Raw genomic sequence first — 54,757 nt, 5'->3', positions numbered from 1 at the left:
GTCGCCTTGCCGCCACGCAGCCTGCAGGTGTTTGCCTGATGAACAGCAACCTCGCACTGCCGCTACCGCAAAAGCAGGCGCGGCAGATGTCCGGGGCCGAGGTCGGCGACCGGATCTTCGTCCTCGGCGGCAAACTTCTGCTGCTGGTGCTGCTCGGTGTGGCGGTGCTGTTGCCATTGCTGGCGATCTTCTGGCGCGGCTTCAGCAGCGAAGCCGGGCAGGGCGGTGGCTGGCTCGCCGCCAAGGAGTTGGTGACCAGCGACAATTTCCACTGGTTGCTCGGTAACAGCCTGAAAGTTTCCCTCAGCGTCGCGGCGATCGTCGTACCGCTGGCCTACCTGTTTGCCTACGCCTTGCAGCGCACGTTGATTTCCGGCAAAGGCATCTGGCGTGGGATTTCCCTGCTGCCGCTGATGGCGCCGTCGATGCTGCCGGGGATTGCGCTGGTCTATCTGTTCGGCAATCAGGGCCTGTTGCGCGGGCTGCTGTCGGACAACATCTACGGTTTCTGGGGGATTGTTCTGGGTGAGGTGATCTACACCTTCCCACACGCCTTGATGATTTTGCTGTCAGCCCTGTCGCTGGCGGATGCGCGATTGTTCGACGCCGCGTCGAGCATGGGTGCCAGTCCGGCAAAGGCCTTTCGTAGCATTACCTGGCCGGCGACCCGCCAGGCCGTGTTCGCCGCGTTCTGTCTGGTGTTCACCCTGACCATCACCGATTTCGGTGTGCCGGTGGTGGTCGGTGGCGACTATCAGGTGCTGGCGCTGGAAGCCTACAAAGCGGTGGTCGGCCAGCAGCAATTCGGTCGCGGCGCGTTGATCGGCATGGTTCTGCTGCTGCCAGCGCTGTTCAGTTTTGGCGTCGATGCCTGGCTGCGTCGGCGTCACGGCGACTCCATGAGCGGTCGCGCCCAGGTGTTCAAACCGGCACCGTCGAAGAAGCGCGACGCCTTTTATTTCAGCGTTGTGCTGCTGATCAGCGCCGCGTTGCTGCTGGTGTTCGGTATGGCGGTATTCTCGTCGCTGGTGAAATTCTGGCCGTACAACCTGTCGCTGTCACTCAACCACTATCAGTTCAACGAAACTGCCGGCGGTGGCTGGCTGGCCTACGGCAACAGTTTGAAGATGGCGCTGGGCACGGCGCTGATTGGCAGCGTGCTGATCTTCACCGGCGCCTACCTGATGGAAAAGACCCGCAGCCAGCGCGGGCTGAATCTGACACTGCGAATGCTCAGTTTCGTACCGATGGCGGTGCCGGGGCTGGTGCTGGGTCTGGGTTACGTCTTCTTCTTCAACCTGACCGGCAACCCGCTGCACGTGCTGTACGGGACCATGACCCTGCTGATCGTCTGCACCATTGCTCACTATCTGACCACCGCGCAGATGACCGCCACCACCGCGCTGCGCCAGCTCGACGCCGAGTTCGAAGCTGCCGCGCTGTCGCTCAAGGCGCCGCTGTACCGGCATTACCTGCGGGTCACCGTGCCGATCTGCCTGCCGGCGCTGCTGGACATCGTGCGCTACCTGTTCGTCTCGGCCATGACCACCGTGTCCGCCGCGATCTTCCTCTACAGCCCCGACACCATCCTCGCGGCGGTGGCGGTGCTGAACATGGATGACGCCGGCAACGTCGGCGGGGCTGCGGCGATGTCGACCCTGATTCTGTTCACCTCGGCGGGCGTGTCCTTGCTGCTGGCGTGGGCTTCGCGCGGCTTGCTGCGCCGTTCCCAGGCCTGGCGGCAAACGGCGCCCGGCCACTGATCCACGACTTATCCCTTCAGCCTCAACTCACCGACAGGAAAACGATCATGTTCAAGCCTATGGCCCTGGCCGCTGCTGTGCTCGCTACTTTCAGCCTGAATGCCTTCGCGGCAAAAACCGAGTTGATGGTGTACACCGCCCTCGAAGCCGAGCAGTTGAAGTCCTACAAAGAGGCCTTCGAAAAGGCCAACCCGGACGTCGAGATCAAGTGGGTGCGCGACTCCACCGGGATCATCACCGCCAAACTGCTGGCCGAAAAGGATCGCCCGCAGGCTGACGCGGTCTGGGGCCTGGCGGCGTCGAGCCTGGCGATCCTCGATCAGCAAGGCATGCTGCAAAGCTATGCGCCGAAGGATCTGGGCAAGATCGGCGCGAACTACCGCGACGCCGCCAACCCGCCAGCCTGGGTCGGCATGGACGTCTGGGCCGCGACGATTTGCTTCAACACCGTCGAAGCCGAAAAGCAGGGCCTGAGCAAACCGGTGAGCTGGCAGGACCTGACCAAGCCTGAGTACAAGGGCAAGATCGTGATGCCGAACCCGGCCTCGTCCGGCACCGGTTTCCTCGACGTCAGCGCCTGGCTGCAAACCTTCGGCGAGAAACAGGGCTGGGCCTACATGGACGGTCTGCACCAGAACATCGGCCAGTACGTTCACTCCGGTTCCAAGCCTTGCAAACTGGCGGCAGCGGGCGAATTCCCGATCGGGATTTCCTTCGAATACCCGGCCGTTCAGCTGAAGCGTCAGGGCGCGCCGCTGGACATCATCCTGCCGAAGGAAGGCCTCGGCTGGGAGATCGAAGCCACCGCCGTGATCAAAGGCACGCCGCACGAAGAAGCTGCGAAGAAACTGGCCGACTTCTCCGCCAGCGCCCCGGCGATGGATCTGTACAAGGAAAACTTCGCTGTCCTCGCCCAACCGGGCATCGCCAAGCCGCAGACCGAACTGCCGGCCGACTACGAGCAGCGCCTGATCAAGAACGACTTCGCCTGGGCCTCGAAGAACCGCGACGAGATCCTGACCGAATGGCGCAAGCGTTATGACGGCAAGTCCGAGAAAGTCGCTGCCAAGTAAATCTTCTTACCCGATCGTTCCCTGACGGAGCATTGATCGTTCCCACGCTCCGCGTGGGAATGCAGCCAAGGACGCTCCGCGTCCTCTGTGACGCAGAGCGTCACGGTATTCATTCCCACGCAGAGCGTGGGAACGATCAGCGTGGGAACGATCATTGAGGTAGCTGCATGACACAACACAAAGACTTGCTGATCGTCGGCGCCGGCATCCTGGGTCTGTCCCACGCCTGGGCCGCCGCCCGGCGCGGTCTCAAGGTCACGGTTTTCGAGCGCACCGCCACGCCCATTGGCGCCTCGGTACGCAACTTCGGCCAGGCCCTGGTCACCGGCCAGCCACCAGGCCCGATGCTCGAACTGGCCAAAGCCAGCCGCGACATCTGGGGCCAGTGGGCGCAGCTCGCCGGCCTGCAACTCAAGCGCAACGGCTCGTACCTGTTCGCCCGCACCGAAGCCGAAGAGCACTTGCTCGAAGCCTTCTGCGCCGGACGCGCCGTCGAGCACGACTACCGCGTCGAACTGCTGCGCGGTGCCGCGCTGCGCGATCTGTACGGCGGCCAGTTCAGCCATCACCGCGCCGCGCTGCACGGTATGGACGACCAACAGCTGTATTCCCGGGAAGCGATTCCGGCGCTGATCGAATACCTGCGCCGCGAGCTCGACGTCGAGTTTCACTTCTCGACGCTGGTTCGCGACGTCGAGCCTGGGCGCCTGCAAAGTACTGCCGGCACATTCTCCGCCAAGCAGATCATCGTCTGCTCCGGCCACGATTATCAGACCTTGCTGGCCGAGCCGATTGCCGCCCTCGACCCGCAAATCTGCCGACTGCAAATGCTCCGCGCCCGGCCGCAGATCGACCTGAACCTGCAACAAGCCTTGCTCACCGGCCTCAGCTGCGTGCATTACGGCGCCTTCGCCGATCTGCCGGAAGCGGCCGCAGTGCAGGCGCAAATCCTGCGCGAGCAACCGCACTTGCAGGAAAACGGCATTCACCTGCTGATCAGCCCGACGCCGTATGGCGAACTGATCATCGGCGACTCGCACCATTACGGCAGCGATCCATCACCGTTCAACGCCGAGCAGGTCGACAACTGGATGCTCGAACTGGCCGAACAGACTCTCGGTTGCAAGGTGCAGGTGGTCGAGCGCTGGCAGGGCGTCTATGGTTCCCGGGGTCCGGGGCCGTTTTCGTTCCTGCGTCCGGCGCCGGGGCTGAGTGTGGCGCTGATGCACAGCGGCGTCGGCATGAGCGTCGGCCCGGCCATGGCCGAGCGCAATGTTGCACAGCTTTTTGGAGAGCACTGATGTTGAGTCACGAGCAAGTCATCGACCGGGTGTTCGGCCTCTATGAGCGCTTCGGCGCCAGCGACTACATCGGCGAACCGGTGTCGCAGATCGAGCACATGTCCCAGGCGGCGCAACTGGCCATCGCCGAAGGCTTCGACGACGAAGTGGTGCTTGCCGCGTTCTTCCACGACATCGGCCACTTGTGTGCCGAAGGCGCAGAGAACATGGGCGGTTACGGCGTGGTCAGCCACGAACGCCTCGGCGCGGATTACTTGCGTGAGGCCGGCTTCAGCGAACGCCTGGCGCGACTGGTGGAATATCACGTCCAGGCCAAGCGCTATCTGACGCTCAGGGAATCGGGCTATTACGACCGCTTGAGCGAAGCCAGCCGCCGCACCCTGGAATATCAGGGCGGGGTGATGACCGAGGCTGAAGCGGATGCGTTCGAGCAGGATCCGTTGTGCGCCGTCAGCCTGCGAATGCGCCAGTGGGATGAACTGGCGAAGGAAATGGCGGTGCCGGTGATGGATCTTGCCGTTCTCAAGCGCAAGGCTGAAGTTTTGTTGTCGACCGGGTGAGGGCGCGGATCTAAAGCTCAAGCACCTTCCCGACCAACGACTCAATCTGCTCCTGCCGCTCCGCCTGATTCAGCTTCGGATGCGGATTCAGCGAAGACCATTGCGGATGCGCCCGCGCCTTGTTCAGTGCTTCCGGCAACTTGCCCTCGCGCCAGGTCTTGTCCTGCGGCGTCGCCACCTGAACGGCATCCATCGCCGCATGGCCGCGGGCATTCAGCGCTTGCAACAGTTGCCGCTGACGCAGGGCCAACAGGCGCAACACGTTGTCGTCGACCGTCAGCTCCCGCTGCCCCTTGATCTTGCCGATCAAGCGGTTGCCATAGCTGCGGGCGGTTTGCAGGGCGCCGCCGGCAATGGCGCCGGCCAGCGCGGCGGCGCCTAGGGTGATGCCGCCGACCAGCAAATCCACACCCGCACCGGCCGCTGCACCGGCCGCAATCCCGCCGCCGACCCGCACGCCGAGTTGCTTGAGGGTTTCCGGGTTGAACAGGTCATCGCCCCAACGTCCGTCGAGCAGCGGTAGATCGCTGGCGGCGGCGTCCTGCGGGCGGAAGGCGTAGAGCTTCAGCAGCGCCTCGACGCACTTCTGTTCGCGTTGACGCACGGCTTTGCGCAGTTCGCTGATGGCCTGTTGTTCCTGTTCAGCGTTGCTTGCCACACTGCGTCGGCACGCGGCGCAGTCGATCAGCAATTCGGCGATCAGGCGCGCGGCACTCTGCTCGCGGGCGAGGCGTTGGGTCTGTTGATCGGCGATCAGCCGTTCGAGCTGAGGGCGGGCGTTTTCCAGCAATAGTGCGAGGCTTTCATACAGTCGGCGCTCGCCATCTTCGGGCGGGGCGACGCTGTCGAAACGCACCAGCGCATGCAGGCCGAGACGCGCCAGTGCTTCACGCCAGTCCGGCTCGCGGTGGTTGGCACTGCTGACGAAATTCAGCACCGGCAGCAACGGTTTGCCGCAACTGGCCAGCACTTCCAGTTCGTCGCGGTACTTGGCCAAGACCGGTTCGCGGGCGTCGATCACGTACAGGCCGGCATCGGAATCGAGCAGTTGCCGCAGCACCTTGGCTTCCTGTTCGAAACGCTGGCGTGCTTCGCTGCCGTCGAGAAACCGCGCCAGCCGTGCCGGGCCGTCGAGGCGTTCGCCGGGGCGTTCCAGACGCTCGAGAAAATCCAGCAGGGCGATGGCGTCTTCCAGGCCGGGCGTGTCGTAGAGGTCGAGCAACGGCTCGCCATCCACCGACAACCGCGCGCCTTCGACATGCCGGGTGGTGCTCGGTCGATGGGAGACTTCGCCGAAGCCGACGTCGCGGGTCAGGGTGCGCAACAGCGAAGTCTTGCCGACGTTGGTGTGGCCGACCACCGCCAGTTTCAGTGGCGCTTTCCAGGCGTCAGTCATGTCCGTGCTCCAGCCAGTTCAACGGGGCGCAATCGGCGAACGGCAGCTCCAGCTGTTGCAGCGCCACGTGCCAGTCACCGAGGCGCTCGGCGTCCAGCGCTTGTCCTTGCGGCGCCTGCAACAGCCAGACGCGGGTCGCGGCGGCATTGCGCGCAAGCTCGGCGATCAACGCCAGGCTGCCGCGATCCGGTGAACGCCGTGGGTCGCAGGCAATCGCGAGGCGCGCCGGCGGAAAACGGCTGAGCTGTTCGAGCAGTTTGTTGCGCGATTCACGGCTGTCGAGGATGCCGGCGTTGCTGACGTTTTTCGGCAGCGTCGGCGGCCATGAGTGTTGATCGTCGAGTTCGATTGCCACCAGCAATGCGCCATCGCTGGCGTGTTCGCCGACGGTGCTTTCGACGCGGTGCATTTGCGCAGGTTCTGGGTCGGTGATGCCGAGGCGTTCGCTGGTCGGCATCAGGCGCTCGCGCAGTTGGGCGTAACCGGGCAGGTTCAGGTCCAGACGCAATGCGGCTTTGCCGCTGTTCCAGCGCCAGAAGCAAAACAGCGCCAACAGCAGACGCGGCAGCACGCCGTACACCACCAGCACGCCGACCAGCCAGGTTGCCCAGGCCTGACGGGCGCTTTCGATGTTCAGCGCGGTGTCGCCGCTGGCGCGGATCATGTCCACGGTCGGCACGTTGAAGCCCAGCAGCGCCGGCAATGCGCCGAGGGCCTGGGTCATGTTGATGAATGTGTCGGCGCTGAGAATCGTGGTTTCCCAGACGAAGCCGTAGCGCCGGGTCGCCATCAGCGTCAGCAGCAAAACCAGCGCGCTGAACATCGCCAGCAACCACAGGCCGTTGACCAGCGTGCCGAGCGCCCAGCGATTGAGCCTCTTGCGTTGCAGCATCAACAGCAGGGCCGGCGCCAGTTGCGCCGCCTTGGCATCGCGGGCGAGTTTTTCACTGAGCCACAGCCACAAGCGGCCAAGGGTGGTGCCGTGTTCGCCGGCGAAGATCAGTCCCAGCGCCCAGCTCAACAGCAGAATCAGATTCAGCCCGAGCAGACTGCCCAGCGCCCAGAATACATTGACCGGCGTCTGGCCCAGTGCGGCGAAGGCCAGCCCTGCGCCGCTCAATACGGCGAAGATCGCCAGCAGCACCAGCGCCAGGCGCGCGCCTTGCAGCCAGTGCTTGAGCGCCGAGGTCAGGCCGTCGCGCTCGGCCAGCCACAAGGCCCGGCGTTGAATGCGTCCCGGCAGATCGCCGCCGGCCGCGCGGGCCAGGCGATTGGCTTCCAGATCATCCAGCGGGCCTGCGTGTTCTTCGCGCAGACGCACGGTTTCGGTGAGCCAGAGGTTTTGCAGTGAAGTCAGTTCAGTCACGCGGCATCCCGTTGCTTGATTGAGCCGTGAGCATAACCGCTGTGGCGCTTATCGGGGTAAGGGCGGCTCTGGTATCCTCGCCGGCATGACTAAATCACTCCCCCTCAGCCTGATCGCAGCCCTCGGTGAAAACCGCGTGATCGGCGTCGACAACAGCATGCCCTGGCACCTGCCCGGAGACTTCAAATACTTCAAGGCCACGACGCTCGGCAAGCCGATCATCATGGGCCGCAAGACCTGGGATTCGCTGGGGCGTCCGTTGCCGGGCCGTCTGAATATCGTGGTCAGCCGTCAGGCCGGTCTGGTGCTGGAGGGCGCAGAAGTCTATCCGTCGCTGGAAGCCGCCGTGGTTCGCGCCGAAGCGTGGGCGAAAGAGCAGGGCGTCGACGAGTTGATGCTGATTGGCGGGGCGCAGTTGTATGCGCAGGGGCTGGCGCAGGCGGATCGTCTGTATCTGACCCGTGTGGCACTGAGCCCGGAAGGCGATGCGTGGTTTCCGGAGTTCGATCTGAACCAGTGGACACTGGTGTCGAACGTGCCGAATCCGGCTGAAGGCGACAAACCGGCTTACAACTTCGAAGTCTGGGAAAGAAGATAGCTACAAGCTTCGAGCTGCAAGCCGCAAGTAAAAGCTGGAATGCTCTTCTTGCAGCTTGCAGCTTGCAGCTTGCAGCTTGCAGCTTGCAGCTTGCAGCTGGCTAGCTCGCTAGCTGCGCATGCTCATCGGCATCCAGCAGTGCCTTGTCGGTCTGCTGCATCACCTGGCTGGTAATCGCGCCAGCGGTGATCGAACCGCTCACGTTCAGGGCCGTACGGCCCATGTCGATCAGCGGCTCGACCGAAATCAGCAACGCCACCAGCGAAACCGGCAAGCCCATGGCCGGCAGCACGATCAGCGCGGCGAAGGTCGCACCGCCACCCACGCCCGCCACACCAGCCGAACTCAGGGTCACGATCGCCACCAGCGTCGCGATCCACAGCGGATCCAGCGGGTTGATGCCGACGGTTGGCGCAACCATCACCGCCAACATCGCCGGGTACAGACCGGCGCAGCCGTTCTGGCCGATGGTCGCGCCGAACGAAGCAGCGAAGCTTGCCACCGATTGCGGAATGCCCAGACGACGGGTCTGCGCTTCGATGCTCAGCGGGATGCTCGCTGCGCTGGAGCGGCTGGTGAACGCGAATGTCAGCACCGGCCAGATCTTGCGAAAGAAACGCAGCGGGTTTATTCCGGCCGCCGACACCAGCAAACCGTGCACCACAAACATCAGGCCCAGGCCGAGGTACGACACCACCACGAAACTGCCGAGCTTGATGATGTCCTGCAGGTTGGAACCGGCCACCACTTTGGTCATCAGCGCCAGCACGCCGTACGGGGTCAGCTTCATCACCAGACGCACCAGACGCATCACCCAGGCTTGCAGGGTGTCGATGGCGTTGATCACTTTCTGACCTTTCTCGACGTCATCCTTGAGCAGTTGCAGCGCGGCAACCCCCAGGAACGCAGCGAAAATCACCACGCTGATGATCGAGGTCGGCTTGGCCCGCGCCAGGTCGGCAAACGGGTTCTGCGGGATGAACGACAGCAGCAGTTGCGGCACATTCAGGTCGGCGACCTTGCCCGCGTAGTCGGTCTGAATGGTTTGCAGACGGGCCATTTCCTGCGTGCCGGCAACCAGGCCTTCGGCGGTCAGGCCGAACAGGTTGGTCAGGCCGATGCCGATCAGCGCGGCAATCGCGGTGGTGAACAGCAGCGTGCCGATGGTCAGGAAGCTGATCTTGCCCAGCGACGAAGCGTTGTGCAGACGGGCCACGGCGCTGAGGATCGAGGCGAACACAAGCGGGATAACGATCATTTGCAGCAGTTGCACGTAACCGTTGCCGACCAGATCGAACCAGCCGATCGAGGCTTTCAACACCGGGTTGCCGGCACCGTAAATCGTGTGCAGCGCGACGCCGAATGCCACGCCCAGCACCAGTGCGAGCAGGACTTTTTTCGCCAGGCTCCACGAGGTGTGACGGGTTTGCGCCAGGCCGAAGAGCAGGGCGAGGAACACCAGCAAGTTGAGAATCAGGGGCAGATTCATGAGGACTCCAGAAAAGACTGTGCCAACAACCTTCCGGGGCTGTTGCGAACCGGCAAGCCTAACAGTTTGATTTCCAATGATTTAATACCGAAATCAAAGGTCGTCCGTCGTTTTTGGAATAAGCGGGTGTCGTTCTCGGGGATGCAACTGGCGCGAAACGGACGTGGACGGTCGCTGACAGACGGGGACTGTCACATTTATTTGTTAGCGTCGATTTCTTTGACCCAGGGAGAAGCGCCAATGAAGTTTGCACCGAAATTTCTGGCTGTCGCACTGACTGTGGGGATGGGCCTGGCCACTCAGGCGTTCGCCACCGACCTGAAACACTGGCCCGCGGATCAGGCCAAGGCACTGGACGCGATGATCGCCGCCAACGCCAACAAAGGTAACTACGCGGTGTTCGACATGGACAACACCAGTTACCGCTACGACCTCGAAGAGTCGTTGCTGCCGTTCATGGAAAACAAGGGCCTGATCACCCGGGACAAGCTCGACCCCTCCCTGAAACTGATGCCGTTCAAGGACACCGCCGACCACAAGGAAAGCCTGTTCAGTTACTACTACCGCCTCTGCGAAGTCGACGACATGGTCTGCTACCCATGGGTGGCGCAGGTGTTTTCCGGCTTCACCCTCAAGGAACTCAAGGGCTACGTCGATGAGCTGATGGCCTCGGGCAAACCGGTGCCGGCGACTTATTACGAAGGTGACGTGGTCAAGAATCTGGATGTGAATCCGCCGAAGATCTTCACTGGCCAGAAAGAGCTGTACAACAAACTGATGGAGAACGGCATCGAAGTCTACGTGATGACCGCCGCCTCCGAAGAACTGGTGCGGATGGTCGCGGCCGATCCGAAGTATGGCTACAACGTCAAACCGCAGAACGTGATCGGCGTGACCACGTTGCTGAAGAACCGCGAGACCGGCGAGCTGACCACCGCGCGCAAGCAGATCACCGCCGGCAAATATGACGAGAAGGCCAACCTCGGCCTCGAGCTGACACCCTACCTGTGGACTCCGGCAACCTGGATGGCCGGCAAGCACGCGGCAATCCTGACCTATATCGACGAATGGAAAAAACCGGTACTGGTGGGTGGCGACACACCGACCAGCGACGGCTACATGCTGTTCCACGATGTGGACGTGGCCAAGGGTGGCATTCACTTGTGGGTCAATCGCAAGGACAAGTACATGACCCAGATTCAGGGCATGATGGCCAAGCACGCGGCGGCCCAGGCGAAAGAAGGTTTGCCGGTGACGGCGGACAAGAACTGGGTGATCGTCAAACCTGAAGAAATCCAGTAATTGCTACGGTGATCGCTCCCGAGCAGAGCGCGACGATCGTTCCCACGTCGAGGCGTCGAACCGTCCGCGTGGGAATGCAGCCCGTGACGCTCCGCGTCACTGGACGCAGAGCGTCCCTTGAGGCATTCCCACGCGGGAGCGTGGGAACGATCAAAACCTGAAGGCAAAAAAATGCCCCGCACTTGGCGGGGCATTTTTATGCGCGACGGTTAAGCATCACAGCCCGTCGAGCATCGCCTTGTTGCGCACGGCACCCTTGTCGGCGCTGGTCGCCAGCAGGGCGTAGGCCTTGAGGGCGGTGGTCACTTTGCGTGGACGCTGTTCGACCGGTTTCCAGCCTTTCTTGTCCTGCTCGACCCGGCGTGCCGCCAGTTCTTCATCGCTGATCAACAGGTTGATCGAGCGGTTTGGAATGTCGATCAGCACCTTGTCGCCGTCCTGCACCAGACCGATCGCGCCGCCGGCCGCAGCCTCTGGCGAAGCGTGGCCGATGGACAGACCGGAAGTACCGCCGGAGAAACGGCCATCGGTCAGCAGGGCGCAGGCTTTGCCCAGGCCTTTGGATTTCAGGTACGAGGTCGGGTAGAGCATTTCCTGCATGCCCGGGCCGCCTTTCGGGCCTTCGTAGCGAATGATGACGATGTCGCCTTCCTTCACTTCGTCGGCGAGGATGCCGCGCACGGCGCTGTCCTGGCTTTCGAAGATCTTGGCGTTGCCTTCGAACACGTGGATCGACTCGTCAACACCGGCGGTTTTCACCACGCAGCCGTCCAGGGCGATGTTGCCGTACAGCACGGCCAGGCCGCCTTCTTTCGAATAGGCGTGTTCAAAGCTGCGGATGCAACCGTTTTCACGGTCGTCGTCCAGGGTTTCCCAACGGGTCGACTGGCTGAACGCGGTTTGCGTCGGAATGCCGGCCGGGCCTGCCTTGAAGAAATGGTGCACGGCTTCATCGTCGGTCTGGGTGATGTCCCACTTGGCGATGGCTTCTTCCATGCTGCGGCTGTGCACGGTCGGCAGGTCGGTGTGCAGCAGGCCGCCACGGGCCAGCGAACCGAGGATGCTGAAGATGCCGCCGGCGCGGTGCACGTCTTCCATGTGGTACTTCTGGATGTTCGGCGCGACCTTGCACAGCTGCGGCACCTTGCGCGACAGACGATCGATGTCGCGCAGGTCGAAGTTGATCTCGGCTTCCTGGGCCGCGGCCAGCAAGTGCAGGATGGTGTTGGTCGAACCGCCCATGGCGATGTCGAGCATCATCGCGTTCTCGAACGCCTTGAAGTTGGCGATGTTGCGCGGCAGTACCGACTCGTCGTTCTCGCCGTAGTAGCGTTTGCACAGTTCGACGATGGTGCGGCCGGCCTGCAGGAACAGCTGCTCGCGATCGCTGTGGGTGGCCAGGGTCGAACCGTTGCCCGGCAGTGCGAGGCCCAGGGCTTCGGTCAGGCAGTTCATCGAGTTGGCGGTGAACATGCCGGAGCACGAACCGCAGGTCGGGCAGGCGCTGCGCTCGTACTCGGCAACCTTCTCGTCAGAAGCGCTGGAGTCGGCGGCGATCACCATGGCGTCGACGAGGTCGAGACCGTGGCTGGCCAGTTTGGTCTTGCCGGCTTCCATCGGGCCGCCGGAGACGAAGATCACCGGGATGTTCAGGCGCAGGGCGGCCATCAGCATGCCGGGGGTGATCTTGTCGCAGTTCGAGATGCAGACGATGGCGTCGGCGCAGTGGGCGTTGACCATGTACTCGACGGAGTCGGCGATGATCTCGCGGCTCGGCAGCGAATAGAGCATGCCGTCGTGGCCCATGGCGATGCCGTCGTCAACGGCGATGGTGTTGAATTCTTTTGCAACGCCGCCAGCGCGTTCGATCTCACGGGCAACCAGTTGGCCCAGGTCCTTCAGGTGAACGTGGCCCGGTACGAACTGGGTGAAGGAGTTGGCAATGGCGATGATCGGCTTCTTGAAGTCGTCATCTTTCATCCCGGTGGCGCGCCACAGTGCGCGGGCGCCGGCCATGTTGCGGCCGTGGGTGGATGTTTTCGAGCGGTAATCTGGCATGGAGCACTCCGGGCGGCTAATCAGGTATCAAAAGGGAGTGAGCTTCTATTGACGTCTGGAACACTCAGAAATGGCCGTGTGTCCTGATGTTGCCGATGACGTTGCGGGATCGCCGCTGGTCTCAGCCTGAGCTCATAAACCCGCCGGGGATGAATGGCGATGAATCTCGCGATTCTACACCGCTGGCGTCAGGAGGGAATGGCGCAAAGCGTTGTTCCAGTGCTGACGAAGCGTGCGGGATGACGACCGGCAGGATTAATCGCTGTCCGGTTGCCCCACGAGATCGCTGCGGCGACTGATCCGCGCGTTCAACGCCAGTGCCACCCCGCTGAGTATCACGAAGCTGTAGCCCAGCGTGGATTGCAGATTGGTCGGGCTCAGGCTGATCAAGGCACTGATCAAGCCGCCGCAGATGAAAATGATCGTGCTGCCGGCCGAGGCCGACGTGCCGGCGTTTTCCGGAAACAGACTCATGGCCCGGGACGTGGCGGCCGGCCGGGCAATGGTGGTGCCGGCGGTGCAGATCAGCATCGGGATCAGCACGGTCGCCGGAGCCAGTGCAAAGTTCGACGACAGGTACAGCATGGTCACGCCGGCGAACAGGATCAGGCTCAGGCCGACGACCATCTGCTGGCCGCTGTTGATGCGCCTGCTCAGCACGCTGGCGAGGATCCCCCCGGTGACGTAAGCCGCACCGTAGATCAGCAGGATCAACGAAAATTCGTAAGCGGACAGTTGCAGCCGATCCATGAAGATCAGCGGCGAGATCACGATGAATGAGAAATGGCAGGCGAATGCAAACGCTGAAATCAGCCAGTAACCGACGAAGTCGAAATCTCCCAGAACCCGTCGATAGGCCGTGAGGAAGTTCGTACGTGTGCCAGTGGCGGTAGGTCGGGTGTTCTCCAGAAACAGCCAGGCCTTGAGCAGCACTGCGGCTGATAATGCGATGAACACCCAGAAGCTGCCGCGCCAGCCCAGCGTCGCCTGAAGAAAGGTGCCAGCCAGCGGCGATATCGAGATGAAAATCCCGCCGGCGGTGACCATTAAAATCCGTAGGCGGTCACGTTCTTCGCCTTCGAACAGGTCCTGCACCAGCGCCTGTGACAGCACGAAGCAACCGCAGCCCAGCGCCTGCAACACCCGGAACATCAGAAACAGCGAATAGTCCGAGGTCATCACGCAACCGAGGGCGCCGAGTATGGAAACGCTCATGCCGGCGAGCAGCAGCCCCTTGCGTCCGATCACATCCGACAGCGGGCCGATCAGCAACTGGGCGAAGGCAATTCCGACCGCAAACAGGCTGATCGACAGGGCGATGTCCGCCGGGGTGCGGCGAAAGTGTTCGGCCAGTGCCGGGAACGAAGGCAGCAGGACATCCAGTGGAAAGACGCCGAGCAACACCATTGCCAGCAAAAGACTGACAGCCCCGCGCCGCTGTCGTCGGGTCACCACAGATTGTCCGTCATCCATCGATCAGTCCCGCCCTGGCAAATAGTGTCTGGTTTTGAGGTTCGGCGAAAAATCCGGCTTTCTTCAATGCCTTCAACGTAGCGAGGCTGCCGGCGCGTGCCCGCCGTCGACTGGCCTGGGTCGATGTCATCGTGCCGAGAATGTCCGTCACCGTCGTATTTGCAATGCCCGCGCCACAGAGGCTTTCCTGCAGCCAGTGCTCATCCACTTCGAAGAAGATTTCCAGAATGTCGAGCAAGGTCGTCGCGGTGAACGTTCGCTGTCGCGGGTTCAGGTGCAACCAGAGGTAGTGGAACACTTCGGTGAAATAGCGGCTGTGGCGCGCTTCGTCGGTGAGGTGATCGCGCAACATGTCGTTGACGCCGGACACCAAGCTGTCGCGGCAGACATCCAGCAGTTCACGGGCAATGATGGTTTCCGAGACGAAGCCCAGAAGAAAGCACGCCAGCGGCCGTTGCTCCTGCCTTGTGCGTGCGACCAGCAGGTTCATCCGGGTGATGCGTCTGGGCATCACGGGTCGCCCGGTGATGGCATAGAGGCTGGCGATCTGCTCTGCTACCTGACTGGAAAACAGGGCGTGATAGCCCTCGTCGGTGTAGAGCTGGAGCGCGGCGGTTTTCATCGGCGCCGGTACCGCGACGGGCAGCTCGCCGTGGACGATGGTTTCGACGGCGCGATTGACGATCCGGTGTTCTAGCAGCGTGGTGTAGTCAAGGAAATGCACCAGATGCCGGGCCGTAAGCCGATGCAGCATCGAACGGCCCGCGGCCTCAATCACCGGGTGGGCCAGGTAAGGAAGGAATGCCGGCGGAAACCAGTGCCGGGTCTCCAGTTGCTCCTGCACGTTGTCCGGCAAGCGGTAATCGTGGGGGCTGGCGCGAACGGAGGCGCGGCTGTTCCAGTCGCTCAGGGTGAACTGAAAGACCGGTTCCGGGACGAGGGCACTCATGATTGTGCCTCACGCAGCAGGTCACGCATTTCCTGACACATCGCCTGACCGTCGCTTTCCCCGCAACCGACGAAGAACAAGAGTTGCTCCGCACTGTTCTCGAGCTTCAGCAACGTTTCGACCTGATCATCGGAAAACGCGCCTGTGAGCCAGGTGCTCATGCCCAGTGCTGTAGCCACCAGTTGAAACGTCTGCGAAAGGTGCCCGGCTTCGACGAACGCCATTCGATAGGCGCGCGAGTGCGGGTATTTCCACCAGAGGCGATCGAAGCGGGCGGTGATGAACAACCCCAATGGCAGGTTATTGATGAAATGCTGCCCCCCCAGCAGATTGCCGGGCGCGGTGTCGGGCAAAGGGTTGATGAAGCTCAGGGCGTGTTCGGCGGGGTGGTAGGCATACACGCCGGGTGCCAGTCCGTCGACGTTCTGTACAAACACGAACCCGGCACAGGCATTGAGACCACCGCCGGAAGGGCTGCTGCGCCGCGCGCCCAGTCCTTCGGCGATGCTGTCGTCGCAGTCGGTTTCGCGTTCTCCCAGGTAACCGAGTGACAGGTAAAGCAAGGTGCCCACATCATCCAGCGACACGGCAGCGCCAGTGAAGGATCGGCAGGTCTTTCGCCGGGTCAGTGAATTCGACAGGCTGTCGTCATTCAGTGCCAGCGGCTTGGGCAGGGCGATGAGTGCGTTCGGACGGGTATCCACAGGGATGTCGGCTGGCGGGGGAGTGGCAAGCACTTTGTTGCAGTGTTCTAGATATTGCCTGGACCATTCCTGAATGTTTCGGGGAGTGTGTTCGCAAGGAATGTCCCGAGTCCCGATATGGTAGATCCTGGACAGTTCATCCCAGCCCCAGGCAGGCGCTGAGATTTTTGAAGAAGTCAGTATTCCGGCATTTAATAACTGTGTGTCTATTATGTTGCTGTTGTCATATAAATCAGGGTTGTGGACAAGTTGCGCCAGTCGGGAGGAATATTCAAGATCAAGTTCATGTTGAGTATGGTCTTTGTAGTTCCAGACTATCTGGCCGGGCGTTCGTGGCAGTATGAATAAATAAGGATTTATATGCATGTTGGGGCACGCTGCTCTGGATAGGTGCTTTGTCAGAGGCGCTGGGTAGCCGGCTATACCCAGCGCCCACCTTACTTAACGGGCTTTAGGTGCGACCAGAAAAGCCAGATTTGCGAGGGTGCGGGATTCCAGAGTAATTGCTTTCATGATTGAACTCCTTGTTCGTTGCTGCTTCGTGGTTAGTTGGTGTCACCTCCGTGGCGACGACTTAATAATAGTTTGTAATGGATTAATCGCAAGCAAATATTAAGTAGGAATAATCCAGTAATTTTGTCGGAGTGATCTTTGGCTGGAAATGGGTGTGTAAGTTAAATTTCAGTAAATAAAGTATTCGCGGAAATATCCTGCAAGTCTGCAGGACAATAAGTGTAGGAAAGCAACGTTAAAGGCAAAAAGAAGGGGAGCCCTAGGCTCCCCTTCTTTATACGCATCGATACCGTTAGCTGTTCGGCAGCAGGCGGCAGGTGATGCTCTTGATGTAGCGGGTTTCCGGGATGGCCGGGTGTACCGGGTGATCCGGACCCTGACCGCCACGCTCCAGCAGCTGGATATTGCGGTCCAGGTGACGGGCGCTGGTCAGCAGGATGTTCTGCAGGTCGTCTTCCGGCAGGTGCATCGAGCACGAAGCGCTGAACAGGATGCCGTCCTTGGTGAGCAGGCGCATGGCTTGCTCGTTCAGGCGACGGTAGGCGCCTTCACCGTTCTTCAGGTCTTTCTTGCGCTTGATGAACGCCGGCGGGTCGGCAACGATCACGTCGAAGCGCTCTTCGCTGGCCTTGAGTTCTTTCAGGGCTTCGAACACGTCGCCTTCGATACAGGTCATCTTGTCGGCGAAGCCGTTCAGTGCGGCGTTACGCTCAACGCCGTCGAGGGCGAAGCCCGATGCGTCGACGCAGAACACTTCGCTGGCGCCGAATGCGGCCGCTTGCACACCCCAGCCACCGATGTAGCTGTAGAGGTCCAGTACGCGTTTGCCTTTGGCGTAAGGGGCCAGGCGGGCGCGGTTCATGCGGTGGTCGTAGAACCAGCCGGTTTTCTGACCTTGAACCACTGGCGCTTCGAACTTCACGCCGTTCTCTTCCAGCGCTACCCACTCCGGCACCACGCCGAACACGGTTTCGGTGTAACGCTCGAGGCCTTCGGCATCGCGCGCGGCGGAGTCGTTCTTGAACAGGATGCCGCTTGGCTTGAGCACCTGGGTCAGTGCCGCGATCACGTCATCTTTATGGGCTTCCATGGTCGCCGAGGCGATCTGCACCACGAGGATGTCGCCGAAACGGTCGACCACCAGACCCGGCAGCAGGTCGGAATCGCCGTAGACCAGACGATAGAACGGCTTGTCGAACAGGCGCTCGCGCAGCGACAGGGCTACGTTCAGGCGATGCACCAGCAGCGACTTGTCCAGCGGCAGCTTGATGTCGCGCGACAGCAGACGCGCGCAGATCAGGTTGTTCGGGCTCATGGCGACGATGCCCAGCGGCTTGCCGCCGGCGGCTTCGAGGATCGCCTGGTCGCCGGCCTTGAAGCCGTGCAACGGGGTCGCGGCCACGTCGATTTCGTTGCTGTAGATCCACAGGTGACCGGCGCGCAGGCGACGGTCGGCGTTGGCTTTGAGGCGCAAGCTAGGCAGGGACATGACGTCGCTCCGGAAAAAAGAGCGGGAGTATACCGTGTTGCGCCTTATGCCGGGTTTGGCGTGCGATGAAACGCGGCTGACCTCATCACGAGCAGGCCCGCCCCGTATCCATACGCTTATGCTCTATGCCGACAGCGCGTCGATCAGCGCATTGCTGAACGCCGGAATATCGTCCGGCTGGCGGCTGCTGATCAGGTGGCCGTCTTTTACTACCTCCTGATCAACCCAGTTCGCCCCCGCATTCACCAGATCGTCCTTGACGGTCTTGTAGCTGGTCATGGTCTTGCCATTGACCAGCCCTGCCGAAATCAGCAGCCAGCTGCCATGACAGATCACTGCGATCGGCTTGCCGGCGGACGCACCGGTCTTGACCAGGTGCTGGGCGTCCTGGTCGATGCGGATGGTGTCAGAGTTCTGCACACCGCCCGGGAGCACCACGGCATCGTATTGATCGATGCTTGCGCCCTGGAAGGTCTGGTCGACCTTGAAGTCGTCCGCAGGTTTATCGTGATTCCAGCCTTTGACGCTGCCGGCTTCGGCGGAGAGGATGTCAACCTGCGCTCCCGCCTGCTCCAGTGCCTTTTTGGGGCCAGTCAGTTCAACCTGCTCGAAACCGTCGGTTACCAGAAAAGCGACGCGCTTGCCGCTGAGAGAAGTCGCCATCGTTAAGCTCCTGAGTCTGTTGGAATTACTGCCCGCGACAGATGGGGAACTGCTCCGGGCACTACAGATTCCGAAGGCTGGTGGAAAGTGAAAGTTCCTGCGAATTGCCCACTGGTGTGTCGTCCGTCGGTTTTTAGAGGTTAGAATCGCCGCCTGTCCCAGAGTGTGTACTTATGTCCCAAGAGCTGACCACCGAACAGATTCAACAGTCCCTGCAAGGCATCAGCGTGCCCGCGCAGCCGCAGATCATGGTGGATCTGCAAATGGAGCAGTACATGCCCGACCCCGACCTGGAGACGATCGCCAAGCTGATCTCCCAGGATCCTGGCCTGTCCGGCTCGCTGCTGAAAATCGTCAATTCGCCCTATTACGGCCTGAGCAACAAGATCACCTCGATCAAGCGCGCGGTGAATCTGTTGGGCAGTCGCTCGATCATCAATCTGATCAACGCGATGTCGATCAAGGGCGAAATGAACGATGACACCATCGTCACCCTCAACCGTTTCTGGGACACCGCCCAGGACGTGGCCATGACCTGCCTGACCCTGGCCAAGCGCGTTGGCACCGAGGCGAGCGACGAGGCTTATGCCTTGGGTCTTTTCCATGATTGCGGCGTGCCGCTGATGCTTCAGCGTTTCCCCGACTACATGACCACGCTGGAGACGGCCTATGCCAATGCGAGTGCCGAGCGCCGGGTCGTGGACACCGAGAACGATGTCTACAACACCAACCACTCGGTGGTCGGTTACTACACCGCCAAATCCTGGCGCCTGCCGGAGCATGTCAGCGCGGCCATCGCCAACCACCACAATGCCTTGGCGATCTTCAGCGATGAAACTTCGCGCAACAGCCAGATGAAAAACCTGCTGGCGATCCTGAAAATGGCCGAGCACATCTGCGCGTCGTACCGGGTGCTGGGCAACCAGACCGAAGACTTCGAATGGCAGGCCGTCGGGCCGCTGGTGCTGGAATACATCGGCCTCTCGGATTACGACTTCGAAACGTTGAAGCAAACCATCCGCGAACTTGGCGCACACTGATTTAGCAAACTGATTCGAGACCCCCATGCCTGAATTGCCGGAAGTCGAAACCACCCGCCGCGGCATCGCCCCGCACCTGGAGGGCCAGCGCGTCAGCCGGGTGATCGTGCGTGACCGGCGGCTGCGCTGGCCGATTCCCGAAGACCTCGATGTGCGCCTGTCCGGGCAGCGCATCGTGCTGGTCGAGCGGCGCGCCAAGTATCTGCTGATCAACGCCGAAGTCGGCACGCTGATCAGCCACTTGGGCATGTCGGGTAACTTGCGGCTGGTTGAGGTCGGGATGCCAGCGGCCAAGCATGAGCATGTCGATATCGAACTGGAGTCGGGCCTGGCCCTGCGCTACACCGATCCGCGGCGTTTCGGGGCGATGCTCTGGAGCACCGACCCGCTCAATCACGAATTGCTGATTCGCCTGGGGCCTGAGCCGTTGACCGATCTGTTCGATGGCGAGCGCTTGTATCAGCTGTCGCGCGGGCGCTCGATGGCGGTCAAGCCGTTCATCATGGACAACGCCGTGGTGGTGGGGGTTGGCAATATCTACGCGACCGAAGCGCTGTTCGCCGCCGGTATCGATCCGCGTCGCGAAGCCAAAGGCATTTCCCGGGCGCGCTATTTGAAGCTGGCGATCGAGATCAAACGCATCCTCGCTGCCGCCATCGAGCGCGGCGGCACCACGTTGCGTGATTTCATCGGTGGCGACGGGCAGCCGGGGTATTTCCAGCAGGAACTGTTTGTCTACGGTCGCGGCGGCGAGCACTGCAAGGTCTGCGGAACGGGCCTGCGGGAAATGAAGCTCGGTCAGCGCGCGAGCGTCTGGTGCCCGCGCTGCCAGAGCTGAGCAAAGACTCCGAAAAAGTCCTACGGTCTATAGTGAGTTGTCTCACTGTTCAGCTCGAAGGATCGTGCCATGAAGTCCTTGCAAACCCTCATCGTCGCCCTGCTGCTGTGCTTCAGTCTGACCGTTCAGGCCACGGAAGGCGGCAGCGGTGATCCTCGTTACGCCATCCAGAATCCACCGGCCTACGCCATGCTCGGCGATCTGCTGATTGCCCGACCATTGCTGGTGGTGGCAACGGTGATTGGTGCCGGGGCGTTCGTCGTGTCGTTGCCGTTCACCGCGCTGGGTGGCGGGATTGGCGATGCGGGAGAGGCGCTGGTGGTGGCGCCGGCGAAAGCGGCGTTCGTGCGATGCCTGGGCTGCACAGGGGAGGGATTCGAGCAGCGCGAATGACGCGATCGCAGCCGGGGGCTGCGATCGGATTCAGTGGCTCAAGCCTTGCCGGTGATCTTGCGGTACTTCTCCATCAACTGTTCTTCAGTCTCCGGATGGGCTTCGTCCAGTGGAATGCAATCCACCGGGCAGACCTGCTGGCACTGCGGCTCGTCGTAGTGGCCGACGCACTGGGTGCACAGGTTCGGGTCGATCACGTAGATCTCTTCGCCTTGGGAAATGGCGGCGTTCGGGCACTCGGGTTCGCAGACGTCGCAGTTGATGCAATCGTCGGTGATGATCAGGGACATGCTAACTCCAGCCGGGGCGGGGAGCCCGGGCGCTATGAATCAATGCGCGCAATTGTGCCGCATTGGCGCCCGTAGTGCACGCGGGCGCCGTTTGAACGGTCGTTACTTCTTGAAGCGCAGGGTCAGGGCTTCGGCTACCGCCGGGTGGACGAACTTGCTGATATCGCCGCCCAGGGCCGCGATTTCCCGCACCAGGGTCGAGGAAATGAACGAATAACGCTCGGACGGGGTGAGAAACAGGCTCTCCACATCCGGAGCCAACTGGCGGTTCATGTTGGCCAGCTGGAATTCGTATTCGAAGTCCGACACCGCGCGCAGGCCACGCAGGAACACGTTGGCGTTCTGCTCTTTGGCGAAATGCGCCAGCAGCGTCGAGAAGCCGACCACTTCCACGTTCGGCAGGTGTTTGGTGACCTCGCGGGCCAGCTCGACCCGTTGTTCCAGCGGGAACAGCGGATTCTTCTTGGGGCTGGCGGCGACGGCGATGATCACGTGGTCGAACAGGCGCGAGGCGCGTTCGACCAGATCGCCATGGCCCTTGGTAATAGGGTCGAAGGTACCTGGGTACAACACTCGGTTCATCGCGTCGTCCTGGCGGGAATCCGTTGGGGAGTCGGATGGTATCGCAGCCGTCCCGGTCGGGAAAGTCGCCTGTTGGATAAGAAAGCACTATAGACGAGCGGAATTTTCGTCTTTTTCACGGGTTTCTCAACCGTTCGCCGAGGGATGTCGCCAGTTGCGCCGTCAGACCGTACACCGACAACTGCGGGTTGGCGCCGATGCTGGTGGGGAACAGCGAGCCGTCATGAATCGACAGATTGCTCAGTTGATGATGACGGCCGAGGCTGTCGGTGACGGCGGTTTTCGGGTCCTCGCCCATGGCGCAACCGCCCATGACGTGAGCGCTGCCCAGGCGGGTGCGATACAGCTCCAGACTCAGGCTGTCGATCAACGAGCGGGCCTCGGCCAGGCTGTTCACGTAGCGGGCATCGGCGTGCATCGGCATCACCGCTTTGGCGCCGCCGGCGAACTGGATCTCGGCCATGCTGTGGAAAGACCGGCGCAAACCCTCCCAGGTGTAAGGCGACACCTGATAGTCGAGCACCGGCGAGCCGTCACCGCGCAATTCGACGCTGCCGCCCTGGCTATCCGGGTGAAAACCGTCGCGCAGCAGGGCGAGCATCGCGTGGGTATGCGGCAGGTTCGCCATGTGTTGCGCGCTTTCCTGACCGAAACCACCGAGCAACGTGGCGGCCAGCGCCGGGTGCAGCGGCGGTACTTCGAGTTTGTAGGCCATCGGGCCGGTAGTGCCGTCCTTCCACTGGAAATGGTCCGAGTAGATCGACTGCGGCGCACCGTAGAACGGGTTGATGACCTCGTCGAAACGCCCGGCGGACATGTTCACCAGATGCAGAAAGGTGCGCTTGCCCAGCCGTTTGTGCGGATCCGGTGCATCCGAACGCATCAGCAGCGCCGGGCTGTTGATCCCGCCGCCGGCCAGCACGTAATGCCGCGCCTTGACGGTGATCGTACGTCCAGTCGGCTCGACGCAGCGTTCGTCCATCGCCACGCATTGCAGGCCGGTGACCTTGTCGCCGCTGATCAACAGCTTTTCGGCCCGGGCCAGATAGAGCATTTCACCGCCCTTTTCCAGGGTTGCCGGAATGGTCGTGACCATCATCGATTGCTTGGCGTTGGTCGGGCAGCCCATGCCGCAGTAGCCGAGGTTCCAGCAGCCGCGCACGTTGCGCGGGATCACGTGCCAGCTGTAGCCGAGCTGTTCGCAGCCTTTGCGGATCACGTCGTTGTTGGCGTTGGGCGGCACCATCCACGGGGCGACCCCGAGTCGTTGCTCCATTTTTTCGAACCACGGCGCCATGTCGGCGGGGCTGTGGCCTTTGACGTTGTGTTCTTTGGCCCAGTGTTCGAGGGTCGGCTCGGGCGTGCGAAAACTCGATGTCCAGTTGATCAGCGTGGTGCCGCCGACCGCGCGGCCCTGAAGGATGGTGATCGCGCCATCCTTGCTCATGCGGCCGATACCTTCCTGATAGAGGCTGCTGTAGGCCTGGTCTTCCAGCAGTTTGAAATCGCTGCTGGTCTTGAGCGGGCCTTCTTCGATCAGCAGCACTTTATAGCCGGCGGCGCTGAGGATTTCCGCGGTGGTGCCACCACCGGCGCCGCTGCCGATAATGGCGACGTCGGCTTCCAGGGTCAGGTCATCGGTGAGTTGCGCGCCGTTGTAGGTTTTCCAGCCACGGGCAAGGCCTTCGCGAAACGGGTCGGGTACGGGCATCGATCAGGTTCTCTTATTATTGTTTTGCGTGGGTCGCCAGGCTCAAACGGCGGGCGGGCCGGGGTAACCGCAATGGGCCCAGGATTCGGCGCGGGTGTACCAGGCCATCATCACCATTTGCAGCAATGAGCTGTGGCCCATGCGCAGCAGGCTCAGCGAGCTGTTTTCCCAGCGTTCTAGAAAGTGACGGATCGCCTCGGGGCTGGCGTTTTCCCAGCTGCCCCAGATTCCGGTCAATGGACCGCGCGTCACCGCCATGCCCAGCACATCGAACAGTTGCCGGGTGAGCTTGAGCATTTCCGGCGACAGGTGATCGAGGCTGTAATCCAGCGACTTCAGGGTGCCATCGACAGCGGCGGGCAGCTTTTCCACAGCAACGGCGCCATCCAGCATCACTGGAATCAGCGCGCGCAGAAACAGCAGATCGCCGCTGCGCAACGTGGCGAATCCGTTGGCCGATACGCTCGACGAACAGCCGCTGAGGCTGGCACCAAGGCCGGCAGTGGCGAGGAAGGCCGTGGCGCCCAGGCTGAATTTCAGCAGGCCACGGCGCGACAGGGCAGGTGTTTCGGTCAGGCTTGGGTGCATTGTTGTTATTACCCGGCGGTGACGTTAGCGAATGAACAGTTTCTGGATCAGTTTCTGAACCGATTTGCCGTAGGGCGGGTAGATCAGCCTCGCCGCGTTGAAGCGCTGTTTGACCAGCACACCTTTGGCCTTGCTGAACGTCAGGAAACCTTCGTGCCCGTGGTAATGGCCCATGCCTGACGGGCCGATGCCGCCGAACGGCATATCGTCCTGCGCCACGTGCAGCAGCGTGTCGTTGAGGCAGACGCCACCGGAATGGGTTTCGCTGAGTACGCGCTTCTGTTCGCGCTTGTCGTAGCCGAAGTAGTAAAGAGCCAGAGGACGTGGCCGCTGATTGATGTAAGCAAATGCCTGATCCAGATCCTGATACGGCACGATCGGCAGCAGCGGGCCGAAGATTTCGTCCTGCATCACCGTCATCTCGTCGCTGACATTCAGCAACAGGCTGTGTGGCATGCGCCGGCCCTGGCCCTGGTCGAACAGCGGAATCAGCAGCGCGCCCTTGCTGGTGGCGTCGCTGAGGTAGCTGTTGAGCCGCGCCAGTTGGCGCTCGTTGATGATGGCGGTGTAGTCCGGGTTGTCGGCAAGCGTCGGATAAAACCCGCGCACCGCCTGGCGATAGGCTTCGACGAAACCGCCGATGCGCGCTTCCGGCACCAGCACGTAGTCCGGGGCCACGCAGGTCTGGCCGGCGTTGAGGGTCTTGCCGAAAGCGATGCGTTCGGCGGCGTCCTTGAGCGGTACGTCGTGGGAAACGATGGCCGGGGATTTGCCGCCCAGTTCCAGGGTCACCGGTGTCAGGTTTTCTGCCGCTGCGCGCATCACATGCTTGCCGACGCTGGTGGAGCCGGTGAACAGCAGGTGGTCGAAGCGCATCTTGGAAAACGCCACGCCGACATCGGCCTCGCCGAGCACCACGCACACCAGATCTTCGGGGAAGATCCGCGCCAGCAGTTCCTTGAGCAGCAGGCCGGTGGCCGGGGTCGATTCGCTGAGTTTGAGCATCACCCGGTTGCCGGCCGCGAGCGCGCCGGTCAACGGGCCGATGGCCAGGAACAGCGGGTAGTTCCACGGCACGATGACGCCGACAACGCCCAGCGGCTGATACACGACTTTCGCCGATGCCGGCTGGAAAGCCACACCCACTTTGCGCCGCGAAGGTTTCATCCACTGGCTGATGTGCCGGCTGGCGTAGTGAATGCCGTGCAGGCTCGGCATCAGTTCGGCGAGCAGGGTTTCATCGGCGCTGCGGTGGCTGAAATCGGAGCTGATCGCGTCGATGAGGGCCTGCCGTTCGTTGCTCAGCAAATCGCGCAGGGCCTTGAGCCATTGCTGGCGCTGGGCTGCAGGTGGCATCGGGTTGGCGGCGTAGGCGGCACGCTGCGCGTTGAACAGCCGGTTGAGCTCTTCCAGCGGCTGTTGCAGCGTTTGCAGGTAGGCAATATCGGCAGTCATTGTCAGCTCCGGAGATGTTGTTTTGAGGAACTTTTTAGAGTCTATGCTCTAGAAAGTCAAATGGCTTCCTTGCGCATCCTGGTTTTATCCCGCTCCGGATAGGTCGTAAGATGCCCCCCAACGCACTCTGAATTAAAGCTCAAGCCATGGCCCCACGGATCAAAACCAGCGAGCGCATCGTGCAGAACAGCCTCGAGCTGTTCAATCAGCAGGGCGAGCGCAGCATCAGCACCAATCACATCGCCGCCCATATGGAGATTTCTCCGGGCAATCTGTACTACCACTTCCCCAACAAGCAGGCGATCATCGCCGTGCTGTTCAGTGAGTACGAAAGCCTGGTGGACAGCTTCCTGCGTCCGCCCCAGGGCCGTGCCGCGACGGTCGAAGACAAGCGTTTCTATCTCAAGGAACTGCTGTCGGCGATGTGGCGCTACCGTTTCCTGCACCGCGATCTCGAGCACCTGCTCGACAGCGATCCGGACCTGGCCGGGCGTTATCGGCGCTTCTCCCAGCGCTGCGTGATCCAGGGCGCGGCGATCTACGAAGGCTTCGTTGCCGCCGGGATCCTGAAGATGGACCGCGTGCAGATCGAATCCCTCACCCTCAACGCGTGGATCATCCTCACCTCTTGGGTGCGCTTCCTGTGCACGACCCGGGAGAATTCCAATCACCTCAGCGAGCAGGCCATCAAGCGTGGCGTGTATCAGGTGCTGGTGCTGGAAGCAGGGTTCGTCACCGAGCAGGCCCGCGATGAGGTCAACGCCTTGTTCGAAGAGTTCTACGTGCCGCTGGCCCAGGCCCTCGAAGAAAGACCGTAATTCCATTTCCTCACTGGAGTCGTTCGCTATGCCGATTGCGCAACTGATCAGCCCGACCGCACTGGATGCCCGCAAGGCGCAACCGGGGCTGGTGATTCTCGATTGCCGTTTTGCCCTCGAAGACCCGGATTACGGCCAGCGCAGCTACGCCGAGGGGCACATTGCCGGGGCACATTTCGCCGATCTTGAACGCGACCTCAGCGGCCCGGTGACCAAGGGTGTGACCGGTCGCCATCCGCTGCCGGAGCCGGCGGCGCTGATCGAACGCCTGCAAGCGTTCGGCATCAATAACGACAGCGACGTGGTTTTGTATGACGACGGCCCGGGCGCCTATGCCGCCCGGGCCTGGTGGTTGCTGGCGTGGTTGGGCAAGCGTGACGGCGTGTTCATTCTCGATGGCGGGCTCAAGGCCTGGCATGCGGCGGGGCTGCCGTTGAGTCTTGATCCACCGTCAGCGGCCCGGGGCAACTTCAGCGGCCGGCCGGACATGAGCCTGCTGCTCAGCGCCGAGCAATTGCAGCAGCGCCTCGGCCAGCCGGCCCTGACCCTGCTCGATGCCCGTGCCTTGCCACGCTTCAAGGGCGAAGTGGAGCCGATCGACCCGATCGCCGGGCACATTCCCGGCGCACAATGCGCGGCGTTCACCGACAACCTGGGCAGCGACGGGCGTTTCCTGCCGGCCGATCAGCTCAAGCAGCGTTTCGCCGCGAAACTCGGCGAGCGTTCCCCGAACGATCTGGTGGCTTACTGCGGCTCCGGGGTGACGGCGTGTCACAACCTGTTCGCCCTGTGCCTGGCGGGTTATCCGTTGGGTTCGCTGTATGCCGGATCGTGGAGCGAGTGGATCAACGATCCTGCGCGCGGTATCGCTACGGGCGAGTAATCGCTCAGCGATCCAGCCGCGCGCTGCGATAGGCCGCCGGCCCCACGCCGTAAACCTGTTTGAATTGCCGGCTCAGATGGCTCTGGTCGGCAAATCCCAGCTGCGTGGCGACCTCCACCGGCAGGCAGCCGCTCTGCAACAAGCCACGCGCGCAGGCGATCCGCTGCTGCATCAGCCAGCTGTGCGGCGGCATGCCGGTGGCGCGACGGAACACCCGGGCAAAGTGGAAGGGCGAGAGGTTCACGGCCGCCGCCAGTTCTTCCAGCGAGGGCGGCGCCGCCAGTTGCGCGTGCAGCAACTCCTTGGCCATCGCCACCGCGCGGTGCTCTTTGCCGGGATTGCCGTTGATCTGCACCGCTGCGTGACGCTGTAACAGCAACATCATCATTTCGCGCCACACCGTTTGCTGTTGCAGCGCGGTGGCGGGGCTTTCCAGCAAGCGATGCAACTGACAGAAACCGTTGACCAGGTCCGGATCGCGATACAGCGTCGCGCCGAAAGCCGGCATCGGTGCGGTCGGCAGTTCCAGCTCATTCAGCAGCGCGACGATCTGCCCTGTGTCGGGATAAAACGCCCGGTACAGCCAGCCGTCCTCCGTGCCTTTGTGGCCGTTATGCACTTCGTCCGGATTGATCAGCACCAGCGTGCCGCTGCCCGCCAGGTGTTCGGCGCCGCGATAACGGTAGCGCTGGGCGCCGGCCATGATCATGCCGATCACATAACCGTCGTGGACGTGCGGGGCGAAACGATGCTCGATGTAGCGCGCGGTCAACAGCTCGACCCCGGCCAGAGGCGCGGCCTGCCAGAAACGGATCGACTCGCCCTGATCGCTCATGACTTCACCCGCGCCCCGCGTCGGCCAGCCACTGCGGAATCCGTCGCTCCAGGTAATAACCCGGTTGGCGGAGCGTGCCGTCAACGAAACCGACGTGTCCGCCCTTGTTCTGCAATTCGAATTGCGTCGTGGCCGACAGCTCACTGGCCTGCGGCAGGCTGTGGGGAAATACGAACGGGTCGTCCGCCGCCTGAATGATCAGGGTCGGCGTGCGGATCTCACCGAGAAAATAGCGGCTCGATGCGCGGCGATAGTAATCCTCGGCATCGGCGAAACCGTGCAGCGGCGCGGTCACCCGGCCATCGAAATCCCAGAAGGTGCGCATGTTTTCCAGCGAGCCGAGGGCGGCCAGTGCGGCGAGACCGTCCTCGCGGCCGTCGTGCTGGAATTGGCGCTGCTTGTTCTTGATGTAGGCGACCATCTCGCGCATGAAGTGCGCCTGATAGACCTTCGAGAAACCCTGGCCAATACGATCGGCACATTGATCGAGGCGAAACGGCACCGACACCGCCACTGCACCGAGCACGCCGCTGGCGCTGCCGGTTTCCCCCAGATGCTTGAGCAGCACATTACCGCCCAGGGAATAGCCGACCGCATACAGCGGCGCCAGTGGCCGCTTGGCTTTCAGGTGGCGGATGGTTTCGGCGAGGTCTTCGCTGGCGCCGGAATGGTAGCTGCGTGGCAACAGGTTCGGTTCGCCCGAGCAGCCGCGCCAGTTCAGCGCAACACTGGCCCAGCCCTGCGCGGCGAGCGCTGCCTGGATCCCGGCCACGTAAGGTGAATTGGAAGAACCGGTCAGCCCGTGCAGTACCAACACCAATGGCGCCTCGGCGCTGTGCGGGCCGTACCAGTCGAGGTCGAGGAAGTCGCCGTCGTCCAGCCACAGTCGTTCGCGCTGGCGATCAAGGTGCACGGTTTTGCGCCACAACGGCCCCCACAAGGTTTGCAGGTGCGGATTGCCGAGGCCGAAGGCGGGGATGAACGGTTTAGACGAAGGGGACACGATTGCTCTCGATGCAGCGCAGCGAGCCTCGGCTGAGACTCGCCGCTTTTTCAGGCCGGTCGGTTAACCGGCGATCACTGCCATACGTTGCCACAACGCGTAGTACACCCGCCCGGATTTCTGCTCGCGGTGCAGGCGCCAGTTGCCTGGCAGGCCGAGGGTCGATGGCGCGGTTTCGCTTTCAGTGTAGATCCACGAATCATCGGCCAGCCATTGGCGCTCTTCCAGCAGCGTGCACACGGCGGGCAGCAGGTTCTGGTTGAACGGCGGGTCGAGGAACACCAGGTCGAACGCGGTCGCGGTCTGGGTTTCCAGATAGCGCAGCGCGTCGGCGGTTTGCACGTGGCCGTTGGTGCAGCGCAGGGTGCCGAGGTGTTCTTTCAGGCTGGAGACCGCGACATGGCTGGCATCCAGCGCCTGACCCATTGCCGCGCCACGGGACAGCGCTTCCAGAAACAGTGCGCCGCTGCCGGCGAACGGATCGAGCACCTTGGCCCCGGCGACGTATGGCGCGAGCCAGTTGAACAGGGTTTCGCGCACCCGGTCTGGCGTCGGGCGCAGACCCGGCGCATCAGGAAAGCTCAGCTTTCGGCTGCGCCATTCGCCGCCGATGATGCGCAACTGGTTCACACCGTTGTGCAGTTTTTGTACAGGTTTCTTTGGACTGGCCATTAATGCTCCGGAACCCCGAGCGGCTGCTCGGCAGGTTTATCAGATGGGGCCGGTAACGGCTTTTGCGGCACGGTCGGGCCAGCGCTGACGATGACCAGTTTGTCCGTGCTCAAGTGTTTGTTCAGGACGTCGCGAACCTGCTCGACTGTCAGGCTCTGGGACTGACGCATGAAGTCATCGAGATAGCTCAGCGGCAGGTTGTAGAAACCCATGGCACCGAGCTGACCGACGATATCGGCGTTGCTCGCGGTGGACAGCGGGAAGCTGCCGGCCAGTTCGCGCTTGGCGTCGTCGAGTTCTTTCTGGGTCGGGCCGGTCTTGAGGTAGTCGGCGAGCACGTCCTGCACCAGTTTCAGGGTGCCTTCGCTCATTTCCGCGCGGGTCTGCAGGTTGATCATGAACGGGCCACGAGCCTGCATCGGGCTGAACGCCGAATACACGCCGTAGGTCAGGCCGCGCTTCTCGCGAACTTCGCTCATCAACCGGGTGCCGAAACCGCCACCGCCGAGGATCTGGTTGCCCATCGATAGCGCGGCGTAGTCCGGGTCGTCACGGTCGATGCCCAGTTGCGCGATCATCAGGTTGGTCTGCTTGGACGGGAACTCGATGTGACCGACGCTGGCCTTCGGTTCCTGCGGCTGGGCGATCTTCGCCAGCGCCGGGCCTTTTGGCAGCGCAGCGGACACCTGATTGGCAATCGCCTCGGCTTCGCTGCGGGACAGGTCGCCCACCAGCGCAATCACCACGTTGCCGGCCGCATAGGCCTTGGCGTGGAACTCACGCAGTTGCGCCAGCGTGATCTTCGGCACGCTTTGCGCGTTGCCGTCGCTGGAATGGGCGTACGGGTGATCGCCGTACAGGCGCTTCATCAGCTCCAGACTGGCGAGTTTGCCGGGGTTCTGTTTCTGATACTCGAAACCGGCGAGCATCTGGTTCTTGATGCGCGCGAAGGAGTCGGCCGGGAAGGTCGGTTTGCCCACCACTTCCGAGAACAGTTTCAGCGCCGGCTCGCGTTTGTCGGCGGCGCTCAGGCTGCGCAGCGACGCGATGGCCATGTCTTTATAGGCGCCGTTGCCGAAATCCGCACCCAGGCCTTCGAAACCTTGAGCGATGGCGCCGACATCCTTGCCCGCCACACCTTCGTTGAGCATGGCGTTGGTCAGCAGGGCCAGACCCGGCGCGTTGCCGTCCTGGCTGCTGCCGGCGGAGAAGATCAGGCGCATGTCGAACATCGGCAGTTCGCGGGCTTCGACGAACAGCACCTTGGCGCCTTCGGCGGTGTTCCAGGTCTGCACGTCGAGCTTGCGACTGGCCGGGGCCTTGCCGTCGAGTTCGGCCAGCGATTGCAGCTTCTGGCTGGACTTGGCGTTATCCAGCGCTTCGCTGGCCTTGGTGTTGTCGCTCGGCACCAGATAGAACGCGGCGGAGCCGATGATGGCCACGGCGATCAGGCCGAGCAGCAGACGTGGGGTTTTGCGCTCACTCATGAGTCGTCTCCAGTGGCAGGACGTGGGCGACGCTGAGACGTTCGCGGGTGAAATACAGCTTGGCGGCGTTCTGGATGTCTTGCGGAGTAACGCTTTCCAGATCCGCCAGTTCGGTGTCCATCAGTTTCCACGACAGACCGACGGTCTCCAGCTGGCCGATGGCAGTGGCCTGGCTGGTGATCGAGTCGCGCTCGAAGACCAGACCGGCGATGACCTGCGCACGCACGCGTTCCAGCTCTTCGGCGGACGGTGCGGTGGTTTTCAGCTGTTCCAGCAGTTTCCACAGGCCGGCTTCCGCCTGGGCCATGGTTTTTTTCTTCTGGGTGTTCGGTGTGGCCGACAGGGTGAACAGGCTGTCGCCGCGGGTGTAGGCGTCGTAGCTCGACGAGCCGCCGGATACCAGCTCTTCACCGCGCTCCAGTTGGGTCGGGATGCGACCGCTGTAGCCGCCGTCCAGCAATGCCGAAATCAGGCGCAAGGCGTTGACCGAACGTTTGTCTTCGGCGGTGGCGATACTCGGGACGTTGAAGCCGAGCATCAGGCTCGGCAGTTGGGTCTGCACGTGCAGGGTGATCTGGCGTTCACCCGGTTCGGCCAGTTCCAGCGGCTTTTTCGCCGGCGGCACGTCGCGTTTCGGGATCGGCCCGAAGTAGCGCTGGGCGAGGGTCTTCACCTCGTCCGGAGTCACGTCGCCGACCACCACCAGCGTGGCGTTGTTCGGCACGTACCAGGACTGGTACCAGTGACGCAGCTCTTCGACTTTCATCCGCTCCAGGTCAGCCATCCAGCCGATGGTCGGCGTGTGATAACCGCTGGCCGGATAGGCCATGGCCTTGTAGCGCTCGAAGGCCTTGGCCATCGGCTTGTCATCGGTGCGCAGGCGGCGCTCTTCCTTGATGACTTCGATTTCCTTGGCGAACTCGTCAGCCGGCAGGCGCAGGTTGGCCATGCGGTCGGCTTCCAGTTCGAAGGCCACGCCCAGACGGTCGCGGGCCAGCACCTGGTAATAAGCAGTGAAGTCGTCGCTGGTGAACGCGTTCTCTTCGGCGCCGAGGTCGCGCAGGATCAGCGAGGCTTCGCCGGGACCGACTTTCTCGCTGCCCTTGAACATCATGTGCTCGAGGGCGTGGGACAGACCGGTCTGGCCCGGGGTTTCGTAGCTGGAACCGACCTTGTACCAGACCTGCGACACCACCACCGGCGCGCGATGGTCTTCGCGCACGACGACCTTCAAGCCGTTGTCGAGGGTGAATTCGTGGGTCGGTTGCGGGTCGGCCGCCAGGGCCGAAAGGGGCAGGCAGACTGTGCTGAGCAGCAGGCCTGCGGCGCGGCGGGCTAGAGCATTCATTCGTTTTTAAACCTGTTGGGCTGCCCGCTTGGTCTTAGCGTCGGCGGGCGAGAGGGTGCTAGGATACTGATCCGTTTTACTGGCGGCCACGCCTATCAGGCCACTGATCGGTCTATAGGTTGTACGGGTTACCGGCAGAAGCTTTGAGTTTCTCAGCTAAACTCTGCGTTTTCGCCGACGATGCCGTTCCAGTCCTTCGTATTTAATGACCTTTGAGGTGCTTTTGGCGCCTCGACAAAATGTTGCGCGTGAACAAGCTGGGTGAAACACAGTCTGTTCTGCATCGAATATTTATTTGCCGGGGCGCCCCTGTGGCGCGTCGCTACCGTGAGATAGCCGTCCTCCATGTTTGGTTCCAACGACGACAAGAAGACCCCAGCTGCGGCTGGCGAGAAGAAAAGCCTGTTCGGATGGCTGCGCAAGAAACCGCAGGAACCCGTCGTCGAACAGCCGACTGCCATTCCTGAGCCGGCCCCCGCGCCCGCTCCGGTAATAGAAGAAGCGCCGGCACCGGTTGTGCTGCCGATCGCCGAGCCGGTGCTGCAACCAGTGGTCGAGGCCGAGCCTGAAGCGCCGGCTGCCGCTGAGTTGCCGCTGACCCCGGCCAGCGAGCCGTGGCTGACCTTGCCAGTGGCGGAAGAGCCGGTGGCGCTGGTTGAAGAGGCTGCGCCGCACGTTACGCCGCTGATTCCTGCGCCGGTTGCGTTCGCCCCCGAGCCTGTTCAGGCGCCGGTGGTGGAAGCTGCTCCGGTCATTCCAGAACCTGTGGTTGCTCCGGTTGCCCCGATTGTCGAAGCGCCCGAGCCTGCACCTGCACCTGCACCTGCACCTGCACCTGCACCTGCACCGGTCGCCGTAGCGCCAGTCGCGCCAGTCGCTCCTGTGGAAATCCAGGTTGAAACCCCGGTCGAGGCCCCGCGCACCGAAGAAACCAAGGCCGGCTTCTTTGCCCGTCTCAAGCAAGGCCTGTCCAAGACCAGTGCCAGCATCGGCGAGGGCATGGCCAGCCTGTTCCTCGGCAAGAAAGCCATCGATGACGATCTGCTCGACGACCTCGAAACCCGCCTGCTGACGGCCGACGTCGGCGTCGAGGCGACTTCGGTGATCATCCAGCGTCTGACCCAGAAGGTCGCACGTAAAGAGCTGGCCGATTCCGACGCCCTGTACAAATCCCTGCAGGCCGAGCTGGCCGCAATGCTCAAACCGGTCGAGCAGCCGCTGAAGATCGCTTCCCAGAACAAGCCGTTCGTGATTCTGGTGGTCGGCGTCAACGGCGCCGGCAAGACCACCACCATCGGCAAACTGGCGAAAAAACTGCAGCTGGAAGGCAAGAAAGTCATGCTCGCTGCCGGTGACACCTTCCGTGCCGCGGCTGTCGAGCAGTTGCAGGTCTGGGGCGAGCGCAACAAGATTCCGGTGATTGCCCAGCACACGGGCGCGGACTCGGCTTCAGTGATCTTCGACGCCGTGCAGGCCGCCAAGGCCCGTGGCATCGACGTGCTGATCGCCGACACCGCCGGTCGTCTGCACACCAAAGACAACCTGATGGAAGAGCTGAAGAAGGTTCGCCGGGTGATCGGCAAGCTCGACGCCGATGCGCCGCACGAAGTGCTGCTGGTACTCGACGCCGGCACCGGCCAGAACGCCATCAACCAGGCCAAGCAATTCAACCAGACCGTCGAACTGACCGGCCTGGCGCTGACCAAGCTCGACGGCACCGCCAAGGGCGGGGTGATTTTCGCCCTGGCCAAGCAGTTCGGCCTGCCGATCCGCTACATCGGCGTCGGTGAAGGCATCGACGATCTGCGTACCTTTGAAGCCGAACCCTTTGTCCAGGCACTGTTTGCCGAGCGGGAGCGTTCATGATTCGTTTCGAACAGGTCGGTAAGCGCTACCCGAACGGTCACGTCGGCTTGCATGAGCTGAGCTTTCGAGTCCGTCGCGGCGAGTTCCTGTTTGTCACCGGCCACTCCGGTGCCGGTAAATCCACGTTGTTGCGCCTGTTGCTGGCGATGGAGCGTCCGACCAGCGGCAAACTGCTGCTGGCCGGGCAGGACCTGAGCACCATCAGCAATGCGCAGATTCCGTTCCTGCGTCGGCAGATCGGGGTGGTGTTCCAGAACCATCAACTGTTGTTCGATCGCACGGTGTTCAACAACGTCGCGCTGCCGTTGCAGATTCTCGGGCTGTCCAAGGTCGAGATCGCCAAGCGCGTCGACTCGGCGCTGGAGCGCGTGGCGCTGTCGGACAAGGCCGAGCTGTATCCGGGCGACCTGTCCACCGGTCAGCAACAGCGCGTCGGCATTGCCCGGGCCATCGTTCACCGTCCGGCCCTGCTGCTGGCGGACGAACCGACCGGTAACCTCGACCCGCGTCTGGCGGCCGAGATCATGGGCGTGTTCGAAGACATCAACCGTCTGGGCACCAGCGTGCTGATCGCCAGTCACGACCTGGCGCTGATCGCGCGTATGCGCCATCGCATGCTGACCCTGCAACGTGGCCGATTGATCGGCGACGGGGAGGCCGGCGTATGAGTGCAACACGCAGTCCGAAGGTTTCCGAGCGCGTGGCCCCGAAGGCCGCCGATCCGCAACCGCCAAAGAAGAAAAAGCACGACGATGACGACGGCCCGGATTTCGCCACGTTGTTCCGTGCCTGGATCGAAAGCCATCGCGCCAGCTGGATCGACAGCCTGCGCCGTCTCGGCAAGCAGCCGATCGGCAGCTTCTTCACCTGCATGGTGATGGCAGTTGCGCTGAGTCTGCCGATGGGCCTTTCGTTGTTGCTGAACAATGTCGAGCGCCTGGGCGGCTCGTGGCAGCGCGCGGCGCAGATCTCGCTGTACCTGGAGCTCGAGGCCAGTCCGGCTCAGGGCGAAGCGTTACGTGATCAGATCAAGGGCATGCCGGGCGTAGCTGATGCTGAATATGTCGGCCGCGACCAGGCGCTGGAAGAGTTCCAGCAGCAGTCCGGCTTGGGCGAAGCCCTGCGCGAGCTACCGGAAAACCCGCTGCCGGGCGTGGTACTGGTGACGCCGAACGAGGTCGACAAGTCGACCCTGGAAGCATTAAGACAAAAACTTTCCGAGCTGCCCAAGGTACAACAGGCGCAACTTGATCTAGTCTGGGTCGAGCGTCTGGCCGCCATCCTCAAGCTCGGTGACCGTTTTGTGTTCGGTCTGACGGTGTTGCTGGTTTCTGCATTACTTTTGGTGATAGGCAATACCATTCGTCTTCATATTGAAAACCGCCGCACCGAGATAGAAGTGATTAAACTCGTCGGCGGCACCGACAGCTATGTGCGTCGTCCCTTTCTTTACATGGGCGCGCTGTATGGCTTCGGTGCGGGTCTGCTGTCCTGGGGTGTTTTGGCGTTCGGCCTGAATTGGCTGAACGACGCGGTGGTCGGGCTGGCCGGCTTGTACGGCAGTGATTTCGCACTGGCCGGCGTGCCAGTTGCCGATGGTCTGTCGCTCTTGCTTGGCGCGGTGCTGTTGGGTTATATCGGTGCATGGATTGCCGTCGCACGTCATCTCAGGGAGCTGGCGCCGAAGTAGAATCTTTTTTGCGCGTGATTGACCTTTCAGTGGTTAAGGAAACTTTCATTTGAGTTTCCGGTCAATTTTTCGCAATGCTGAAAAGCATGAGTATGTAAGTCGGAGGTTTTTCCGTATGTCCAATTCTTTGCAACCTGCGTATGCATTGGTTCCAGGCGCAAACCTGGAAGCCTACGTGCACACCGTCAACAGCATTCCATTGCTGACGCCGGAGCAGGAGCGTGAACTGGCCGAGAGTCTCTACTATGAGCAGGATCTGGGGGCGGCTCGGCAGATGGTGCTCGCCCACCTGCGGTTTGTTGTACACATCGCCCGTAGCTATTCCGGCTACGGTCTGGCTCAGGCTGACCTGATCCAGGAAGGTAACGTCGGCCTGATGAAGGCCGTGAAGCGTTTCAACCCGGAAATGGGCGTGCGTCTGGTGTCCTTTGCGGTGCACTGGATCAAGGCCGAGATTCACGAGTTCATCCTGCGCAACTGGCGGATCGTGAAGGTCGCGACCACCAAGGCCCAGCGCAAGCTGTTCTTCAACCTGCGCAGCCAGAAGAAACGTCTTGCCTGGCTGAACAACGAGGAAGTCCACCGTGTGGCGGAAAGCCTCGGCGTCGAGCCGCGTGAAGTGCGTGAGATGGAAAGTCGCCTGACCGGCCATGACATGGCCTTCGACCCGGCTGCGGAAGCAGACGACGACAGCGCTTTCCAGTCGCCGGCCAACTACCTGGAAGACCACCGGTACGACCCGGCCCGTCAACTGGAAGATGCCGACTGGAGTGACAACTCCAATCACAACCTGCACGAAGCGCTGGAAGTGCTGGACGAACGCAGTCGCGACATCCTCTACCAGCGCTGGCTGGCAGAAGAGAAAGCGACGCTGCACGACCTGGCGCAGAAGTACAACGTGTCGGCCGAGCGGATCCGTCAGCTCGAGAAGAGCGCGATGAACAAGCTCAAGTTGTCGATTGCCGCATAACCGGCAGTCCGGCAATAAAAAACGCCCCGATCAGTGATGATCGGGGCGTTTTTGTTTGCCTGTCAGAAAGTCATTGGGCCCAGGGCGCGCGGCGCGAATCATTGAGTGTCAACAAATAGCTGTCGCCACCCAGCTGGCTCATTTGCTGGCGAATCCAGCCGGCCCGACGCGACACATAAGCGGTCGGATGACTGGCGCTCCAGACCCGCGGATTCGGCAGCACAGCCGCCAGATAGCTCGCCTGTTGCCGGGACAGCGACCTGGCGCCTACGCCAAAGTGATGCCTTGCCGCCGCTTCGGCACCAAACACGCCGTCATCCCACTCGACGCTGTTCAGGTACACCTCAAGAATCCGCTGCTTCGGCCAGAACACTTCGATCAGTGCAGTAAACCACGCCTCGAGGCCCTTGCGCAGATAACTGCGACCGGACCACAAGAACAGGTTCTTCGACACTTGCTGGCTCAAGGTGCTGGCGCCGCGAATCGAACCGCCGAGTTCGTTGTGGGCCAGTGCGGCCTTGATCGCACTCAGGTCAAAACCCCAGTGCTCGGGGAATTTCTGGTCTTCGCCGGCAATCACCGCGACCTTCAGGTCATCGGAGATCTCGTCCCACGGTTTCCAGGTGCGTTGCAGATCGATCGGCTCGCCGTCGACCCAGGATTCGATCTTGCGCTCGACCATCAGCGCCGTGAACGGTGGCGGCACAAAGCGAAACACCAACACCAGCAATACGCTGCCGCCCGCGAACCAGAGCAGGGCCTTCGTGAAACGACGGAGAAATAAACGCAGCATAGAGATGGCTTGGCCGAACCGGTTGAGCGGGCCATTATACAGACCCTGCCGATCGAGTCTGACTGGAGTTCTACATGCTGCGTAGCTTTCTGATGCTGGCCGCCTTCTTTGGTTTTACCGGCGTCGGCCTCGGCGCATTCGCCGCCCATGGCCTGAAAAACCGCCTGACCCCGGAGTATCTGGCGATCTTCCACACCGGCGTCACCTATCAACTGATGCACGCGCTGGCGCTGTTCGGCGTGGCGCTGCTGGCGACGCAGCTTCAGGGGCGTCTGGTCGCCTGGGCCGGCATCTCGTTCACCGTCGGTATTCTGCTGTTCTCCGGCAGTCTGTACCTGCTGACCACCCTCGGCATCAGCAAGCTCGGCATCATCACCCCGTTCGGCGGCCTGGCGTTCCTGATCGGCTGGCTATGCCTCGGACTCGCCGCCTGGCGCCTGCACCCAACCGCTTGACGCTTGGTGCTGACCTTTAGGTCATGATCGGGCTAGAATGCCACCCCCTAAAAAGTGATGGCGGCGTTGCGCATGCGCATTCAGTTGAACGGTGAATCCTTTGAACTGCCCGACGGTGAAACCGTTGCGGCCCTGCTGACGCGTCTGGATCTGACCGGACGCCGCGTCGCGGTCGAACTCAATCTGGATATCGTCCCGCGCAGCCAGCATGCCGACACCACTTTGAACGACGGCGACAATGTCGAAGTCGTGCACGCGATCGGCGGCGGCTGATCGCCAAGCCTGCATGGGCCGAGAATTCTGCAAGACCCTCACCCCAACAGAGGATTCCCCATGAGCATCGTTCGTAGCGACAAGCCTTTCGTTCTGGCCGGTCGTACTTACCAGTCGCGTTTGCTGGTCGGTACCGGCAAGTACCGTGACATGGAAGAAACCCGCCTGGCCATCGAAGCCTCGGGTGCCGAGATCGTCACCTTCGCCGTGCGCCGCACCAATCTGGGCCAGATCGAAGGCGAGCCGAACCTGCTCGAAGTGCTGTCGCCGGATCGCTACACCTTCCTGCCGAACACCGCCGGTTGCTACGACGCGGTCGAAGCCGTGCGCACCTGCCGCCTGGCCCGTGAGCTGCTCGACGGCCACAATCTGGTGAAGCTGGAAGTGCTGGCCGACCAGAAAACCCTGTTCCCCAACGTGATCGAAACCCTCAAGGCCGCCGAAGTGCTGGTCAAGGAAGGCTTCGACGTGATGGTTTACACCAGTGATGACCCGATCATCGCCCGGCAACTGGCGGAAATCGGCTGCATCGCGGTCATGCCGCTGGCCGGTCTGATCGGTTCGGGCCTGGGGATCTGCAATCCGTACAACCTGCAGATCATCCTCGAAGAAGCCAAGATCCCGGTGCTGGTGGATGCCGGTGTCGGCACCGCTTCCGACGCGACCATCTCGATGGAACTGGGCTGTGACGCCGTGCTGATGAACTCGGCCATCGCCCACGCCCAGCAGCCGATCATGATGGCCGAAGCCATGAAACACGCGATCGTCGCGGGCCGCCTGGCCTACCTCGCCGGCCGCATGCCGAAAAAACTCTATGCCAGCGCCTCTTCGCCGCTGGATGGTCTGATCAAGTAAGAGCTATTGATGACTGAATCGAACGACACGCCAATCCAGACGGAAGAAGGCGACGAGCGCCAACACCGCCGCATCAAGAGTTTCGTGATGCGCGCCGGGCGCATGACCGAAGGCCAGCAGCGCGGCCTGGATCAGGGCGCGCCGAAGTTCGTCCTGCCGCTGGCCGATGCGCCGGTGGATTACGACCAGGTGTTCGGCCGTTCCGCGCCGCGTTCGCTGGAGATCGGTTTCGGCATGGGCCACTCGCTGCTGGAAATGGCCGCCGCTGCGCCGGAACAGGATTTCATCGGTGTCGAGGTTCACCGTCCGGGTGTCGGCGCGCTGCTCAACGGCGTGCTGACTCAGGGCCTGACCAACCTGCGGGTCTACGATTGCGACGCGATCGAAGTGCTCAACCGCTGCATCGCCGACAACAGCCTCGATCGCCTGATGTTGTTCTTCCCGGATCCGTGGCACAAGAGCCGCCACCACAAGCGCCGCATCGTTCAGGCGTCCTTCGCTGAACTGGTGCGCAGCAAGCTGAAAGTCGGCGGCATTCTGCACATGGCCACCGACTGGGAGCCGTACGCCGAATACATGCTGGAAGTGATGAACGTCGCCCCGGGCTATCGCAACCTCGCCGAAGACGGCAAGTGCGTACCACGCCCGGCCGAACGCCCGATCACTAAGTTCGAACGCCGCGGCGAACGTCTTGGGCATGGCGTGTGGGATCTGAAATTCGAAAAGCTCGCTTAAACGTTACGCAATAAAAAACTGTGGGAGCCAATGGCTCCCACAGTTGTTTTGGGTAGTAGCTGAAAATCAGCGGCGGTCGGCGACCACGCCAATCAACACCAGCACCACCAACAACACTGGCGCCAGGCTGTAGTTGTTGAACTGGCTCAGCCCCTTCACTACCCACGGCGTCGCGTAGATCAGTGCTGCGCCGCTGCCGATCAGGCACAGCAGGGCCATCAGCGGCACGCGCAGAGCGCCGGCGATGCTGCCCAGGCGTTGCTCGACCCAGCCTTTGAAGTCAGCGCCGAACAGCACCAGCAGGCAGCCCACCAAGGCCAAAGCGATTTCCGAAAGGTTGCTGCGGCTCCAGCGGGACACGGTGGCGAGCAGGTCGAGTATCAAATCCATGCGGTTTCCTTAAGAGCGGTCAGCTCAGAAATTTCTGCAGCAAGTCGTTGAGGAACAGTTGTCCGCGCTCGGTGGCCGCCAGACGTGACGGTTCGACCTGCAACAGACCGCTTTGTTCGGCCTCGCGCCGGTGTTCGTCGAGGCTCTCCAGCGGCAGGCCGGTGCGCTCCGGGTACAGGCGCGATTCGACGCCAGCGGTCAGGCGCAGGGCGTTCATCAGGAACTCGAACGGCATCTCGTCGTTGGTCAGGGCTTTCTCGCCGGCCTGGAAGCTTTTGGCCGGGTTGAGGTAGTCCTTCGGCAGGCGCGTCTTCCAGGTGCGCACGATGCGCCCGTCCGGATGGCTGAGCTTGCCGTGGGCGCCGGCGCCGATGCCGATGAAGTCGCCGAAGCTCCAGTAATTCAGGTTGTGCCGCGCCGGGCGACCCGGTTGCGCGTAGGCCGAAACTTCGTACTGCGCGTAACCGTGCTCGGCCAGCAGCGCCTGTCCGGCCTCTTGAATGTCCCACAGCGTGTCGTCTTCCGGCAGCACCGGCGGCTGGTTCCAGAACACGGTGTTCGGCTCCAGTGTCAGCTGATACCAGGAAATGTGCGTCGGCTTCAGCTCGATCGCCTGGCGCAGATCGCTCAGGGCATCTTCAAGCGACTGGTCCGGCAAGCCGTGCATCAAGTCGAGGTTGAAGTTATCGAACCCGGCCTGACGCGCCATGCCTGCCGCCCGCACGGCTTCGTCGCCGTTGTGGATTCGGCCCAGAGCCTTGAGCTTTTCCTGCTGGAAGCTCTGGATGCCGATCGACAGGCGATTGATCCCCAGTTTGCGGTAGGCGACGAACTTCTCCTGTTCGAAGGTTCCGGGGTTGGCCTCCAGGGTGATTTCGATGTCGTCGGCAAATGGAATGCGCTGTTTCACACCTTCCAGCAAGCGGCCCAGCGCTTCGGCGCTGAACAGGCTCGGCGTGCCGCCGCCAAAGAAGATCGAACTCAACTCGCGGCCATAGACTGCGTGCAGATCCTGATCGAGGTCGGCCAGCATCGCGTCGACGTATTCCTGCTCCGGCAGCACCGGGCTGGCGGTGTGGGAGTTGAAGTCGCAATAGGGGCATTTGCGCACACACCACGGGATGTGGATGTACAGCGCCAGGGGCGGCAGCGTCGGTAACGGTGCCCGAGGCGAGGAGGCGGCGCCGCCGATAATCAGCGACGACGCGCAGGAGCTATCGGTCATTTCAAGCCCAGACGCTGGCGCAGCAGATCCATTGCACGGGCGCGGTGGCTGATCTGGTTCTTGTCGCTCGGGCTCAGCTCGGCGCTGGACACGTTACGCTCCGGTACCCAGAACAGCGGGTCGTAGCCGAAACCGTGCTCACCGCTGGCGGCGGTCAGGATGCGCCCGTGCCACAGACCTTCGCAGAGGATCGGCAGCGGATCGTCGGCATGACGCACCAGCGCCAGCACGCAGACGAACTGCGCGCCACGCTCGGCTTCCGGCACGTCCTTCAAGGCGTCGAGCAGTTTGGCGTTGTTCGCCGCGTCACCCTTGCCGTCGGCGTAGCGCGCCGAGTAGATGCCCGGCGCACCGCCGAGGAAATCGACCGCCAGGCCCGAATCGTCGGCCAGCGCCGGCAGCCCGGAGATGCGAGCGGCATTGCGCGCCTTGAGGATCGCGTTCTCGACGAACGACAGGCCGGTTTCTTTCGGCTCCACACTGCTGAATTCGCCGATCGAGCGCAGTTGCACCGAATCGCCGAGCATGGCCTGGAGTTCCTTGAGTTTGCCGGCGTTATGGCTGGCCAGTACGAGTTGCTTGAGATTGATCATTGGCCAGGGAAAAGCTCTTGGTTGAAATTGAGGGTGTTGATCTTGTCGCCGGTCTGCACCTTGATTTCAAAGGTGCGGGTTTCCTGCTGCTCCACCGGGTATTGGGCGATGTAGTAGATCGCGCCTTGTTCGGTGATCTGGCGGAAGGTCAGCGGCACGCTCTGGCTGGTCAGGTCTTTGACGGTGCCGGTGACCTGGGCGATCAGCGGTTTGCCGTCCTTGATTACCGAGACATTGATCACGCCCTGGTTCTTGCTGCGGATCAGCTCGGCTGCCTTGGCGATGTCCGGCGTCAGGAAGGTCGAGTTGAAGGTGTTGTAATGCACGGTGACATCACCGAACACTTCCTTGCGTTCGCCCTTGATGGCATCGGCGGCCACGGCCGACAGGCTCAGGAAGGCGGCCAATAGCGCGGTAATCAAGCGTCCCATGTTCGTTCTCCTCGCAATGTCGTGGTTCAGACCGCGATTCTGTGATCCGCAAGCCCCGGGCTGCTGACGCGGTAGATACCGATCTCACCTAACAGATTAGGCCATAGCTTACTGGCCCACCCGTGGCGGTGCTGTTGATCCACGGCAAGCCGATCAATGACCTTTGCCTCACGTTCGCGACAAAGTTCTTCAAAGTCTTCGAAGGTGCAGAAGTGGATGTTCGGCGTGTTGTACCAGGTGTACGGCAGAAATTCCGACACCGGCATCCGGCCTTTGCTCGCCAGGTACCAGCGGCAGCGCCAGTGACCGAAGTTGGGGAAGGTGATGATGCACTGGCGACCGACCCGCAGCATTTCGTCGAGGATCTTGTCCGGGTAATGCACGGCTTGCAGGGCCTGGGTCATCACCACGATGTCGAAGCTGTTGCTGGCGAAGTTGCCCAGGCCCTTGTCCAGGTCCTGCTCGATGACGTTGATGCCCTTGGCCACGCACTCGGCGATGTTGTCCGGGTCGTTTTCCAGGCCATAGCCGGTGACCTGCTTGTGGTCGCGCAGCCAGGTCAGCAACTCGCCGTCACCACAACCGAGGTCGAGCACGCGGCTGCCGGCGGGGATCCATTCCTGGATGATTTCCAGATCAGCTCTCATGGCTTTCTCACAACGTAATGCGGTTCATGTAATTGCCGAATGCCTGCAAATAACGCGGGATCGGAATCAGGAAGGCGTCGTGGCCTTGCGGCGCGTCGATTTCCAGATAGCTGACGTCTTTGCGCGCCGCCATCAGCGCGTCCACCAATTCCCGCGAGCGGGCCGGGGAGAAACGCCAGTCGGTGGTAAACGACATCACGCAGAACTTGGCTTTCGCACCTTCGAAGGTTTTCGCCAGGTTATCGTTGAAGTTCGCTGCCGGATCGAAGTAGTCCAGCGCCTTGGTCATCAACAGATAAGTGTTGGCATCGAAGCGCCCGGAGAACTCTTCGCCCTGATAACGCAGGTAGCTTTCGACCTGGAACTCGACGCTGTGGAAGTCATAGTTGAGCTTTTCGCTCTTCAGGCCACGGCCGAATTTCTCGCCCATGGAGTCGTCGGACAGGTAGGTGATGTGCCCGACCATCCGCGCCAGCATCAGGCCGCGTTTGGGGATCACGCCCTGTTCCTGGAACGAGCCGCCGTGGAATTCCGGGTCGGTGAGGATCGCCTGGCGCGCCACTTCGTTGAAGGCGATGTTCTGCGCCGACAGCTTGGGGGCCGAGGCGATGGCCAGGCAGTGGCGAACGCGATCCGGATACGTGATGGTCCATTGCAGCGCCTGCATGCCGCCCAGGCTGCCGCCGATCACCGCGGCCCACTGGCCGATGCCGAGCAGGTCGGCCAGACGTGCCTGGCTGTGCACCCAGTCTTCCACGGTCAGCACCGGGAAGTCGGCGCCGAACGGCTTGCCGGTTTCCGGGTTGAGGCTGCTCGGGCCGGTGGAGCCGTTGCAACCGCCGAGGTTGTTCAGGCTGACCACGAAGAACTTGTTGGTGTCGATCGGTTTGCCGGGGCCGATGCAGCTGTCCCACCAACCGGGCTTGCGGTCGTCGACGCTGTGATAACCCGCAGCGTGGTGGTGGCCGGACAAGGCGTGGCAGATCAGCACGGCGTTGCTCGCTTGCGCGTTCAGCGTGCCGTAGGTTTCGTAGATCAGGTCATAATCGGCCAGCGAACGGCCGCAGGCCAGGGCCAGCGGTTCGCTGAAGTGCGCCGTTTGCGGCGTCACCAGACCAACAGAATCGGGGGGAAAGGCAGCTGGCATCGACCCTGCTCTCGTTGAAATGAGGCGTAAGTCTAAAGACCGGTGGGGTTAGCGGCAAGCAACGATCAGGCCTGATTTGCGCTCGTTCCCACGCTCTGCGTGGGAATGCCTCATTGGACGCTCCGCGTCCGCTTCGGCGGGGGACGCGGAGCGTCCCGGCATGCGTTCCCACGCAGAGCGTGGGAACGATCAGCTGACTAGTCCGGGCAGATCCGGCAACTTCTTCGGCGAGCAGATCTTCACCCGCTTCTGCCGGTTCAACTCGCCGCTGAGCAAACTGACCTGGCTTTTGGAAACCCCAAAAGCCTTGGCCAGAAACCCCATCAGGTACGCATTGGCCTTGCCCTCGACCGGCGGGGCGGTCAGGCGGATCTTCAGGCGATCACCGTGCAGCCCGCAGAAATCATCGCTGCGGGCGGCCGGTTGCAGGTGACATTCCAGAATCAGGTCGTCACCGTCCCAGCGAAACCAGCTCACATCAGCAGGCGCAGGATTTCCGGCATCATCGTCATCGCCGCAAGGTTGTTGATCACCAGCATGTCGATCAGCTTCAGCACGAGGAAGGCGAAGATCGGCGACAGGTCCAGACCACCGAGGTTCGGCAGGATGCGGCGGAACGGCGCCAGGGCCGGTTCGCAGATCTGGTTCACCAGTTCGGCGCCCGGATTGTGGCTGCCCGGTGCGACCCAGGACAGGATGATGCTGATGATCATGGCCCAGAAGAAAATCTTCAGGAACAGCGCCGTCACGCCGATCAGCGACCAGATCAGCAGTTGCAGCGGGTTACCGGTAGTGCCATAGGTCAGCAGCAGGGTCAGCGCCATCAGCGCCAGTTGCACGAGAATCGCCAATACCAGCGACGACATGTCGAGGCCGAACAGGCTCGGGATGATCCGGCGCAGTGGCTTGAGCAGCGGCTGCGTGGCCTTGACCACAAACTGGCACAGCGGGTTGTAGAAGTTCGCCCGCACCAGTTGCAGGACGAAGCGCAGCAGCACGATCAGCAGGTACAGGCTGCCGAGGGTTTGCAGCACGTAGACCGCTGCGGTGTTCAATCCAATCATGTAAGGCTCCTTATTTGCCCAGTTGTTCGGCCATTTCGGCCGAGCGGTGCGCGGCGGCGCCGAGTGCTTTTTCCACCAGGGCTTCGAAGCCGCCGGCCTGGAACGATTTGATCGCAGCTTCCGTGGTGCCGGCCGGCGAGGTCACGCGGCGGCGCAGTTCGGCGGCGTCGACGTCGCTGGACACCGCCATGTGCGCGGCGCCCAGCGCGGTCTGCAAAGTCAGCTGCTCGGCGGTTTCCTTCGGCAGGCCGAGTTTGACGCCGGCGGCGGTCATGGCTTCGATCAGCAGGAAGAAGTATGCCGGGCCGGAGCCGGAGACGGCGGTGACGGCGTCCAGTTGCTGCTCTTCGTTCAGCCACAGGGCAATGCCCACGGCGGACAGCAGTTCTTCAGCCTGCTGGCGTTGTTCGGCACTCACTTCGCCGGTAGCGTACAAACCGCTAACGCCCTGACGCAGCAGCGCCGGGGTGTTCGGCATGCAGCGCACGATCGGTTGCTCGCCAAGCCATGCGGTCATGCTGGCGCAGGTGATGCCGGCGGCGATGGAGACCACCAGTTGATTCGGTTTCAGGCTCGGGCGAATCGCTTCGCACACGGCTTTCATGGCCTGTGGCTTGACTGCCAGCACGACAACGTCGGCGCCGTCGATGGCCTGGGCGTTGTCGGCGAAGGTTTCGATGCCGTGTTCGGCGCTGACCCGGTTGCGGGTTTCTTCGCCCGGATCGCTGGCGCGAATCCGTGCAGCTTCCAGACCCTTGGCCCGCAGGCCGCCGATCAGGCTGGCGGCCATGTTGCCGGCACCGATAAAGGCAATACGCGTGTTGCTCATGTCAGGTCCTTATCTGGAAATGTTCAAGATTGGGAGTAGTCGCGGGCGCCGAACAGGGCCGTACCGATACGGACCCAGGTCGCGCCCTGGGCAATGGCCGACTCGAGGTCGTGGCTCATGCCCATGGAAAGTGTGTCGAGCGGCAGATCGAGGCTGGCCTGCAACTTCTGAACGGCGGCGAATGCAGCATCCTGCTCGGCGCGGTCTTCAGTCGGTTCGGGAATCGCCATCAACCCGCGCAGCTTCAGGCGTGGCAGGGCGCTGATGGCCTGGGCCAGCGCCGGCAGGTCTTGCGGCGTGCAGCCGGACTTGCTGGCCTCACCGCTGACGTTGACCTGAATGCAGATGTTCAGTGGCGGCAGATCCGCCGGGCGTTGTTCGGACAGGCGTTGGGCGATTTTCAGACGATCCACGGAGTGCACCCAGGCGAAATGCTCGGCGATCGAGCGGGTCTTGTTCGACTGAATGGGGCCGATGAAGTGCCAGATCAAGGGCAGGTCGGCCAGTTCGAGCTGTTTGCCCAAGGCCTCTTGCAGGTAGTTCTCGCCAAAGTCGCGCAGGCCGGCGGCGTACGCTTCGCGCAGGGCTTCGGCCGGTTTGGTCTTGCTCACGGCCAGCAGCTGGACGCTGTTTTCATCGCGTCCGGCGGCAGCGGTGGCGGCATGAATACGCGAACTAACCTGGAGAATGTTGTCTGCTATCGTGGACATCAAGAGGCGCCAGCGGTCTGAAGGTTCGCGGCATTCTACTGGAATTGAGGGACGCTATGGATATCACTGAACTGCTGGCCTTCAGCGCCAAACAGGGCGCTTCCGACCTGCACCTGTCGGCCGGTCTGCCGCCGATGATCCGCGTGGATGGCGACGTGCGGCGGATCAATCTGCCGGCGCTGGATCACAAGCAAGTGCACGAGCTGATCTACGACATCATGAACGACACCCAGCGGGTGGACTTCGAGAAACATCTGGAAACCGACTTTTCCTTCGAAGTCCCCGGCGTGGCGCGCTTTCGGGTCAATGCCTTCAACCAGAACCGGGGCGCCGGGGCGGTGTTCCGGACCATCCCGTCAAAAGTGCTGACCATGGAAGACCTGGCCATGGGCGACGTCTTTCGCAAGATCACCGATGCGCCACGCGGGCTGGTGCTGGTGACCGGGCCGACCGGTTCCGGCAAGTCCACAACCCTGGCGGCAATGATCGATTACCTCAACACCCATCGCCATCACCACATCCTGACCATTGAAGATCCGATCGAATTCGTCCACGAATCACGCAAATGCCTGATCAATCAGCGCGAAGTCCATCGCGATACCCGCAGTTTCGCCACCGCATTGCGTTCAGCGCTACGCGAAGACCCGGACGTGATCCTCGTGGGCGAGATGCGTGATCTGGAAACCATCCGCTTGGCACTCACCGCCGCCGAAACCGGGCACCTGGTGTTCGGCACCTTGCACACCACGTCGGCAGCCAAGACCATCGACCGGGTGGTGGACGTGTTCCCCGGGGACGAAAAATCCATGGTGCGCTCGATGCTCTCGGAATCGTTGCTGGCGGTGGTGTCGCAGACGCTGATCAAGAAGATCGGCGGTGGCCGGGTGGCGGCGCACGAGATCATGCTGGGGACGTCGGCGATCCGTAACCTGATCCGTGAGGACAAGGTGGCGCAGATGTATTCGGCGATCCAGACCGGCGGCTCACTGGGGATGCAGACACTCGACATGTGCCTGAAGGATCTGGTGACCAAGGGCTTGATCAGCCGTGAACATGCGCGGGAGAAGGCGCGCACGCCGGATAACTTTTAGGCAAAAAAAACGCAGCCCGTGGGCTGCGTTTTTTTGTACCTGAACAATCAGCGCTGAACGACGCGCATCTGCCCCTGTTCTTTCGGCAATACGCGTTTGGCCACCACGTAATGCTTTTCCCAGTACGGCTTGTTCAGTGTGTCGATGCTCACCGCTTTGCCGCGCCGTGGCGCATGGATGAAACGATCGTTGCCCAAGTAGATGGCAACGTGATTGACCCGACGGCTCTTGATGTTGAAGAAAATCAGGTCGCCCGGTTTCAGGTCCTTGCGTTCGACTTTCTCGCCGTGACCGCTGGCCATGGCGTTCGAGGTGCGTGGCAGGTCGAACGTGGCGTCGTTGAACGCGTATTTCACCAGACCGCTGCAGTCGAAGCCTTTACTCGGGCTGCTGCCGCCCCAACGGTAGGGTGTACCGAGGACGTTTACCGCGCGACTCAGGACGTTGCTGCTTTCCTTGGTCGCCATCGGTGGCACCAGCTTGCTGCGGCCGTTGCTGCTCAGCGTGGTGTGTTTGACCTGTTTGCCTTTGTTCGAAGGAGCAGAGGCATGGGATTTAGGGGTGAAACCGTTAACGTTTGGAAGACGTTGCTCACGATTGGTGGCGTGGGCGGCCAGTGGCATTAATAGGCAAATGGTTAGCCATGTCTTGAAAAATGGACGCATTAGGCAGGGCTCTTGGTGTGTTAGCGCGCAACTTTATAACAGCTTTTTTGTCACTTCCGAGGCCGTTGGTCGATTCAATCGGGTGCCAACGGAACCAAATAAGCGGCAAAAAGACGCAATTGTCGGACAGAAGTCCGGTGCTATAAGGCTTTGACGGGAGACACGGTAGCATTTGCCATACGTCGGCTACCTGTAAAAAAGTCACAAAGAATTAAAGAATATTTATCTATCGCGTGAATCGAGGTCTTAATGAACGGCTATCAGCTGCCCCGTGTGAAGGAAAAAGACACCCATAGCAAGATGATCGGCTACCTGTTGTGGATTTTCGGTTTCACAGGCTCTCACCGCTTCTATTACGGCAAACCGGTGACCGGCACGATCTGGTTTTTCACCTTCGGGTTGCTGGGGATCGGCTGGCTGATCGACGTGTTCCTGATCCCGGCGATGGATCGAGAAGCCGACCTGCGTTTCGTGGCGGGCCCTATTGAATACAACGTGGCGTGGATTCTGCTGACCTTTCTCGGCGCGTTCGGCGTGCACCGGATGTATCAGGGCAAGTGGATCACAGGTTTGCTGTACCTGCTGACCGGCGGGTTGTTCTTTCTGGGGGTGCTGTATGACTTCTGGACGCTGAACGATCAGGTGTCGGTGCGTAACGCCGAAGGGCGGGGTGCCTTTCAGTAAGTGATGGCGAGGGAGCTGGCTCCCTCGCCATTTTTGTTACGCCTGGTGGCTGATCCGGCCATCCACCAGCGTGTAACGCACCACACCCGGCAGGCTATGGCCGAGGAACGGGCAGTTCTCGCCCTTAGACAGCCAGGTTTCGCCGGCAACGGTCGAAGCCTTCGGATCGAACAGCACGATATCTGCCGCGCCACCCACCGCCAGTTTGCCTGCCGGCAGGCGCAGGGCCTCGGCCGGACCGGCGCTCAGACGGGCCAGCAGGGTCGGCAGGTCCAGCAGACCGTCCTCGACCAAGGTCATCGCCAGCGGCAGCAACAGCTCGACGCTGCTGATGCCGGGCTCGGTCGCGCCGAACGGTGCCAGTTTGGCATCGCGTTCATGGGGCTGGTGATGGCTGGAAATCGCCGAGACCACGCCGGACTTCACCGCCTCGCGCAGACCATCGCGGTCGGCGCGGGTGCGCAGCGGCGGTTGCACGTGATACAGGCTGCTGAAGTCGATCAGCGCTTCGTCCGTCAGGATAAGCTGATACAGGGCGACATCCGCCGTGACTTTCAAGCCACGGGCCTGGGCCTGAGCGATCAGGGCCACGCCGCGAGCACTGGTCAACTGGCTGAAGTGCGCACGCACGCCGGTCTGCTCGACCAGCAGCAGATCACGGGCCAGCGCCACGGTTTCAGCGGTTTCCGGAATGCCCGGCAGGCCGAGGAAGCTGGCGGTGGCGCCTTCGTGGGCCAGGCCACCGTCGGCCAGGTCGTGATCCTGCGAGTTGAAGATCACTGTCAGGTCGAAGGTCGCCGCGTAATCCAGCGCCCGGCACAGGGTACGGGTGTTGCGGAAGCTCTCGAGGCCGTTGCCGAACGCCACGCAACCGGCGTCGCGCAGGGCAACGAGTTCTGCGAGCTGTTCACCATCCAGACCTTTGCTCAGCGCGCCGATCGGGAACACCTTGGTGTTGCCGGCCTCGCGGGCGCGGTCGAGGATCAGTTCGGCCACGGCCGAGGTGTCGAGTACCGGTCTGGTTTTCGGCGGGCAGCACAGGCTGGTCACGCCGCCGGCCGCAGCCGCGCGGGTTTCGCTGGCGATGGTGCCTTTGCGGCTGTAGCCCGGCTCGCGCAGGGCGACGTTCAGGTCTACGAGGCCTGGAGCGGCGACAAGACCTTGGGCGTCGATGGTTTCGACGGCGGTGAAGCCGGCCGGTGCAGCGCCGAGGGCGACGATCTTGCAGGCTTCAACGTGAATATCGGTGATTTGATCCAGGCCGCTGCTCGGATCGATGACGCGGGCGCCGAGAATGCTGAGCTTCACTGGGCGTTCTCCTGCTCGAATTGACGTTGCGCCGTTTGCCCGCTCATGGCCATCGACAGCACGGCCATACGGATCGCGATGCCGTAAGTGACTTGATTGAGGATCACCGAGTGCGGGCCGTCGGCCACCGCCGACTCGATTTCCACACCACGGTTGATCGGCCCCGGGTGCATGACGATGCAATCGGGCTTGGCGCCTGCCAGGCGCGCGGTGGTCAGACCGAACAGGCGGTAGAACTCGCCTTCGCTCGGCAGCAGGCCGCCGGTCATGCGCTCACGCTGCAGGCGCAGCATGATCACCACGTCGACGTCTTTCAGGCCTTCGGTCATGTCGGTGTAGACCTTCACGCCGTATTGCTCGATGCCGATCGGCAGCAGGGTTTTCGGTGCGATCACGCGGATGTCCGGGCAACCGAGGGTCTTCAGGGCGAGCATGTTCGAGCGCGCCACCCGCGAGTGCAGGATGTCGCCGACGATGGCCACCGAGAGGTTCTCGAAACCGCCCTTGTGACGGCGGATGGTCAGCATGTCGAGCATGCCTTGGGTCGGGTGCGCGTGCCGGCCGTCGCCGCCGTTGATGATCGCCACTTGCGGGCAGACATGCTCGGCGATGAAGTGCGCGGCGCCCGAGTCACCGTGGCGCACGACGAACATGTCGGCGGCCATGGCTTCCAGGTTGCGCAGGGTGTCGAGCAGGGTTTCGCCCTTGCTGGCCGACGAAGTCGACACGTTCAGGGTGATCACGTCCGCCGACAGGCGCTGGGCCGCCAGTTCGAAAGTGGTGCGGGTGCGGGTCGAGTTTTCGAAGAACACGTTGCACACGGTCTTGCCGCGCAGCAACGGGACCTTCTTCACGGCCCGGGCGCCGACTTCGAGGAACGAGTCGGCGGTGTCGAGGATTTCCGTCAGCAACTCGCGGCGCAGGCCGTCGAGCGAGAGGAAGTGGCGCAGCTGGCCCTGATCATTGAGCTGCAGCGGGCGCTTGGTATCTAGAGGCGTCATCGCGAGGGGGACTCTCAATAGGGCGGATTAAAGGGCAAGGTCTTGCAGTTCGAGGGCCAGCTCCGGCCCGGACAGCTTGACCCGCTCGTGGGCGGCCAGCGACAGGGTCGCGCCGACCACGTTCGGGCGGATCGGCAATTCGCCGGCGTCCAGGTCCAGCAGGCAGACCAGCGTCACGCTGGCCGGGCGGCCGTAGTCGAACAGTTCGTTCATGGCGGCGCGGATGGTCCGGCCGCTCATCAGTACGTCGTCGATCAGCACCAGATGCTGGCCTTCGATTTCGAAGGGCAGGGCGGACGGGCGCACCTGCGGGTGCAGGCCGTTCTGGCTGAAGTCGTCGCGGTAGAAGGAAACATCCAGCGTGCCCAATGGCGCATCGCTGCCCAGCTCTTTGAGCAGGGCCTGGGCGACCCAGACGCCGCCGGTGCGGATGCCGATGTAACGCGGTTCGCTGATATCACGCTGGGCAAGGTGCGCCTTGAGGCGGGTCGCCATCTGGCTGATCAGATCGGCGGGATTGGGCAGGCTCATGGTTGCTCCTTCTCGGGGTCGAGCCGGTTCTCGCGAACCGGAGCTCGGGTTGTAACCAAAAGAAAAGCGCCGTAGCGCTTGTCAGGATTCAAATAGTGCGGTGTTTTCGTCGAGCCAGCCTTGCAGCAGCAGGGCGGCGGCGATGGCGTCCACCGGGTTGTCGCGGTAGCTGCCTTTCTGCCCACCGCGCACCAGTCGCTCGCCCTTGGCTTCGAAGGTCGTCAGGCGTTCGTCGTGGGTATAGAAAGGCAGGTTGAAGCGGCCGTTGAGGCGGCGGGCGAATTTCTCGGCGCGGGCGCACATCTCGCTGGGCGTACCGTCCATGTTCAGCGGCAGGCCGACCACCACGGCGTCGGGCTTCCATTCCTTTATCAGGGCTTCGACCTGATTCCAGTCCGGCACACCGTTTTGCGCCTTCAAGGTGCACAGTTCGCGGGCCTGGCCGGTAATCACCTGGCCGACTGCCACGCCGATCTGTTTGGTGCCGTAGTCGAAGCCGAGGATCAGGCGCAGGGCCATCAGGCGTGTCCTGCCTGGCTGGTCAGCAGGCTGAGGTTGATCCCCAGGTGCTTGGCCGCCGCTTCCAGGCGCAGTTCGCTGCTGGTGTTGAACAGGATGTCGGCGTCGTACGGGCAGGTCAGCCAGGCGTTGTCGGCCAGTTCGGCCTCCAGCTGACCGGCTTCCCAACCGGCATAACCGAGGGTGATGACGCTTTTGGCCGGGCCCACGCCGTCGGCGATGGCGAACAGCACATCCTGCGAGGTGGACAGGGCCAGATCGCCCTCCAGCTCAACGGTAGCCTGGAACGTCTTGCCCGCCGGGTGCAGGACAAAACCGCGATCGGTCTGCACCGGGCCGCCGATGAAGATCGGCACATGCTGGCACAGCGCCGGCGGATCGATGTCCGGGCGCAGTTGTTCGAGGATGTCGGCCAGATTCAGCTCTTGCGGTCGGTTGACCACCAGCCCCATGGCGCCATTGGCCGTGTGCTCGACGATGTAGGTCAAGGTGTGGGCAAAGTTCGGGTCGGCCATGTGTGGCATGGCGATCAGGAAGTGATGCTTGAGGTAGCTGGGGCTGACGTTTTTCATGTGCGCTAGTGTGGCGTTCGGGGGGCGAACTGACAAGCTGGAGCGGGCAAAAGATCGACTCAGTTACTGGACAACCGGTCGCCCCGGGCGAATTTCCAGGTGCGGATGATTTCCAGTCGGTCGATGTCCGACAGGTCCCCGGTAAACGGTGCAAACGGTGCCGCCAGACGCACGATCCGCTGCGCCGCCTGATCCAGCAGTGGCTGGCCGGAAGACTCCAGCACCAGCACTTCATACAGCGAGCCGTCGCGGTTGATCGACACCATCAGGCGCAGATTGCCGTAGATCTGCTTGCGCCGGGCTTCGTCGGGGTAATTGAGGTTGCCGATGCGCTCGACCTTCTTGCGCCACTCGTCCTTGTACCAGGCGCCCTTGTCGCGCATGGTCGAGGCGGCGCTGAGGCGGTGGATACGCGGGCGCTTGGCGTACAGCTGTTGTTCGTTGGCCAGTTCGGCTTCAAGGCTGGCGATGTCGCTGGAGAGCTGCGAACTGTCGAAGGTCGGGGCGTCGACCGTCGGTTTGGTCTCGGTCCTGGCTTCTTCTTTCTTGGTCGGCGCCTTTTTCGGTTTCGGCGCGACGGTGGTCACGGCCGCCTTGGGCGCGGCTTCCTGCACCTCCGGCTTGGCGGCCGGTGGCGGGGTGACTTTCTTGACTTCGTTTGCCTGAAACGGCGCGACCTCGGTGGTCTTGGGGATCGCCTTCTTGTCGAGGGTGCCGCTGCCTTCCTGGTTTTCCTGGGCGAGGAAATCGGCCTTCGCCGGCTTCTTTTCGCTCTTGAAGGTAGCGAGGGTGATTTCCAGGGTTTTGCTGATCTGCTTGGGCTCGACCATGGTGAAACCCACGCCGAGCAGCAGCGCCAGATGGATCAGCGCCGCGAGAAACAGGGTAAATCCGAGGCGATCGACCGGGCGCACGCCTTTATGGGCGAGTTCAGCGGGCAGATCGGACGGAAGTGTCATTCGAGAAAAACCAACATCGCGTTTTTACGGGCTCGGCATGATAACGCAATGTTGGTTTTTAGCTGCAAGCTTGAAGTCTCAAGCGACAAGCTGCACACCACTGGCTTTAAGCTT

Annotated in this window: 60 protein-coding genes (2 of these 60 running past the window's edge); 22 read left to right on the top strand and 38 right to left on the bottom strand. The window is 62.1% G+C overall.

From position 1 onward, the window contains the following. The 5 genes from EIY71_RS18365 to EIY71_RS18340 form a co-directional block, all read left to right on the top strand. Positions 1–39: the end of a putative 2-aminoethylphosphonate ABC transporter ATP-binding protein gene (locus tag EIY71_RS18365; RefSeq protein ID WP_102685803.1), read on the top strand. 1,038 nt of this gene lie to the left of the window's left edge; 39 of the gene's 1,077 nt are visible here — the last part of the coding sequence; its start codon lies beyond the left edge, outside the window; its stop codon occupies positions 37–39. Continuing rightward, positions 39–1,763, top strand: a complete 1,725-nt coding sequence (locus EIY71_RS18360; RefSeq protein ID WP_134022612.1) for a putative 2-aminoethylphosphonate ABC transporter permease subunit — start codon at positions 39–41, stop codon at positions 1,761–1,763. Before EIY71_RS18365 ends, EIY71_RS18360 begins: the two co-directional genes overlap by 1 nt. Before the next feature lie 47 nt (positions 1,764–1,810). Continuing rightward, positions 1,811–2,836, top strand: coding sequence for a putative 2-aminoethylphosphonate ABC transporter substrate-binding protein (locus EIY71_RS18355; protein ID WP_134022610.1), 1,026 nt, complete (start codon positions 1,811–1,813; stop codon positions 2,834–2,836). A 167-nt stretch (positions 2,837–3,003) separates the two neighbouring features. Continuing rightward, positions 3,004–4,137 (top strand): TIGR03364 family FAD-dependent oxidoreductase, encoded by a 1,134-nt coding sequence (locus EIY71_RS18345; RefSeq protein WP_134022606.1) that lies wholly within the window; start codon positions 3,004–3,006, stop codon positions 4,135–4,137. Then, a complete protein-coding gene (locus tag EIY71_RS18340) occupies positions 4,137–4,697 on the top strand; it encodes a phosphonate degradation HD-domain oxygenase (protein ID WP_129972256.1) in 561 nt (186 codons plus the stop codon). Before EIY71_RS18345 ends, EIY71_RS18340 begins: the two co-directional genes overlap by 1 nt. Before the next feature lie 10 nt (positions 4,698–4,707). Here the strand turns inward: EIY71_RS18340 and EIY71_RS18335 are convergent, their stop codons facing one another. Both EIY71_RS18335 and EIY71_RS18330 read right to left on the bottom strand, forming a co-directional pair. Continuing rightward, positions 4,708–6,093 (bottom strand): GTPase/DUF3482 domain-containing protein, encoded by a 1,386-nt coding sequence (locus EIY71_RS18335; protein ID WP_134022604.1) that lies wholly within the window; start codon positions 6,091–6,093, stop codon positions 4,708–4,710. Next, positions 6,086–7,459, bottom strand: a complete 1,374-nt coding sequence (locus EIY71_RS18330) for a DUF2868 domain-containing protein (RefSeq protein WP_085746712.1) — start codon at positions 7,457–7,459, stop codon at positions 6,086–6,088. Before EIY71_RS18330 ends, EIY71_RS18335 begins: the two co-directional genes overlap by 8 nt. 85 nt (positions 7,460–7,544) lie before the next feature. Between EIY71_RS18330 and EIY71_RS18325 the strand changes: the two genes are divergently transcribed. Beyond that, complete coding sequence (locus EIY71_RS18325; RefSeq protein WP_039767902.1) at positions 7,545–8,057, top strand: dihydrofolate reductase; 513 nt, start codon at positions 7,545–7,547, stop codon at positions 8,055–8,057. 100 nt (positions 8,058–8,157) lie between these two features. Here EIY71_RS18325 and EIY71_RS18320 read toward each other — a convergent pair whose 3' ends face one another. Next, the gene (locus EIY71_RS18320; protein WP_102685795.1) at positions 8,158–9,546 is read right to left on the bottom strand and encodes an L-cystine transporter; all 1,389 of its coding nucleotides are present in this window, start codon (positions 9,544–9,546) and stop codon (positions 8,158–8,160) included. A 240-nt stretch (positions 9,547–9,786) separates the two neighbouring features. Between EIY71_RS18320 and EIY71_RS18315 the strand changes: the two genes are divergently transcribed. After that, complete coding sequence (locus EIY71_RS18315) at positions 9,787–10,848, top strand: phosphorylcholine phosphatase (RefSeq protein WP_085605918.1); 1,062 nt, start codon at positions 9,787–9,789, stop codon at positions 10,846–10,848. Between the two features lie 216 nt (positions 10,849–11,064). Here the strand turns inward: EIY71_RS18315 and ilvD are convergent, their stop codons facing one another. The 6 genes from ilvD to EIY71_RS18285 all read right to left on the bottom strand — a co-directional run bounded on the left by ilvD (position 11,065) and on the right by EIY71_RS18285 (position 18,697). Next, the gene (ilvD, locus tag EIY71_RS18310; protein WP_085746710.1) at positions 11,065–12,906 is read right to left on the bottom strand and encodes a dihydroxy-acid dehydratase; all 1,842 of its coding nucleotides are present in this window, start codon (positions 12,904–12,906) and stop codon (positions 11,065–11,067) included. A gap of 255 nt (positions 12,907–13,161) precedes the next feature. Next, positions 13,162–14,379: a multidrug effflux MFS transporter gene (locus tag EIY71_RS18305; protein WP_102716705.1), complete on the bottom strand. Its 1,218-nt coding sequence runs from the start codon at positions 14,377–14,379 to the stop codon at positions 13,162–13,164. Beyond that, positions 14,372–15,328 carry a diiron oxygenase gene (locus tag EIY71_RS18300; protein ID WP_134022602.1) on the bottom strand — a complete coding sequence of 319 codons (957 nt, stop codon included), beginning with the start codon at positions 15,326–15,328 and terminating at the stop codon, positions 14,372–14,374. Before EIY71_RS18300 ends, EIY71_RS18305 begins: the two co-directional genes overlap by 8 nt. Continuing rightward, complete coding sequence (locus EIY71_RS18295; RefSeq protein ID WP_134022600.1) at positions 15,325–16,398, bottom strand: SagB family peptide dehydrogenase; 1,074 nt, start codon at positions 16,396–16,398, stop codon at positions 15,325–15,327. Before EIY71_RS18295 ends, EIY71_RS18300 begins: the two co-directional genes overlap by 4 nt. 439 nt (positions 16,399–16,837) lie before the next feature. Then, the gene (locus tag EIY71_RS18290; protein ID WP_134022598.1) at positions 16,838–18,034 is read right to left on the bottom strand and encodes a class I SAM-dependent rRNA methyltransferase; all 1,197 of its coding nucleotides are present in this window, start codon (positions 18,032–18,034) and stop codon (positions 16,838–16,840) included. A 123-nt stretch (positions 18,035–18,157) separates the two neighbouring features. Next, complete coding sequence (locus EIY71_RS18285) at positions 18,158–18,697, bottom strand: type 1 glutamine amidotransferase domain-containing protein (protein ID WP_085746705.1); 540 nt, start codon at positions 18,695–18,697, stop codon at positions 18,158–18,160. A gap of 227 nt (positions 18,698–18,924) precedes the next feature. On the opposite strand from EIY71_RS18285, the gene EIY71_RS18280 reads away from it, so the two are divergent. From EIY71_RS18280 to EIY71_RS18270, 3 genes are all read left to right on the top strand, one after another. After that, on the top strand, positions 18,925–19,737 hold the full coding sequence (locus EIY71_RS18280; RefSeq protein WP_166673436.1) for an HDOD domain-containing protein: 813 nt from the start codon (positions 18,925–18,927) through the stop codon (positions 19,735–19,737). Positions 19,738–19,762: 25 nt separating this feature from the next. Then, complete coding sequence (gene mutM, locus EIY71_RS18275) at positions 19,763–20,575, top strand: bifunctional DNA-formamidopyrimidine glycosylase/DNA-(apurinic or apyrimidinic site) lyase (protein WP_007953423.1); 813 nt, start codon at positions 19,763–19,765, stop codon at positions 20,573–20,575. A 69-nt stretch (positions 20,576–20,644) separates the two neighbouring features. Beyond that, complete coding sequence (locus EIY71_RS18270) at positions 20,645–20,968, top strand: hypothetical protein (protein ID WP_007953415.1); 324 nt, start codon at positions 20,645–20,647, stop codon at positions 20,966–20,968. Positions 20,969–21,006: 38 nt separating this feature from the next. Here the strand turns inward: EIY71_RS18270 and EIY71_RS18265 are convergent, their stop codons facing one another. The 5 genes from EIY71_RS18265 to EIY71_RS18245 all read right to left on the bottom strand — a co-directional run bounded on the left by EIY71_RS18265 (position 21,007) and on the right by EIY71_RS18245 (position 25,594). Then, positions 21,007–21,258: a YfhL family 4Fe-4S dicluster ferredoxin gene (locus EIY71_RS18265; protein ID WP_003195146.1), complete on the bottom strand. Its 252-nt coding sequence runs from the start codon at positions 21,256–21,258 to the stop codon at positions 21,007–21,009. Positions 21,259–21,360: 102 nt separating this feature from the next. Continuing rightward, complete coding sequence (coaD, locus tag EIY71_RS18260; RefSeq protein WP_007953414.1) at positions 21,361–21,840, bottom strand: pantetheine-phosphate adenylyltransferase; 480 nt, start codon at positions 21,838–21,840, stop codon at positions 21,361–21,363. 115 nt (positions 21,841–21,955) lie between these two features. Next, positions 21,956–23,551, bottom strand: a complete 1,596-nt coding sequence (locus tag EIY71_RS18255) for a GMC family oxidoreductase (protein ID WP_134022596.1) — start codon at positions 23,549–23,551, stop codon at positions 21,956–21,958. A gap of 42 nt (positions 23,552–23,593) precedes the next feature. After that, on the bottom strand, positions 23,594–24,139 hold the full coding sequence (locus tag EIY71_RS18250; RefSeq protein ID WP_134022594.1) for a twin-arginine translocation pathway signal protein: 546 nt from the start codon (positions 24,137–24,139) through the stop codon (positions 23,594–23,596). Positions 24,140–24,163: 24 nt separating this feature from the next. Next, positions 24,164–25,594 (bottom strand): coniferyl aldehyde dehydrogenase, encoded by a 1,431-nt coding sequence (locus EIY71_RS18245; RefSeq protein WP_134022592.1) that lies wholly within the window; start codon positions 25,592–25,594, stop codon positions 24,164–24,166. A 146-nt stretch (positions 25,595–25,740) separates the two neighbouring features. Here EIY71_RS18245 and EIY71_RS18240 point away from each other — a divergent pair, with 146 nt between their 5' ends. Continuing rightward, positions 25,741–26,412: a TetR/AcrR family transcriptional regulator gene (locus EIY71_RS18240; RefSeq protein WP_007953407.1), complete on the top strand. Its 672-nt coding sequence runs from the start codon at positions 25,741–25,743 to the stop codon at positions 26,410–26,412. Positions 26,413–26,440: 28 nt separating this feature from the next. After that, positions 26,441–27,295 carry a sulfurtransferase gene (locus EIY71_RS18235; protein ID WP_134022590.1) on the top strand — a complete coding sequence of 285 codons (855 nt, stop codon included), beginning with the start codon at positions 26,441–26,443 and terminating at the stop codon, positions 27,293–27,295. Between the two features lie 4 nt (positions 27,296–27,299). On the opposite strand, the gene EIY71_RS18230 is transcribed toward EIY71_RS18235, so the two are convergent. The 5 genes from EIY71_RS18230 to EIY71_RS18210 form a co-directional block, all read right to left on the bottom strand. Next, entirely contained in the window at positions 27,300–28,130 is an 831-nt protein-coding gene (locus EIY71_RS18230; RefSeq protein ID WP_102716712.1) for an AraC family transcriptional regulator, read from the bottom strand. A gap of 4 nt (positions 28,131–28,134) precedes the next feature. Continuing rightward, positions 28,135–29,133, bottom strand: a complete 999-nt coding sequence (locus EIY71_RS18225) for a hydrolase (RefSeq protein WP_134022588.1) — start codon at positions 29,131–29,133, stop codon at positions 28,135–28,137. A 63-nt stretch (positions 29,134–29,196) separates the two neighbouring features. Beyond that, entirely contained in the window at positions 29,197–29,805 is a 609-nt protein-coding gene (gene rsmD / locus EIY71_RS18220) for a 16S rRNA (guanine(966)-N(2))-methyltransferase RsmD (protein WP_007953401.1), read from the bottom strand. After that, positions 29,805–31,292, bottom strand: a complete 1,488-nt coding sequence (locus EIY71_RS18215) for a pitrilysin family protein (protein ID WP_085746698.1) — start codon at positions 31,290–31,292, stop codon at positions 29,805–29,807. The genes rsmD and EIY71_RS18215 overlap by 1 nt, the downstream gene beginning before the upstream one ends. Next, a complete protein-coding gene (locus EIY71_RS18210) occupies positions 31,285–32,640 on the bottom strand; it encodes a pitrilysin family protein (protein WP_064600101.1) in 1,356 nt (451 codons plus the stop codon). The genes EIY71_RS18215 and EIY71_RS18210 overlap by 8 nt, the downstream gene beginning before the upstream one ends. Positions 32,641–32,985: 345 nt before the next feature. On the opposite strand from EIY71_RS18210, the gene ftsY reads away from it, so the two are divergent. From ftsY to rpoH, 4 genes are all read left to right on the top strand, one after another. Further along, positions 32,986–34,506 (top strand): signal recognition particle-docking protein FtsY, encoded by a 1,521-nt coding sequence (gene ftsY, locus EIY71_RS18200; protein WP_134022586.1) that lies wholly within the window; start codon positions 32,986–32,988, stop codon positions 34,504–34,506. After that, positions 34,503–35,174 carry a cell division ATP-binding protein FtsE gene (gene ftsE, locus EIY71_RS18195; protein ID WP_007953396.1) on the top strand — a complete coding sequence of 224 codons (672 nt, stop codon included), beginning with the start codon at positions 34,503–34,505 and terminating at the stop codon, positions 35,172–35,174. The genes ftsY and ftsE overlap by 4 nt, the downstream gene beginning before the upstream one ends. Beyond that, entirely contained in the window at positions 35,171–36,196 is a 1,026-nt protein-coding gene (gene ftsX / locus EIY71_RS18190) for a permease-like cell division protein FtsX (protein ID WP_085746696.1), read from the top strand. Before ftsE ends, ftsX begins: the two co-directional genes overlap by 4 nt. 115 nt (positions 36,197–36,311) lie before the next feature. Then, positions 36,312–37,166, top strand: a complete 855-nt coding sequence (rpoH, locus tag EIY71_RS18185; protein ID WP_007953393.1) for an RNA polymerase sigma factor RpoH — start codon at positions 36,312–36,314, stop codon at positions 37,164–37,166. A 70-nt stretch (positions 37,167–37,236) separates the two neighbouring features. On the opposite strand, the gene mtgA is transcribed toward rpoH, so the two are convergent. Continuing rightward, on the bottom strand, positions 37,237–37,959 hold the full coding sequence (gene mtgA, locus EIY71_RS18180) for a monofunctional biosynthetic peptidoglycan transglycosylase (RefSeq protein WP_085611980.1): 723 nt from the start codon (positions 37,957–37,959) through the stop codon (positions 37,237–37,239). 74 nt (positions 37,960–38,033) lie between these two features. Here mtgA and EIY71_RS18175 point away from each other — a divergent pair, with 74 nt between their 5' ends. From EIY71_RS18175 to trmB, 4 genes are all read left to right on the top strand, one after another. After that, positions 38,034–38,414 (top strand): DUF423 domain-containing protein, encoded by a 381-nt coding sequence (locus EIY71_RS18175; RefSeq protein WP_134022584.1) that lies wholly within the window; start codon positions 38,034–38,036, stop codon positions 38,412–38,414. A gap of 72 nt (positions 38,415–38,486) precedes the next feature. Beyond that, complete coding sequence (gene thiS, locus EIY71_RS18170) at positions 38,487–38,687, top strand: sulfur carrier protein ThiS (protein WP_007953386.1); 201 nt, start codon at positions 38,487–38,489, stop codon at positions 38,685–38,687. Between the two features lie 60 nt (positions 38,688–38,747). After that, positions 38,748–39,542 (top strand): thiazole synthase, encoded by a 795-nt coding sequence (locus EIY71_RS18165; protein ID WP_007953385.1) that lies wholly within the window; start codon positions 38,748–38,750, stop codon positions 39,540–39,542. Between the two features lie 9 nt (positions 39,543–39,551). Beyond that, positions 39,552–40,277: a tRNA (guanosine(46)-N7)-methyltransferase TrmB gene (gene trmB / locus EIY71_RS18160; RefSeq protein ID WP_085646976.1), complete on the top strand. Its 726-nt coding sequence runs from the start codon at positions 39,552–39,554 to the stop codon at positions 40,275–40,277. A 66-nt stretch (positions 40,278–40,343) separates the two neighbouring features. Here trmB and EIY71_RS18155 read toward each other — a convergent pair whose 3' ends face one another. The 10 genes from EIY71_RS18155 to EIY71_RS18110 form a co-directional block, all read right to left on the bottom strand. Then, positions 40,344–40,667: a DUF3392 domain-containing protein gene (locus tag EIY71_RS18155; protein WP_074690154.1), complete on the bottom strand. Its 324-nt coding sequence runs from the start codon at positions 40,665–40,667 to the stop codon at positions 40,344–40,346. A 19-nt stretch (positions 40,668–40,686) separates the two neighbouring features. Continuing rightward, entirely contained in the window at positions 40,687–41,892 is a 1,206-nt protein-coding gene (gene hemW / locus EIY71_RS18150) for a radical SAM family heme chaperone HemW (RefSeq protein ID WP_102685780.1), read from the bottom strand. After that, positions 41,889–42,485, bottom strand: a complete 597-nt coding sequence (gene rdgB / locus EIY71_RS18145; protein WP_134022582.1) for an RdgB/HAM1 family non-canonical purine NTP pyrophosphatase — start codon at positions 42,483–42,485, stop codon at positions 41,889–41,891. Before rdgB ends, hemW begins: the two co-directional genes overlap by 4 nt. Next, positions 42,482–42,916, bottom strand: a complete 435-nt coding sequence (locus EIY71_RS18140; RefSeq protein ID WP_134022580.1) for a DUF4426 domain-containing protein — start codon at positions 42,914–42,916, stop codon at positions 42,482–42,484. Before EIY71_RS18140 ends, rdgB begins: the two co-directional genes overlap by 4 nt. Before the next feature lie 26 nt (positions 42,917–42,942). Beyond that, a complete protein-coding gene (gene metW / locus EIY71_RS18135; RefSeq protein ID WP_011336377.1) occupies positions 42,943–43,563 on the bottom strand; it encodes a methionine biosynthesis protein MetW in 621 nt (206 codons plus the stop codon). Positions 43,564–43,570: 7 nt separating this feature from the next. Next, the gene (locus EIY71_RS18130; RefSeq protein ID WP_134022578.1) at positions 43,571–44,710 is read right to left on the bottom strand and encodes a homoserine O-acetyltransferase; all 1,140 of its coding nucleotides are present in this window, start codon (positions 44,708–44,710) and stop codon (positions 43,571–43,573) included. 189 nt (positions 44,711–44,899) lie between these two features. Next, on the bottom strand, positions 44,900–45,187 hold the full coding sequence (locus EIY71_RS18125; RefSeq protein WP_039767931.1) for a DUF167 domain-containing protein: 288 nt from the start codon (positions 45,185–45,187) through the stop codon (positions 44,900–44,902). After that, positions 45,184–45,774, bottom strand: a complete 591-nt coding sequence (locus tag EIY71_RS18120; RefSeq protein ID WP_011336374.1) for a YggT family protein — start codon at positions 45,772–45,774, stop codon at positions 45,184–45,186. Before EIY71_RS18120 ends, EIY71_RS18125 begins: the two co-directional genes overlap by 4 nt. A gap of 10 nt (positions 45,775–45,784) precedes the next feature. After that, positions 45,785–46,603 carry a pyrroline-5-carboxylate reductase gene (proC, locus tag EIY71_RS18115; protein WP_134022576.1) on the bottom strand — a complete coding sequence of 273 codons (819 nt, stop codon included), beginning with the start codon at positions 46,601–46,603 and terminating at the stop codon, positions 45,785–45,787. A gap of 23 nt (positions 46,604–46,626) precedes the next feature. After that, positions 46,627–47,313: a YggS family pyridoxal phosphate-dependent enzyme gene (locus EIY71_RS18110; RefSeq protein ID WP_102685777.1), complete on the bottom strand. Its 687-nt coding sequence runs from the start codon at positions 47,311–47,313 to the stop codon at positions 46,627–46,629. Between the two features lie 56 nt (positions 47,314–47,369). Here EIY71_RS18110 and EIY71_RS18105 point away from each other — a divergent pair, with 56 nt between their 5' ends. After that, positions 47,370–48,404 carry a type IV pilus twitching motility protein PilT gene (locus EIY71_RS18105; protein WP_039767934.1) on the top strand — a complete coding sequence of 345 codons (1,035 nt, stop codon included), beginning with the start codon at positions 47,370–47,372 and terminating at the stop codon, positions 48,402–48,404. A gap of 47 nt (positions 48,405–48,451) precedes the next feature. On the opposite strand, the gene EIY71_RS18100 is transcribed toward EIY71_RS18105, so the two are convergent. After that, positions 48,452–49,069, bottom strand: a complete 618-nt coding sequence (locus EIY71_RS18100; RefSeq protein WP_011336371.1) for a C40 family peptidase — start codon at positions 49,067–49,069, stop codon at positions 48,452–48,454. 249 nt (positions 49,070–49,318) lie between these two features. Between EIY71_RS18100 and EIY71_RS18090 the strand changes: the two genes are divergently transcribed. Continuing rightward, on the top strand, positions 49,319–49,753 hold the full coding sequence (locus EIY71_RS18090) for a TM2 domain-containing protein (RefSeq protein WP_085746691.1): 435 nt from the start codon (positions 49,319–49,321) through the stop codon (positions 49,751–49,753). Between the two features lie 36 nt (positions 49,754–49,789). Here the strand turns inward: EIY71_RS18090 and EIY71_RS18085 are convergent, their stop codons facing one another. From EIY71_RS18085 to gshB, 7 genes are all read right to left on the bottom strand, one after another. Then, positions 49,790–51,061 (bottom strand): dihydroorotase, encoded by a 1,272-nt coding sequence (locus tag EIY71_RS18085; protein ID WP_085746690.1) that lies wholly within the window; start codon positions 51,059–51,061, stop codon positions 49,790–49,792. After that, on the bottom strand, positions 51,058–52,062 hold the full coding sequence (locus EIY71_RS18080; protein WP_007913665.1) for an aspartate carbamoyltransferase catalytic subunit: 1,005 nt from the start codon (positions 52,060–52,062) through the stop codon (positions 51,058–51,060). The genes EIY71_RS18085 and EIY71_RS18080 overlap by 4 nt, the downstream gene beginning before the upstream one ends. A gap of 27 nt (positions 52,063–52,089) precedes the next feature. Continuing rightward, positions 52,090–52,593: a bifunctional pyr operon transcriptional regulator/uracil phosphoribosyltransferase PyrR gene (gene pyrR / locus EIY71_RS18075; protein ID WP_039767937.1), complete on the bottom strand. Its 504-nt coding sequence runs from the start codon at positions 52,591–52,593 to the stop codon at positions 52,090–52,092. Between the two features lie 81 nt (positions 52,594–52,674). After that, a complete protein-coding gene (gene ruvX, locus EIY71_RS18070) occupies positions 52,675–53,112 on the bottom strand; it encodes a Holliday junction resolvase RuvX (protein ID WP_007953334.1) in 438 nt (145 codons plus the stop codon). Continuing rightward, positions 53,112–53,684, bottom strand: a complete 573-nt coding sequence (locus EIY71_RS18065) for a YqgE/AlgH family protein (RefSeq protein WP_039767938.1) — start codon at positions 53,682–53,684, stop codon at positions 53,112–53,114. Before EIY71_RS18065 ends, ruvX begins: the two co-directional genes overlap by 1 nt. Before the next feature lie 59 nt (positions 53,685–53,743). After that, entirely contained in the window at positions 53,744–54,643 is a 900-nt protein-coding gene (locus EIY71_RS18060; RefSeq protein WP_039767939.1) for an energy transducer TonB, read from the bottom strand. Between the two features lie 106 nt (positions 54,644–54,749). Continuing rightward, a protein-coding gene (gshB, locus tag EIY71_RS18055; protein ID WP_085746688.1) for a glutathione synthase crosses the window boundary here: on the bottom strand, positions 54,750–54,757 show its end. The gene runs 964 nt beyond the window's last position; the window shows 8 of its 972 coding nt (coding positions 965–972); its start codon lies beyond the right edge, outside the window; it ends in the stop codon at positions 54,750–54,752.

Origin of the sequence: Pseudomonas sp. CH235, from assembly GCF_004368175.1 — a bacterium.
GTDB lineage: Bacteria > Pseudomonadota > Gammaproteobacteria > Pseudomonadales > Pseudomonadaceae > Aquipseudomonas > Aquipseudomonas paraglycinae.
The sequence above is the reverse complement of the archived record's forward strand: the minus strand, read 5'-3'. Positions and strand labels throughout refer to the sequence as shown.

Coding starts and splice junctions, on each gene's coding strand:
- EIY71_RS18360 (WP_134022612.1), top strand. CDS start 39: ATGAACAGCAACCTCGCACTGCCGCTACCGCAAAAGCAGGCGCGGCAG.
- EIY71_RS18355 (WP_134022610.1), top strand. CDS start 1,811: ATGTTCAAGCCTATGGCCCTGGCCGCTGCTGTGCTCGCTACTTTCAGC.
- EIY71_RS18345 (WP_134022606.1), top strand. CDS start 3,004: ATGACACAACACAAAGACTTGCTGATCGTCGGCGCCGGCATCCTGGGT.
- EIY71_RS18340 (WP_129972256.1), top strand. CDS start 4,137: ATGTTGAGTCACGAGCAAGTCATCGACCGGGTGTTCGGCCTCTATGAG.
- EIY71_RS18335 (WP_134022604.1), bottom strand. CDS start 6,093: ATGACTGACGCCTGGAAAGCGCCACTGAAACTGGCGGTGGTCGGCCAC.
- EIY71_RS18325 (WP_039767902.1), top strand. CDS start 7,545: ATGACTAAATCACTCCCCCTCAGCCTGATCGCAGCCCTCGGTGAAAAC.
- EIY71_RS18320 (WP_102685795.1), bottom strand. CDS start 9,546: ATGAATCTGCCCCTGATTCTCAACTTGCTGGTGTTCCTCGCCCTGCTC.
- EIY71_RS18315 (WP_085605918.1), top strand. CDS start 9,787: ATGAAGTTTGCACCGAAATTTCTGGCTGTCGCACTGACTGTGGGGATG.
- ilvD (WP_085746710.1), bottom strand. CDS start 12,906: ATGCCAGATTACCGCTCGAAAACATCCACCCACGGCCGCAACATGGCC.
- EIY71_RS18305 (WP_102716705.1), bottom strand. CDS start 14,379: ATGGATGACGGACAATCTGTGGTGACCCGACGACAGCGGCGCGGGGCT.
- EIY71_RS18300 (WP_134022602.1), bottom strand. CDS start 15,328: ATGAGTGCCCTCGTCCCGGAACCGGTCTTTCAGTTCACCCTGAGCGAC.
- EIY71_RS18295 (WP_134022600.1), bottom strand. CDS start 16,398: ATGCATATAAATCCTTATTTATTCATACTGCCACGAACGCCCGGCCAG.
- EIY71_RS18290 (WP_134022598.1), bottom strand. CDS start 18,034: ATGTCCCTGCCTAGCTTGCGCCTCAAAGCCAACGCCGACCGTCGCCTG.
- EIY71_RS18285 (WP_085746705.1), bottom strand. CDS start 18,697: ATGGCGACTTCTCTCAGCGGCAAGCGCGTCGCTTTTCTGGTAACCGAC.
- mutM (WP_007953423.1), top strand. CDS start 19,763: ATGCCTGAATTGCCGGAAGTCGAAACCACCCGCCGCGGCATCGCCCCG.
- EIY71_RS18270 (WP_007953415.1), top strand. CDS start 20,645: ATGAAGTCCTTGCAAACCCTCATCGTCGCCCTGCTGCTGTGCTTCAGT.
- EIY71_RS18265 (WP_003195146.1), bottom strand. CDS start 21,258: ATGTCCCTGATCATCACCGACGATTGCATCAACTGCGACGTCTGCGAA.
- coaD (WP_007953414.1), bottom strand. CDS start 21,840: ATGAACCGAGTGTTGTACCCAGGTACCTTCGACCCTATTACCAAGGGC.
- EIY71_RS18255 (WP_134022596.1), bottom strand. CDS start 23,551: ATGCCCGTACCCGACCCGTTTCGCGAAGGCCTTGCCCGTGGCTGGAAA.
- EIY71_RS18250 (WP_134022594.1), bottom strand. CDS start 24,139: ATGCACCCAAGCCTGACCGAAACACCTGCCCTGTCGCGCCGTGGCCTG.
- EIY71_RS18245 (WP_134022592.1), bottom strand. CDS start 25,594: ATGACTGCCGATATTGCCTACCTGCAAACGCTGCAACAGCCGCTGGAA.
- EIY71_RS18240 (WP_007953407.1), top strand. CDS start 25,741: ATGGCCCCACGGATCAAAACCAGCGAGCGCATCGTGCAGAACAGCCTC.
- EIY71_RS18235 (WP_134022590.1), top strand. CDS start 26,441: ATGCCGATTGCGCAACTGATCAGCCCGACCGCACTGGATGCCCGCAAG.
- EIY71_RS18230 (WP_102716712.1), bottom strand. CDS start 28,130: ATGAGCGATCAGGGCGAGTCGATCCGTTTCTGGCAGGCCGCGCCTCTG.
- rsmD (WP_007953401.1), bottom strand. CDS start 29,805: ATGGCCAGTCCAAAGAAACCTGTACAAAAACTGCACAACGGTGTGAAC.
- EIY71_RS18215 (WP_085746698.1), bottom strand. CDS start 31,292: ATGAGTGAGCGCAAAACCCCACGTCTGCTGCTCGGCCTGATCGCCGTG.
- EIY71_RS18210 (WP_064600101.1), bottom strand. CDS start 32,640: ATGAATGCTCTAGCCCGCCGCGCCGCAGGCCTGCTGCTCAGCACAGTC.
- ftsY (WP_134022586.1), top strand. CDS start 32,986: ATGTTTGGTTCCAACGACGACAAGAAGACCCCAGCTGCGGCTGGCGAG.
- ftsE (WP_007953396.1), top strand. CDS start 34,503: ATGATTCGTTTCGAACAGGTCGGTAAGCGCTACCCGAACGGTCACGTC.
- ftsX (WP_085746696.1), top strand. CDS start 35,171: ATGAGTGCAACACGCAGTCCGAAGGTTTCCGAGCGCGTGGCCCCGAAG.
- rpoH (WP_007953393.1), top strand. CDS start 36,312: ATGTCCAATTCTTTGCAACCTGCGTATGCATTGGTTCCAGGCGCAAAC.
- mtgA (WP_085611980.1), bottom strand. CDS start 37,959: ATGCTGCGTTTATTTCTCCGTCGTTTCACGAAGGCCCTGCTCTGGTTC.
- EIY71_RS18175 (WP_134022584.1), top strand. CDS start 38,034: ATGCTGCGTAGCTTTCTGATGCTGGCCGCCTTCTTTGGTTTTACCGGC.
- thiS (WP_007953386.1), top strand. CDS start 38,487: ATGCGCATTCAGTTGAACGGTGAATCCTTTGAACTGCCCGACGGTGAA.
- EIY71_RS18165 (WP_007953385.1), top strand. CDS start 38,748: ATGAGCATCGTTCGTAGCGACAAGCCTTTCGTTCTGGCCGGTCGTACT.
- trmB (WP_085646976.1), top strand. CDS start 39,552: ATGACTGAATCGAACGACACGCCAATCCAGACGGAAGAAGGCGACGAG.
- EIY71_RS18155 (WP_074690154.1), bottom strand. CDS start 40,667: ATGGATTTGATACTCGACCTGCTCGCCACCGTGTCCCGCTGGAGCCGC.
- hemW (WP_102685780.1), bottom strand. CDS start 41,892: ATGACCGATAGCTCCTGCGCGTCGTCGCTGATTATCGGCGGCGCCGCC.
- rdgB (WP_134022582.1), bottom strand. CDS start 42,485: ATGATCAATCTCAAGCAACTCGTACTGGCCAGCCATAACGCCGGCAAA.
- EIY71_RS18140 (WP_134022580.1), bottom strand. CDS start 42,916: ATGGGACGCTTGATTACCGCGCTATTGGCCGCCTTCCTGAGCCTGTCG.
- metW (WP_011336377.1), bottom strand. CDS start 43,563: ATGAGAGCTGATCTGGAAATCATCCAGGAATGGATCCCCGCCGGCAGC.
- EIY71_RS18130 (WP_134022578.1), bottom strand. CDS start 44,710: ATGCCAGCTGCCTTTCCCCCCGATTCTGTTGGTCTGGTGACGCCGCAA.
- EIY71_RS18120 (WP_011336374.1), bottom strand. CDS start 45,774: ATGATTGGATTGAACACCGCAGCGGTCTACGTGCTGCAAACCCTCGGC.
- proC (WP_134022576.1), bottom strand. CDS start 46,603: ATGAGCAACACGCGTATTGCCTTTATCGGTGCCGGCAACATGGCCGCC.
- EIY71_RS18110 (WP_102685777.1), bottom strand. CDS start 47,313: ATGTCCACGATAGCAGACAACATTCTCCAGGTTAGTTCGCGTATTCAT.
- EIY71_RS18105 (WP_039767934.1), top strand. CDS start 47,370: ATGGATATCACTGAACTGCTGGCCTTCAGCGCCAAACAGGGCGCTTCC.
- EIY71_RS18100 (WP_011336371.1), bottom strand. CDS start 49,069: ATGCGTCCATTTTTCAAGACATGGCTAACCATTTGCCTATTAATGCCA.
- EIY71_RS18090 (WP_085746691.1), top strand. CDS start 49,319: ATGAACGGCTATCAGCTGCCCCGTGTGAAGGAAAAAGACACCCATAGC.
- EIY71_RS18080 (WP_007913665.1), bottom strand. CDS start 52,062: ATGACGCCTCTAGATACCAAGCGCCCGCTGCAGCTCAATGATCAGGGC.
- pyrR (WP_039767937.1), bottom strand. CDS start 52,593: ATGAGCCTGCCCAATCCCGCCGATCTGATCAGCCAGATGGCGACCCGC.
- ruvX (WP_007953334.1), bottom strand. CDS start 53,112: ATGGCCCTGCGCCTGATCCTCGGCTTCGACTACGGCACCAAACAGATC.
- EIY71_RS18065 (WP_039767938.1), bottom strand. CDS start 53,684: ATGAAAAACGTCAGCCCCAGCTACCTCAAGCATCACTTCCTGATCGCC.
- EIY71_RS18060 (WP_039767939.1), bottom strand. CDS start 54,643: ATGACACTTCCGTCCGATCTGCCCGCTGAACTCGCCCATAAAGGCGTG.